This window comes from Bdellovibrionota bacterium (genome assembly GCA_040386775.1).
Classification (GTDB): Bacteria; Bdellovibrionota; Bdellovibrionia; order Bdellovibrionales; family JAEYZS01; genus JAEYZS01.
This window is the reverse complement of record JAZKEU010000015.1, coordinates 1-57,671: the sequence shown is the minus strand read 5'-3', so window position 1 is coordinate 57,671 and position 57,671 is coordinate 1. Positions and strand designations below refer to the sequence as shown.

58 protein-coding genes (1 of these 58 running past the window's edge) are annotated in these 57,671 nt (G+C 38.9%); 32 read left to right on the top strand and 26 right to left on the bottom strand.

Annotation, left to right across the window (positions count from 1 at the left end; all coding sequences use genetic code 11):
- Together V4596_09050 and V4596_09045 are read left to right on the top strand one after the other, a co-directional pair.
- Nucleotides 1-527 carry the end of a CHASE3 domain-containing protein gene (locus V4596_09050; protein MES2769281.1) on the top strand. It extends 1,648 nt beyond the left edge of the window, so 527 of the gene's 2,175 nt are visible here — the last part of the coding sequence; its start codon lies off the left edge, out of view; its stop codon occupies nt 525-527.
- A gap of 9 nt (nt 528-536) precedes the next feature.
- Nucleotides 537-932, top strand: coding sequence for a response regulator (locus V4596_09045; GenBank protein MES2769280.1), 396 nt, complete (start codon nt 537-539; stop codon nt 930-932).
- On the opposite strand, the gene V4596_09040 is transcribed toward V4596_09045, so the two are convergent.
- From V4596_09040 to V4596_09015, 6 genes are all read right to left on the bottom strand, one after another.
- Nucleotides 933-2,000, bottom strand: coding sequence for a PA0069 family radical SAM protein (locus V4596_09040; protein ID MES2769279.1), 1,068 nt, complete (start codon nt 1,998-2,000; stop codon nt 933-935).
- A gap of 164 nt (nt 2,001-2,164) precedes the next feature.
- Complete coding sequence (gene lexA / locus V4596_09035) at nt 2,165-2,755, bottom strand: transcriptional repressor LexA (GenBank protein ID MES2769278.1); 591 nt, start codon at nt 2,753-2,755, stop codon at nt 2,165-2,167.
- Between the two features lie 217 nt (nt 2,756-2,972).
- Nucleotides 2,973-3,503: a ferritin-like domain-containing protein gene (locus V4596_09030; protein ID MES2769277.1), complete on the bottom strand. Its 531-nt coding sequence runs from the start codon at nt 3,501-3,503 to the stop codon at nt 2,973-2,975.
- 456 nt (nt 3,504-3,959) lie between these two features.
- Nucleotides 3,960-4,268, bottom strand: coding sequence for a DUF6491 family protein (locus V4596_09025; protein MES2769276.1), 309 nt, complete (start codon nt 4,266-4,268; stop codon nt 3,960-3,962).
- Between the two features lie 150 nt (nt 4,269-4,418).
- Nucleotides 4,419-5,234, bottom strand: a complete 816-nt coding sequence (locus tag V4596_09020; protein MES2769275.1) for a methyltransferase domain-containing protein — start codon at nt 5,232-5,234, stop codon at nt 4,419-4,421.
- Nucleotides 5,235-5,400: 166 nt separating this feature from the next.
- Entirely contained in the window at nt 5,401-5,913 is a 513-nt protein-coding gene (locus V4596_09015) for a hypothetical protein (GenBank protein ID MES2769274.1), read from the bottom strand.
- Between the two features lie 279 nt (nt 5,914-6,192).
- On the opposite strand from V4596_09015, the gene V4596_09010 reads away from it, so the two are divergent.
- The 3 genes from V4596_09010 (at nt 6,193) to V4596_09000 (ending at nt 9,007) form a co-directional block, all read left to right on the top strand.
- Nucleotides 6,193-6,921 (top strand): hypothetical protein, encoded by a 729-nt coding sequence (locus tag V4596_09010; GenBank protein MES2769273.1) that lies wholly within the window; start codon nt 6,193-6,195, stop codon nt 6,919-6,921.
- 94 nt (nt 6,922-7,015) lie between these two features.
- Nucleotides 7,016-8,518 (top strand): SDR family oxidoreductase, encoded by a 1,503-nt coding sequence (locus tag V4596_09005; protein MES2769272.1) that lies wholly within the window; start codon nt 7,016-7,018, stop codon nt 8,516-8,518.
- A 117-nt stretch (nt 8,519-8,635) separates the two neighbouring features.
- Nucleotides 8,636-9,007 (top strand): hypothetical protein, encoded by a 372-nt coding sequence (locus V4596_09000; GenBank protein MES2769271.1) that lies wholly within the window; start codon nt 8,636-8,638, stop codon nt 9,005-9,007.
- A 13-nt stretch (nt 9,008-9,020) separates the two neighbouring features.
- On the opposite strand, the gene V4596_08995 is transcribed toward V4596_09000, so the two are convergent.
- Nucleotides 9,021-9,806 carry a DNA alkylation repair protein gene (locus tag V4596_08995; protein ID MES2769270.1) on the bottom strand — a complete coding sequence of 262 codons (786 nt, stop codon included), beginning with the start codon at nt 9,804-9,806 and terminating at the stop codon, nt 9,021-9,023.
- A gap of 64 nt (nt 9,807-9,870) precedes the next feature.
- Here V4596_08995 and V4596_08990 point away from each other — a divergent pair, with 64 nt between their 5' ends.
- Together V4596_08990 and V4596_08985 are read left to right on the top strand one after the other, a co-directional pair.
- The gene (locus V4596_08990; protein ID MES2769269.1) at nt 9,871-11,487 is read left to right on the top strand and encodes an ABC-F family ATP-binding cassette domain-containing protein; all 1,617 of its coding nucleotides are present in this window, start codon (nt 9,871-9,873) and stop codon (nt 11,485-11,487) included.
- A 60-nt stretch (nt 11,488-11,547) separates the two neighbouring features.
- Nucleotides 11,548-12,642: a M14 family zinc carboxypeptidase gene (locus V4596_08985; GenBank protein ID MES2769268.1), complete on the top strand. Its 1,095-nt coding sequence runs from the start codon at nt 11,548-11,550 to the stop codon at nt 12,640-12,642.
- 108 nt (nt 12,643-12,750) lie between these two features.
- On the opposite strand, the gene V4596_08980 is transcribed toward V4596_08985, so the two are convergent.
- Nucleotides 12,751-13,980 carry a type II toxin-antitoxin system HipA family toxin gene (locus V4596_08980; GenBank protein ID MES2769267.1) on the bottom strand — a complete coding sequence of 410 codons (1,230 nt, stop codon included), beginning with the start codon at nt 13,978-13,980 and terminating at the stop codon, nt 12,751-12,753.
- Complete coding sequence (locus tag V4596_08975; GenBank protein MES2769266.1) at nt 13,970-14,287, bottom strand: helix-turn-helix domain-containing protein; 318 nt, start codon at nt 14,285-14,287, stop codon at nt 13,970-13,972. The genes V4596_08980 and V4596_08975 overlap by 11 nt, the downstream gene beginning before the upstream one ends.
- Nucleotides 14,288-14,658: 371 nt before the next feature.
- Here V4596_08975 and V4596_08970 point away from each other — a divergent pair, with 371 nt between their 5' ends.
- The 11 genes from V4596_08970 to V4596_08920 all read left to right on the top strand — a co-directional run bounded on the left by V4596_08970 (nt 14,659) and on the right by V4596_08920 (nt 25,867).
- A complete protein-coding gene (locus V4596_08970) occupies nt 14,659-15,330 on the top strand; it encodes a MotA/TolQ/ExbB proton channel family protein (protein ID MES2769265.1) in 672 nt (223 codons plus the stop codon).
- A gap of 67 nt (nt 15,331-15,397) precedes the next feature.
- Nucleotides 15,398-15,853 carry a biopolymer transporter ExbD gene (locus V4596_08965; protein MES2769264.1) on the top strand — a complete coding sequence of 152 codons (456 nt, stop codon included), beginning with the start codon at nt 15,398-15,400 and terminating at the stop codon, nt 15,851-15,853.
- Nucleotides 15,854-15,901: 48 nt separating this feature from the next.
- Complete coding sequence (locus V4596_08960; protein MES2769263.1) at nt 15,902-16,405, top strand: biopolymer transporter ExbD; 504 nt, start codon at nt 15,902-15,904, stop codon at nt 16,403-16,405.
- A 66-nt stretch (nt 16,406-16,471) separates the two neighbouring features.
- Nucleotides 16,472-19,438 (top strand): hypothetical protein, encoded by a 2,967-nt coding sequence (locus V4596_08955; GenBank protein MES2769262.1) that lies wholly within the window; start codon nt 16,472-16,474, stop codon nt 19,436-19,438.
- A gap of 1 nt (nt 19,439) precedes the next feature.
- Nucleotides 19,440-19,736 (top strand): hypothetical protein, encoded by a 297-nt coding sequence (locus tag V4596_08950; protein ID MES2769261.1) that lies wholly within the window; start codon nt 19,440-19,442, stop codon nt 19,734-19,736.
- 4 nt (nt 19,737-19,740) lie between these two features.
- Nucleotides 19,741-20,964 (top strand): AgmX/PglI C-terminal domain-containing protein, encoded by a 1,224-nt coding sequence (locus V4596_08945; GenBank protein MES2769260.1) that lies wholly within the window; start codon nt 19,741-19,743, stop codon nt 20,962-20,964.
- Between the two features lie 12 nt (nt 20,965-20,976).
- Complete coding sequence (locus V4596_08940; GenBank protein MES2769259.1) at nt 20,977-22,494, top strand: hypothetical protein; 1,518 nt, start codon at nt 20,977-20,979, stop codon at nt 22,492-22,494.
- A complete protein-coding gene (locus tag V4596_08935) occupies nt 22,491-23,222 on the top strand; it encodes an outer membrane beta-barrel domain-containing protein (GenBank protein ID MES2769258.1) in 732 nt (243 codons plus the stop codon). The genes V4596_08940 and V4596_08935 overlap by 4 nt, the downstream gene beginning before the upstream one ends.
- A gap of 21 nt (nt 23,223-23,243) precedes the next feature.
- A complete protein-coding gene (locus V4596_08930; GenBank protein MES2769257.1) occupies nt 23,244-24,074 on the top strand; it encodes a hypothetical protein in 831 nt (276 codons plus the stop codon).
- The gene (locus V4596_08925; protein MES2769256.1) at nt 24,071-25,279 is read left to right on the top strand and encodes a hypothetical protein; all 1,209 of its coding nucleotides are present in this window, start codon (nt 24,071-24,073) and stop codon (nt 25,277-25,279) included. The genes V4596_08930 and V4596_08925 overlap by 4 nt, the downstream gene beginning before the upstream one ends.
- Before the next feature lie 69 nt (nt 25,280-25,348).
- Nucleotides 25,349-25,867 (top strand): hypothetical protein, encoded by a 519-nt coding sequence (locus V4596_08920; GenBank protein ID MES2769255.1) that lies wholly within the window; start codon nt 25,349-25,351, stop codon nt 25,865-25,867.
- Here the strand turns inward: V4596_08920 and V4596_08915 are convergent.
- Both V4596_08915 and V4596_08910 read right to left on the bottom strand, forming a co-directional pair.
- A complete protein-coding gene (locus tag V4596_08915; protein MES2769254.1) occupies nt 25,827-26,855 on the bottom strand; it encodes a rod shape-determining protein in 1,029 nt (342 codons plus the stop codon). The genes V4596_08920 and V4596_08915 overlap by 41 nt on opposite strands.
- A gap of 118 nt (nt 26,856-26,973) precedes the next feature.
- Entirely contained in the window at nt 26,974-27,339 is a 366-nt protein-coding gene (locus V4596_08910) for a DUF3307 domain-containing protein (protein MES2769253.1), read from the bottom strand.
- A 128-nt stretch (nt 27,340-27,467) separates the two neighbouring features.
- Here V4596_08910 and V4596_08905 point away from each other — a divergent pair, with 128 nt between their 5' ends.
- Nucleotides 27,468-28,097: a tRNA-uridine aminocarboxypropyltransferase gene (locus V4596_08905; protein MES2769252.1), complete on the top strand. Its 630-nt coding sequence runs from the start codon at nt 27,468-27,470 to the stop codon at nt 28,095-28,097.
- A gap of 3 nt (nt 28,098-28,100) precedes the next feature.
- A complete protein-coding gene (locus tag V4596_08900; GenBank protein MES2769251.1) occupies nt 28,101-28,721 on the top strand; it encodes a DUF502 domain-containing protein in 621 nt (206 codons plus the stop codon).
- Between the two features lie 28 nt (nt 28,722-28,749).
- On the opposite strand, the gene V4596_08895 is transcribed toward V4596_08900, so the two are convergent.
- From V4596_08895 to V4596_08885, 3 genes are read right to left on the bottom strand one after another with little or no spacing between them, the layout of a single operon-like run.
- On the bottom strand, nt 28,750-29,217 hold the full coding sequence (locus V4596_08895) for a hypothetical protein (GenBank protein MES2769250.1): 468 nt from the start codon (nt 29,215-29,217) through the stop codon (nt 28,750-28,752).
- 33 nt (nt 29,218-29,250) lie between these two features.
- Nucleotides 29,251-30,486, bottom strand: coding sequence for an AI-2E family transporter (locus V4596_08890; protein ID MES2769249.1), 1,236 nt, complete (start codon nt 30,484-30,486; stop codon nt 29,251-29,253).
- Between the two features lie 3 nt (nt 30,487-30,489).
- Nucleotides 30,490-31,014 carry a cyclic nucleotide-binding domain-containing protein gene (locus V4596_08885; protein MES2769248.1) on the bottom strand — a complete coding sequence of 175 codons (525 nt, stop codon included), beginning with the start codon at nt 31,012-31,014 and terminating at the stop codon, nt 30,490-30,492.
- Nucleotides 31,015-31,198: 184 nt separating this feature from the next.
- Here V4596_08885 and V4596_08880 point away from each other — a divergent pair, with 184 nt between their 5' ends.
- Nucleotides 31,199-32,050 (top strand): class I SAM-dependent methyltransferase, encoded by an 852-nt coding sequence (locus tag V4596_08880; protein MES2769247.1) that lies wholly within the window; start codon nt 31,199-31,201, stop codon nt 32,048-32,050.
- Between the two features lie 9 nt (nt 32,051-32,059).
- Here V4596_08880 and V4596_08875 read toward each other — a convergent pair whose 3' ends face one another.
- A complete protein-coding gene (locus tag V4596_08875) occupies nt 32,060-32,692 on the bottom strand; it encodes a 2OG-Fe(II) oxygenase (GenBank protein MES2769246.1) in 633 nt (210 codons plus the stop codon).
- Between the two features lie 330 nt (nt 32,693-33,022).
- Between V4596_08875 and V4596_08870 the strand changes: the two genes are divergently transcribed.
- The 3 genes from V4596_08870 to pip are packed head-to-tail and all read left to right on the top strand — an operon-like array spanning nt 33,023 to nt 36,306.
- The gene (locus tag V4596_08870) at nt 33,023-33,736 is read left to right on the top strand and encodes an FAD-dependent oxidoreductase (protein MES2769245.1); all 714 of its coding nucleotides are present in this window, start codon (nt 33,023-33,025) and stop codon (nt 33,734-33,736) included.
- Nucleotides 33,733-35,346, top strand: a complete 1,614-nt coding sequence (locus V4596_08865) for an alkaline phosphatase PhoX (protein MES2769244.1) — start codon at nt 33,733-33,735, stop codon at nt 35,344-35,346. The genes V4596_08870 and V4596_08865 overlap by 4 nt, the downstream gene beginning before the upstream one ends.
- A 9-nt stretch (nt 35,347-35,355) precedes the next feature.
- Nucleotides 35,356-36,306: a prolyl aminopeptidase gene (pip, locus tag V4596_08860; GenBank protein MES2769243.1), complete on the top strand. Its 951-nt coding sequence runs from the start codon at nt 35,356-35,358 to the stop codon at nt 36,304-36,306.
- Between the two features lie 32 nt (nt 36,307-36,338).
- On the opposite strand, the gene V4596_08855 is transcribed toward pip, so the two are convergent.
- Genes V4596_08855 through V4596_08845 form a run of 3 tightly spaced genes read right to left on the bottom strand, consistent with a single transcriptional unit; the run spans nt 36,339 to nt 37,831 of the window.
- Entirely contained in the window at nt 36,339-36,917 is a 579-nt protein-coding gene (locus tag V4596_08855) for a Fe-Mn family superoxide dismutase (GenBank protein MES2769242.1), read from the bottom strand.
- 16 nt (nt 36,918-36,933) lie between these two features.
- The gene (locus V4596_08850; GenBank protein MES2769241.1) at nt 36,934-37,224 is read right to left on the bottom strand and encodes a hypothetical protein; all 291 of its coding nucleotides are present in this window, start codon (nt 37,222-37,224) and stop codon (nt 36,934-36,936) included.
- A 1-nt stretch (nt 37,225) separates the two neighbouring features.
- Nucleotides 37,226-37,831, bottom strand: a complete 606-nt coding sequence (locus tag V4596_08845; GenBank protein MES2769240.1) for a biotin transporter BioY — start codon at nt 37,829-37,831, stop codon at nt 37,226-37,228.
- A 122-nt stretch (nt 37,832-37,953) separates the two neighbouring features.
- Between V4596_08845 and V4596_08840 the strand changes: the two genes are divergently transcribed.
- Nucleotides 37,954-39,375 (top strand): hypothetical protein, encoded by a 1,422-nt coding sequence (locus V4596_08840; protein MES2769239.1) that lies wholly within the window; start codon nt 37,954-37,956, stop codon nt 39,373-39,375.
- Here V4596_08840 and V4596_08835 read toward each other — a convergent pair.
- The 6 genes from V4596_08835 to V4596_08810 form a co-directional block, all read right to left on the bottom strand.
- Complete coding sequence (locus tag V4596_08835) at nt 39,283-40,611, bottom strand: thrombospondin type-1 domain-containing protein (GenBank protein MES2769238.1); 1,329 nt, start codon at nt 40,609-40,611, stop codon at nt 39,283-39,285. The genes V4596_08840 and V4596_08835 overlap by 93 nt on opposite strands.
- A gap of 157 nt (nt 40,612-40,768) precedes the next feature.
- Nucleotides 40,769-41,818, bottom strand: coding sequence for a hypothetical protein (locus tag V4596_08830; GenBank protein ID MES2769237.1), 1,050 nt, complete (start codon nt 41,816-41,818; stop codon nt 40,769-40,771).
- A complete protein-coding gene (locus V4596_08825) occupies nt 41,757-42,227 on the bottom strand; it encodes an acyl-CoA thioesterase (protein MES2769236.1) in 471 nt (156 codons plus the stop codon). The genes V4596_08830 and V4596_08825 overlap by 62 nt, the downstream gene beginning before the upstream one ends.
- Before the next feature lie 10 nt (nt 42,228-42,237).
- Nucleotides 42,238-42,615, bottom strand: a complete 378-nt coding sequence (locus V4596_08820) for a helix-turn-helix transcriptional regulator (GenBank protein MES2769235.1) — start codon at nt 42,613-42,615, stop codon at nt 42,238-42,240.
- A gap of 355 nt (nt 42,616-42,970) precedes the next feature.
- On the bottom strand, nt 42,971-45,499 hold the full coding sequence (mutS, locus tag V4596_08815; protein ID MES2769234.1) for a DNA mismatch repair protein MutS: 2,529 nt from the start codon (nt 45,497-45,499) through the stop codon (nt 42,971-42,973).
- Nucleotides 45,500-45,617: 118 nt separating this feature from the next.
- Nucleotides 45,618-46,100: a GNAT family N-acetyltransferase gene (locus V4596_08810; GenBank protein ID MES2769233.1), complete on the bottom strand. Its 483-nt coding sequence runs from the start codon at nt 46,098-46,100 to the stop codon at nt 45,618-45,620.
- Between the two features lie 287 nt (nt 46,101-46,387).
- Between V4596_08810 and V4596_08805 the strand changes: the two genes are divergently transcribed.
- Complete coding sequence (locus V4596_08805) at nt 46,388-46,789, top strand: hypothetical protein (protein MES2769232.1); 402 nt, start codon at nt 46,388-46,390, stop codon at nt 46,787-46,789.
- 25 nt (nt 46,790-46,814) lie between these two features.
- Here the strand turns inward: V4596_08805 and V4596_08800 are convergent, their stop codons facing one another.
- Nucleotides 46,815-48,131 carry a deoxyribodipyrimidine photo-lyase gene (locus V4596_08800; GenBank protein MES2769231.1) on the bottom strand — a complete coding sequence of 439 codons (1,317 nt, stop codon included), beginning with the start codon at nt 48,129-48,131 and terminating at the stop codon, nt 46,815-46,817.
- A 489-nt stretch (nt 48,132-48,620) separates the two neighbouring features.
- On the opposite strand from V4596_08800, the gene V4596_08795 reads away from it, so the two are divergent.
- A complete protein-coding gene (locus tag V4596_08795) occupies nt 48,621-49,400 on the top strand; it encodes a hypothetical protein (GenBank protein MES2769230.1) in 780 nt (259 codons plus the stop codon).
- Between the two features lie 53 nt (nt 49,401-49,453).
- Nucleotides 49,454-50,542, top strand: a complete 1,089-nt coding sequence (locus V4596_08790) for a DUF3187 family protein (GenBank protein ID MES2769229.1) — start codon at nt 49,454-49,456, stop codon at nt 50,540-50,542.
- Here the strand turns inward: V4596_08790 and V4596_08785 are convergent, their stop codons facing one another.
- On the bottom strand, nt 50,543-51,916 hold the full coding sequence (locus tag V4596_08785; GenBank protein ID MES2769228.1) for an aldehyde dehydrogenase: 1,374 nt from the start codon (nt 51,914-51,916) through the stop codon (nt 50,543-50,545). It lies immediately after the preceding gene.
- A 173-nt stretch (nt 51,917-52,089) separates the two neighbouring features.
- Here V4596_08785 and V4596_08780 point away from each other — a divergent pair, with 173 nt between their 5' ends.
- From V4596_08780 to V4596_08765, 4 genes are all read left to right on the top strand, one after another.
- Complete coding sequence (locus V4596_08780; GenBank protein ID MES2769227.1) at nt 52,090-54,555, top strand: PAS domain S-box protein; 2,466 nt, start codon at nt 52,090-52,092, stop codon at nt 54,553-54,555.
- A 26-nt stretch (nt 54,556-54,581) separates the two neighbouring features.
- Nucleotides 54,582-55,553: a tRNA-dihydrouridine synthase family protein gene (locus V4596_08775; GenBank protein MES2769226.1), complete on the top strand. Its 972-nt coding sequence runs from the start codon at nt 54,582-54,584 to the stop codon at nt 55,551-55,553.
- 78 nt (nt 55,554-55,631) lie between these two features.
- A complete protein-coding gene (locus V4596_08770) occupies nt 55,632-56,960 on the top strand; it encodes a hypothetical protein (protein MES2769225.1) in 1,329 nt (442 codons plus the stop codon).
- Between the two features lie 14 nt (nt 56,961-56,974).
- On the top strand, nt 56,975-57,538 hold the full coding sequence (locus V4596_08765; GenBank protein MES2769224.1) for a GNAT family N-acetyltransferase: 564 nt from the start codon (nt 56,975-56,977) through the stop codon (nt 57,536-57,538).
- The last annotated feature ends 133 nt before the right edge of the window (nt 57,539-57,671 follow it).

Sequence of the window (57,671 nt, the reverse complement as noted above, 5' to 3'; positions counted from 1 at the left end):
AAGGAAAAAATCAACCCAACATTCCAATCATCGCAGCCACAGCAAGCGTTATTAAAGGCGAAAAAGAAAAGTGTCTCGCCGCTGGAATGAACGATTATCTCTCCAAACCTATGCCATTTGACAAACTTCTAGGAAAAATCGGCGAATGGACAAGTAAGCAAAATATAAAAACAGAACCCGTAGAGATTAATCCCACGGCCCTCCAAAAGATAAAAGCTCTAAGCGATGACGACGGAGATCTTCTCCAGGAAATTGTCCAAATTTTAATTAAAACTTTTCCAACCGATCTTTCTGATATGAAAAACCTGCTTAACCATTCCAATTATCAGGATCTTTCTGATCGCGCACATCGATTAAAATCAACATGCAGCCATTTAGGTATTATATCGATGGTAGAAATTTGTTCCTTCATTGAGGAAAAAGCATTAGCCAAAAACGAACTGGTAATGAGGCAAAAATTAGATGATCTCGAAAAATCATACATCGAAGCAATAATAGAGTTAAAAAAACTTAAAGTTGTAAGCTAGGAGCTAAAAGTGATCACATGGAATAAAAAAGTAGCACTGATAGTTGATGACAATGAAGTTGACCGCATAGTTCTCAAACAAATTCTTAAAAAAATCGGTATCAAATACATTCATGAGGCTGAAGATGGAAGCCTAGCGTTGTTCAAGCGGGACAATATCATTGCCACAGATGGACAAATAGATTTTATTTTTATTGATGTGAAGATGCCAAGAGTTGATGGAAAAAAACTTTTAATGTATTTGAAAACAAATCCTTATACAGAAAAATCAAAAATCATTATGGTATCAGGAGTAAATGATAAATACGAAGTCGAAGAGATTGTTGCTTCAGGTGCAAATGACTACATCATAAAACCTGTTGATGCCGAAATTCTACGAAAGAAGTTAGAGAAGCTCATAGAATAATTAAAGGAGTTCTAATTGGTGACTTGGACGTTTAAAGAGTTTCGTAGTTAATTTTGAGGATGTTAAATTTAAATTGTATCTTTTCGTAAAAACCTCAAAGACATTCGCTATACTTTGTGCTTTTTCGCCTACCCCACTCATACGTGTTTCATAACTAGAGTCATAGAGTTTTCCGCCACGCATTTCTTTAATATAGTTAATTACCCTATCTGCTTTTTCTGGATAATTAGATTTAATCCATTCTACAAAAATATCCTTAACAGAATGAGGGAGTCTTAAGACCACAAAACCTGCTCGAGTGGCTCCGGCATGTGCTGCCGCCTCCAAGATTTTTGGCATTTCGTGATCAGTAAGACCTGGGATGGTGGGAGCCACATTCACACCAGTGGGAATCCCCGCCTCCGCCAGAAGCTTTATAGCCTCCAGCTTTGCCGGGGGTGATGAAGTTCTTGGTTCTAATTTTCTAGCAAGTTCGACGTCTAACGTAGTGATGGAAAGAGTCACACTTACTAATTTCTTTTTTGCAAGCTCGCTCAATATATCTATGTCCCGAGTTACCAGATGATTTTTAGTCACGATGAACAACGGATTATTGAACTCATTAAATATCTCTAAACACCTCCTTGTGAGTTCTAGTTTTCTTTCGATGGGCTGGTAGCAGTCCGTGATCCCACTTATAAAAATGGGTTCTGGCTTCCAGCTCTTCGACATAAATTTCTCCCGTAATAATTCAGGAGCATTCATTTTTACAAAGATCTTAGACTCGAAGTCTAAACCTGCGGAATATCCAAGATACTCATGCGTAGGTCTTGCGTAACAGTAAGCACACCCATGTTCGCAACCGCGATATGAATTCAACGTATACGTAAATCCTAAATCTGGGCTCTCATTACTCGTAACGATAGATCTTGCCTGATCTTCATAAAACTTTGTTTTTAAAGTTAATACATCCTCCGGATCCACCCACTCAAAGTGAGAAAGATCCAATTCGTGTGTTTGTTTTTCAAATCGTCCGTTCTCATTCTGCAATGCAGATCTACCGGGCGTATTTAGGAAAGGTTTCTTCATTTTAGGTACACCTATTCCTTATGCTGATTTTTCAAGCCATCATTAAAATTCTATTCAATTAGTGAATATTTTTAGGCACCCAACAGAACAAGTATTTTTAAAAGTAAGACTACTAAGAGAATTCTCTGTGCTTGAGAAAACCAAACTTGCTTTTTAATCATCTGTTAGTACCTGATTAATCCTAAGTAGATTCCGGAAATCTTAAAAGGTATTCCGTCCTCTACTAAGATGGGTTTAAATTCTGGATTCGCAGAATGAAGTTCCACTCTGTTTTTCTTTTTAAAAAACTTTTTAATAGTCGCTTCGTAATCAAGTTCAGCGACAACAATATCTCCGTTATTAGCGGTCTCTTGTTCGCGTATTATCACATAATCGCCATCCAAGATTCCTTCGCCAATCATTGATTGACCAGAAACTTGAAGCGCAAAGTAGGAGCCGGGTCCTTTTAGCATTGCTAAGGGTACTTCAATGCGTTCGTTATATTTTATATGCTCTAATGGAGCACCGGCTGCCACTTTACCTAATAGGGGAATTAGATTTCCTTCTTCATGAAGGACTAGGCCATGTGATAAATACCTCTCTTTCGTTAAGTACCCTTTCGCAATAAGTGCATCAATGTAATGTTGTACTGAAGACTTACCAGAGAACCCAAAATGCTTGGCGATGACCTCATAAGTGGGAGGAAAACCATACCGTTCTTGGTATTTCTTAAGAAAGTCTAAAACATTTTTCTGATTCTCTGTTAAGTTCTTCATACCGTACAAACCTCGTACTCACAAAGTAACCGTACATTTACCGTACTTCAAGTATTTTTTAAAAATAATTTTTAGATCTGGACCTTGGTATTTTTATTAAGTAAATTCAATAGCTTATAAAATAATAAAAAAGGCCGTAAAAACTCACAGCCTTTTTTATTCGCTAAATTTCAAAAATTGCACGTACCTGCTTTTGCGGCCAAAAATAATTCTTCGCTCACTCTTTATGAACTATGCTATCATTCTGATGCTTGATCATATATTCCAGACTCGCGATATGCTTTTGTAATAGTGGCATAATATCTTCAACGATGAGTTCATGCTCTTCCTCTGTAAGATTGTACTCTAAGGCTTCTTTGTAGAGCCTCAATCCATGCTCCTCGCCTTCCATCAATGTAACTAGTGAGATCGTATTGCTCACCAACTTTGCAGCTCCTACAATTGTTGTCACAATAGTTCCCCAGGAACCTGAGCTTTCATCTGCGGCAAACATGGAATGCTCTACTAGAGCTTTAAGTTTTATTACAATCCTATCGTGTTCGTCTCTGATTTCTGTAAGTCGAAGACGATCTGTCTTGTCTTTGAAAGTAGGAATCACCTGCTCATAGGCCTCCACTGCGCTGATTTCTCCTCTTAGAATTTTATTGAGATAATTGCTTTTGTTTTCATTCATAAAGTTAACATCGGGATTGGCTTCATAGTCTCTTGGTATCTTGCCCGTCATTGGCGCTATAAAAGTATCTTGCATAAAAACTCCTTGGTTTAATTTTTAAGGAAAAACTAAATTTATATAAAAGGGAGCAAACACGAGACCAACATAGGATTCAATAAACTAAATCCCAGCACAACCTCTGAGGTCATTTTCCCTTTTTATGAGTAGAAATGCCATAGCCATTGAAGATTACAAGATGCCACCCAATCTATAATCTCTATAACTTCGACTTTTTTTGTCGATTTTGACTAAAAATTACATTGTGACACGTAAAATGTCATTATGACAATAAAACTGTCTATTTGTTATAGACATTGTCAATTTATTCATTTATAACATTATTCAGAAAGCCGATATGGTTTTTCATTGATAAGGGACGTAGATTCTACGAAATGTCCCAAGAAAATAAGGGTCAGGGTTCTTTGGTGTTTTAGGGGGAAAATCTGGGGGCTCTTGGTAAGGATACCAAGAGCTCCTTGATTGCTTTTTGGATTACTTTACTCTTTCGATAGAATTGATAAGGCAGCTTTGTTTTACTTGGTTAGAAAAAGTATCTAAAACTAGCAATCTGTCTCCACGACAAACTCTTGAACTTCCAAATGTATCAAAACCAATTTTGTGCGACCACTCAAGTTCATTGCAATAATTCACATGGACCACATAGTCTTTAGTGCCGGCATCGATTTCAACCGTGTACGAATCAATAACATTAAAATTTCTAATTGCTTGCTGAAGAATGCACTCACTCGCAAATGAAACCTGTGATGTAAGTAATGTAAGCGCGATTAAAAGTATTTTCATATTCCCCCCGGAATGTTGTGGTTGTAATTAATGAATCTAAAAAATATCTTAAGGACAGTTCTACTGTCTAATGAATTGAACCACAAGTTTACACGACGCACTAAATATTTGTAGAGTCGAACACGCAACAGTTAACCTAACTAGCTTGCGCTATTTTTTTTCGGCCGCGATAATGGTTTGATATTTTGGGATTGGAATATCCTCTTTGGTCGCCGGATCTATTATTTTGACTTTGCCTTCAATTCTATTAGCTAAAATCCACGCATTGTCTAATTCTTCATATTTTAGTATTCTAAATCCTGAACCTTGAAGCAACGATAATGCCTCTTCTCTTGTCCAAAATCCATACTTTTCATTGAGTTCAACATCCCAGTTGGCATGGTAGTCTTTTCTAAAAATATATTCATAAGCAGAAGCTAAATTTGTTTCGTAAGAAATGGAGTCCGCTGTTTCCGCTATGACCTTGAAAGGAACTTTTCTTCCAAAATTTTGCGCAAAATTTTGGAAAGTATTTTCAGGCACCATATCTGATTTGTTATGAACCAAAATAACGACCTTGTCGCCATTGCTCGGCTGAATGAAATCTCTGATGATTATTCTGCCACCTTTCATTAAACTCTGGTTTGCCACGCTCAATGCAGATCTTACAGCTTCTAAAGAATCTCCGCTGTACGAATAGATCTCATGAAGTATCGAACTATATATAGCCGCACTGGATTCCTTAGAAAAAGGTGTATGAGCTGCAACTAAACGAAAAGTTAAATTCTGAAAATTATTTTGAGTTTTGGCGATTTCAATCATTTCCGGGGATAAATCTATCCCTATCACTTGAGCATGCGGGTACATCTTGGCAACGGCTCCCGCAAGATTTCCTGTTCCCGTTCCCACATCCACGATTTCTGGACGCCCAGCCGAAGGAAGCCATGGCAGTATAAGGGAAAGCTTTTCCTGCATAGTTTTATCCATCTCAGCCCCATAGAAACTGAAATTCCGCAGAGAAGCCACCTGAGAAAGATTAAGAGAAATTCTCTCTGCATGACTCGTGGAAAATAATCCTTTACACCCTAGAACCTGTTCTGAGCCGAATGTATAATTCGGGTAAAAAAGAAATATAAATATTAAAAACTTACATTTACTCAACATGGTCTCGCGTGAGATGTAGGCTACCTAACTTACCATTTTTAGCGTAAGCCGCCAAAGCTCCCAGTCGGATCGCCATTCCTTCAGGTGAAAATATATTAATTGGAATGTACATTTTTGTTATGACTTCGTTATTGCTTTTATATGTAGTTTTGGAAGCAATTTTAGTTTCTGGAGATAAAATATTGTTTACATCTAAAATCATTCCACCATTATCATTATTTAAATATACAACCAGTCGCGCATCAATCCATTTTGCCATTCCATCTCCTACAAATTCGAGATTGACCTTAATTTTGTGTTTGGGTGTTATATTGTAATTAATAATGCCTTCAGAAATAACAACTGAATTTTTTCCTTTACTTATTTCTCTTTCTACCGTGTTCCTTGAGCTTTTTAAACTTTGAAAAAGCTTAACTCTTATAGACTCATCAGCAACAGCTTTTTTTGGGGCTAGGGAGACAGCTACTATACTCATTACTAAAATAAAATTTAAAAATTTCATATACTAATTCCTTATTTGGCCAAGTCCATATTCTTAATAGTTATCACAGCCTACTCTTAGGTGTTATGCCAGATGCGATCCAAGACCCAAAGCAAATTAAAAGCACTTTAAGCAATCAATATTTTTAATTAAGAACCTATTGCTTTTGAAAGTGTGCAGATGCTTTTCTTCTGTCAGCGTAAAACGTCATCATTGTTGCCAAATTGCTGCAAAAATTAACGGTCCTTCTCGAATTGAGATAGAGCGGTCCACTTATTGCTTTATATATACCCTAGAGGAATGAGAATAAATAAAACGCATTTTAACAATAAGTCTTTATACACATGTCTGATATTTATTTCTTTTTCGTTAATTGCCTTGAAAAGCAAGGAAGACATTAGACATGTTAAAAATCTAGAGGACTTTAAGGTCCATACGCAGACTCACGCCCAAAATGTTTATACTTTAGGTATGTACCTTTATAATGAATATAAAGAAACTCACTTCAAAAATGTTCCAGAGCATGTTTTGATAGAAAAACTCAGGATGCATGATTATGAAAAACTAGCTTCCGTAGAGGACCTAAGGGATTTGGGTTATAAAAATAAGCTTCCCTTTGCCGATCGTCTTTATAATTTTTTTGGCCAAAATAAATATGACTCAGTAAACTCAAAAAAAATTAAAGCTCTCATTCAAGAACTTAACTTTTATGCTAAACAATATGACGAAGCAGTGCTCAAGAAACATGGATTGCTAAATGTTGATGGGACGCCCAATTCTATAGGGCAATTGATCATTCTGATTGAAAAAATTGCTGATATAGTGGAACGAGAGAAGAACCCTATAACGCCTGAGGAAATAGGTATAAAAAAAGCTAGGAAAGCTTCAGCCTACCTCAATGGTTTATGGGCCAAGAATTTAGCTGAAAACTTGGCTGGCGTTTATCACCAAATAGTACAGCCAAACCCTTTAATTTACTCCACAAGACGTCATCCCCGCGTCGCCACTTGTGCGGCCCTGTTTAATTGACCAAAATCCAAGAAATCCTTTACCCCGAACCTTATGCCTTGCTATAAGCTTTTCTGTGGATCAAAACAATCTTACATCTGAAGAAATCAAGCGCATGATTGAAGCTATCAATAGCCTCAATCAAGATGCAGCAAAGCTTGCAAAATTATCGCATGAAGAGCGTGAAGGCCTTTTAATGGCTGCAGGAAAACTCTCCAGACCTACGCGCGATGAACAGAGAATTCGTCACAAAGCTATTTCTAAGGAACTCCGACTTAAAAAAGTTTTAAAAGATCGTAAGGCACGCGCCGAAACGGGAATCAGAAAAGCTCGCGAGAATACAGTTTTCGAAGCACCTGCTAAGCTTTCTCTAAAGGAAATCACAAGCTCTCAAACAGAAGAAAAAATTCTAGAAAACTATCGCAACTGTTATGTTTGCAAAGCTGAGTTCAATACTCTTCACTTCTTCTACGATACAATGTGCAAATCTTGCGGCGACTACAATTATCAAAAAAGATTCCAAATGGCAGACCTCACAGGTCAAGTGGCAATCATTACCGGGGCGAGACTCAAAATTGGATACCATTGCGCGCTTATGATGTTAAAATCTGGCGCAAGAGTTATCGTAACTACGAGATTTCCTGTTGATGCAGCAATTCGATTTTCAAAAGAAGAAGATTACTTTGTTTGGAAAGATAGACTGCAAATCTATGGCTTGGATTTGCGTCACACACCAAGTGTTGAGATTTTTGCGAGGTACATGGAACAAAGCCTAGATCGTCTCGATATTTTGATAAATAACGCTGCTCAAACCGTAAGACGCCCTCCAGGATTTTATGCTCACCTCATGGAAAAAGAAACCGCTCCTTTCGATGGCTTACCTCAAGAAGCTCAACACTTACTTTTAAGTCATGAGAACTGTAAAGCTCAATTGAATCTCTTAACTGCCAAAGACGATAACTCAGGCGCTATGCCCGTTTCGTGGAATGCCTCCATGAAACCTGCAATTGGAATCAGCTCATCCGCCCAACTTTCACAGATTCCATACAATTATGATCATTCTCTAAGAGTGGAAGAAATTTTTCCAGAAGGAAAACTCGATCAAGATCTTCAACAGGTTGACCTCAGGACTACAAATAGCTGGAGATTAAAGCTTGCAGACGTTGATATTCCTGAGATGGTCGAGGTGCAACTCGTAAACGCCATTGCCCCATTTGTTCTCTGCAGTAAACTGGCGACACTCATGAGAAGAGACAACACCGGACAAAAACACATTGTGAATGTGACTGCCATGGAAGGAAAATTCTATCGCTTTAAAAAAGAAGATCGACATCCTCATACGAATATGGCTAAGGCTGCTCTGAATATGCTCACGCATACGTCTGCAAGCGATCTTGCAAAAGACGGAATCTTTATGAATGCGGTAGATACCGGCTGGGTCACGGACGAAGATCCCGCGACTCTAGCTAAATACAAACAAACGGTACATGATTTCCAACCACCTCTTGATATTGTAGATGGCGCAGCGAGGGTTTGCGATCCATTCCTGCATGGGATTTTGACCGGCCACCATTGGTGCGGTAAATTCTTAAAAGATTATCAACCCATTGATTGGTGATTTTTCTTATAAGTAACTATGTTCTTAACAGCACACTTTCGTTTTTCGTATCCTACACTTTTTCAATCGTGATATTTAGAGTAGTGTCGTAATTTAAAAAGTAAAAGGAGGTTTCATATGAAATTGCTTTTCTTTATCCTCGTGATTTCAAGTTTAAGCCGATGCCTTGCTTTTGCTAATTTTTCGGGAATTACAATGACCTTTGCTGATTCACCAGTCCCATTTATTGAAAATATCATCTATGACGTAATACAAGAATCAAAACTAGATGAAAGAATGAAAATCCAATACGAAGACGTGACTGCCTTGAAGAAGGCTTTGATCAAAGGAGCACTCAAAGATGATGAAGTTTTGAGAAATTTAGTTAAAATACGAGATGAGGTTTTGCCATCAACTAAAAACATGCCCATTGATCAACAAGAACGTGAATATGAGTTCTGCCAAATCTATCTCAAAAAAACCGCTGAAGAATTTGGTTACAGGGAATAATTCATTTATATAATTATTTTTTCATCCTTAGTATTTTTACTTCTGCCTTTAACTTTGCTGGATACTTTTCAACTGTTGCATAGTATGCGGCAGGGGCAATTCTTTTTATGTTTTTCTTCACAAAAGCCAATTGCGCATTCTCATCCACTTGGTAGATTTCCCTTAAGGTCCAACCTACACCCTTTTGAATATAAATGTGTTTATCGTCGATGAGATTTTCTACAAACTCTAAACCAATCTTTGCCGGTAAAGTTTTCTTACGAAGTCGAGTGTAAAAATAAAGCCCTACAATCGATTGACGTCTCTCCCATGGATTTTTAGATTTATTGAGTTTCCTAAAATAAGGTAAATATTTTTTATGATCGGATTCTAAAACTGTCGCATAAATTCCAGATAAAGTATCCGAGTGCGCCCAATTGTCGACATCTGCCACCCAAATTTTTAAAAGATCCCAATATTTGGTAATCACCTTCAATGTGGATTTTTTATTGAAGAAGTTTAAGGCATACCATTTTTCTTCGAACGTATTTGAATTGTACCAGATGTAATTCCAAATTTCTGCCTGCTCATCTTGAGATAGCTTTGAAAATGAAAAACCAATTTTATCAGCAGCTCTTTTGGCTTCTGTTCCAACTCCCAAGTACACCAATTGACTCTGTTCATCCGGTTTTCGCTTTTCGTGATCAACACCGCCAATGTATCTCGCAATGTAGGCAATGGTTTCCCTGGGAGGTTTGGGTTGTTTATCCAAAATACTTTTTAATTCCTGATGGTATTTTTTGAGAGTTTCTTTAGTCATGGACCGCTAAAATGCTGTATTTGGAATTGCGAATCAAGAAGTTTTGTGAAAGAATCCCCACACTATGATTCACGTCTCTGGAATTACAAAAAATTATGGCTCAAAAACTTTGTTTAAAAATGCAGGGTTTCAAATCAACGCTGGCGAAAAAATAGGCTTAGTTGGCCCTAATGGCAACGGTAAGACTACGATTTTTCGCATCATTATGGGCGAAGAAGGTGTTGAAACCGGAGCCGTCTCAAAACCTGAAAAGTGCGTGATCGGATATTTCTCTCAAAAAATCGAAGACATGCGCGGGAACACTGTGATCAACGAAGTGAAGTCCGCAGCTGGACCTGTTACTAAACTTCAAGAAGAACTTAAAGTATTGGAAGCCAAACTCTCTGAACCTCTGGGTGAAGATGAGATGATGAAGGTTTTAGAAAGATATGGAGAAGCTCAATCAGAATTTGAGCGCCTCGGAGGATATGACTTGGATTCCCGAGCCGCCGAAGTTCTCACTGGACTGGGAATTCCACCCGAAGACCAATCCCGCGACACTGCCACCTTCAGTGGTGGGTGGAAAATGAGAATTGCTCTAGCTAAAATTTTAGTTCTAAAGCCAGATGTGCTTTTGATGGATGAACCGACAAACCATTTGGACTTGGAGTCGATCGTTTGGTTAGAAGAATGGATTGTGAATTATAAGGGCGCACTCCTTATGACAAGCCATGATCGTGACTTTATGAACCGAATCGTTTCTAAAATCATTGAAGTCGCAAATAAAACCATCACCACCTACACCGGCAACTATGATTTTTATGAAAAAGACCGTGATATCCGAAAAGAGCAACTGATTGCTCAAGCAAGACGTCAAGATGACATGCTGGCAAAAGAAGAAGAATTTATCGCAAGATTTGCCGCCCGCGCATCGCACGCTGCTCAAGTGCAATCGCGAGTTAAAAAATTAGAAAAAATAGATCGCATCGAAATTCCACCGGAAGAACAAGTCATTCATTTTGAATGGCCGCAAAGTCCCCGTGGTGGTGATGAAGTGGTGAAATTCGAAAATTTAAAAAAAGTTTATCAAACTCATGACGGGAAAGAGAAATTAGTATTTCAAGGTGCTACGGCTCTTGTAAAACGCTTGGATCGCATTGCTGTTGTCGGCGTGAACGGAGCTGGTAAATCCACACTTCTCAAAATCTTATCGGGACACACCGAAAAAACTGATGGCTCGTTGACTGTAGGACCAAGCACTGAGATTGGTTATTTTTCGCAGAATGCCCTGGACGTACTCAACCCAAAGAATACAGTTCAAGAAGAAGTTCACGGAAACATTCCTACGGCAAGCGTTGGCCATGTGAAGAGCTTACTTGGAGCACTTAAATTTTCTGGTGATGAAGCCGACAAAAAAATTTCTATATTGTCTGGCGGTGAGAAATCCAGAGTGGTTCTTGCTAAAATTTTATCGAGAGCAACAAACCTTCTTATTCTTGATGAACCTACCAATCACTTAGATATTTCTTCTCGTGAAGTGCTTTTAGACGCAATCAGACGTTATCAAGGCACTGTAATAATTGTAAGCCATGACAGATATTTTTTAAGAGAAATTACATCAAAAGTTTTCGAACTCGATAAAAGTGAACTGAATATCTACAACGGCGACTGGGATTACTACCAAGAGAAAAAGCGCCACTAATACCTGTTGTCTTCCAATAAAATCTCAAGATATACATCTCCCTATCCGTGGGGGGATCAAATGAAAAAATTTATTTTTGCTATAGCTATGGGATGTCTTTTGGTCGCGGGAACTACCAATAGCGTGCAATCCTCTGATCCTATACTCTCAACTTATCACGTTACAAACATTCAAGATGAATCGATGATGAAAATTGCGGAACAATTCGAAGTTGTGCGTAAACTAAGTAATGGATACGAAGTGTTGGTACCCATAGATCAAGCTCAAAACTTTTTGGCGTTGGCTCCTGCTGCAAAATTGATCGAAATGGATTATTCTGCTCCATTAAGAAAACTGACAATGCGCTCACAAATATTCTCTCTCACCAATTTATTGAGGCAGTATCAACTCCATGATCAGATTATCGAAAAACTTCAAACCCTCGCATCCAACAGACCAGAACTTGTGCAATTTGTAGAATACGGAAAGTCTGCTGATGGCAGAACTCTCTTTGCGGTAAAAATCTCAGATAATGTTGAAGCGGATGAAGATGAACCAGAGTTGATGATCACTGCTGCCACTCACGGAGATGAGATCATTACAACCGAAGTGGCTCTAGGATTGATTGATAAATTGATGGCGGGATACGGGAGTGATCAGAGACTCACAAATATGATAAATTCCCATGAACTTTATTTTATCCCGGTGGTAAACGCCGATGGGTTTGTGGCAAGAGCAAGATACGATAAAGGCGTTGATCCGAACAGATCGTATCCTTCTCCGGAAAATCCAAATGCAAAATCAACCGCTAGTATTGCTGCGCTTATCAATTTTTTTAATTCTAGAAATTTTGTGGGAACTTTAGATTTCCACGCCTACGGCGAACTCACTATGTATCCTTGGGCATTCACTTATGATTCGGTTCCCCAAAAAGACAAAGAGATTTTTAATGACCTCACAAAGAAAATGTCTGCTGCCAATGGTTATACTTTTGGACCAATTTCCAAAGTCATCTACGTCGCAAAAGGTTCAAGCGCAGATTACTACTATTGGGCAAAAAACACGATTTCCGTAGCCATAGAAATGGGAAGTAGCAAAGCTCCCTACCCTAACGAGATCGAAAGCTACATTAAAGAACAAACCGAATCGACTTGGGTTTTCATCGAGAATTTCTAAGCCTCCAAACATTAATTGGCCGAGAATTACTATAAGTTTTGTCTCAAAAAATTACTCATACCTAATAAAAGATGTGGGTACGTAGAAGACTCACGTGCCTAAAATTTTTTAAAGCGTTTTCCAATGATTAAAAGAATTTTCGAGATACTCCATATCTGAAGATGCCAATCCGTTTGCACTGTAAAATGATCGCCAATTTGAAATATTTGACTTTAATTTTTTATAAATTAACGTAGCTTCTTCTCTAGATAAACCGAATGCATCCGATCTGGAAATCAAATTTTCGAAAATAAATACTTTACCTTGATCTCCAAATGGCATCGCTAAGTAACGAGTAGTTCCAGCTTCAGGTTTAGGGACTAAATCATAAACTGGAGAGAGCCTATAGCCATTTCCAGTATGAATAAAGCCGTGGTTTCTGGGATGATCATCTGTATTTGAAATTAAACCGTTGAATGCAATTCTCTTAAAAAGCTCTCGCAGGTCATTTGACGGATTTAAAATCCACCTGCGCATTTGATCTGCAAAATCAATATAAGACCAGTTGGCATAGTCTCTTTCATCTAGATTAAGAAGTGTTAGCCCGCTCACAAAGTGATGTCGATAGTAATCTTGTTTTGATTTTTGATAAACTCTATCAAATCTCTTAATTAAAAAGACATCCTGACCTCCAATCTGGACAAGATCAACGTCTGGAACATTCAAACCACACTTTTTAGCAAACTTCATTGTCACGTATTCAATTTTTGAAAAATTCTGTTTGTCAGCAACTGCAGGAAATTTAGCAATCCACAAATTATTGTTATTTTCTACAGTTGTTTTAGGCCTTGCCCCTCCTGCTGATGGACCTACCATGAGCAGCGCTTTTTCAGCTTTGCTCAATGGCTGATCTTTTTCAAGTTTATGAGCAGCTTTAATTAATTTTTCTAAATCAATTGTTTTATTGAAGATTCGAACTGGTGCCGGAGGCACTTTTCCAAATCCAAATGATAATGCGCCAATCCTGTCGCCAGCAGAATTTAACAAATATCCCATCGGGTCATGTTGATCCAGAGGAGTATTTTTTTGGATGACATATCTCCCCCAACTGTCTGGGCTCGCGTCACGTATTGGTCCATGCACGCCTTCATTGATGGTCACTTGGAATTCTCTTTCTTCAAGTGGCAAATTGAAGGGGTCGAGTGAAATTCTATTGGGATTTCTCAAATACGATTGCCCATAAATGAAAGTGCCAACTTCAGAATTAGAACCTGCTTTTTCCCACTTGAATTTACCAACAGTTACAGTTTCAAACGAGTTTGGAAGTTGAATGTAAACAAAACATTCCTTAGAAGTCATTATCTAGAGCTTTCTTTTTTGTGCGGACTTTTTCAGGAAGTCTCATATTCATCAACTTAATTCCTTCAACATCGTTCAAAGTTGTTAGAGCACGAAGTTCTGCATCTAAACCAAGAGTCCAAAGCGCTGAAACAAGAACTCCAACACTGACAGTGGACTCCCCTTTTTCCAAAGAAATGATTGTTGGAGACGATACACCAACCTTTTGTGAAAGTTCCGCAATCGTCCAAAGACGTCTTTTGCGAGCCATGCGAATATGCCCTCCCAATTCTTTTAAGGCTTCTTTCGCTTTATTTGGTGTATACATACAATACTCCTTATAAACTTTATTTTATATTATATCGTATTAAAGTAAAGTATATTTTATATTATATGTATTAAATGAGACGCCGCCACAAAAACTCAAAGATATCTTTATAGCGAGTTATTCACTTGAATGACTCAAAACCACCATTTGTTGCAACATTGTTGTGACCGTTTGAGTTCGTGACGTTTTTGGTCCCTGGTGGATAGAATTTCTTCATCCAAATTTTGCCTGTCTCAAAACTATACGACCTAGGACCTGGCACCGGCCTTGCTCATAAGGTATCCGATGGACCTATTCCATTTAAGTTAGGTCTAAACATTAATACACACTTAGGAGTCGCTCAAGCGGCTGCTGAAACGAGAGAGGATAAAATGGATTTCATTACAAATATTGGAAAAGCGTTCGAGCACGGTGGTTTTGTTATGTGGATCATCTTCACAGGACAAATCGTATCTTTAGCAATTATCGCGGAAAGATTTCAAGCTCTATATATGAAGCGTGGACTGAACAACAAAAAATTAGCTAAGTCTTTTGAATCCGACATTAAAAAAGGAAATATGACAACCGTATTGAGCAGAGCAAAAACTCTAGGTCAATCACACACATTGGGTCGAGTAGTTGAGGCCGGTGTACAAGCCGCAATCGATATGGGTGGAAAAGAAGAAATCCAATCTAAAATGGATGAAGTATTATTGTCTGAGAATTCATTATTAGAAAAAAGAACAGGATTCCTAGCCGCAATTGGTAATATCGGTACCCTTGCTGGTCTATTAGGTACAATCATTGGTCTGATCGATTCTTTCACGGCGGTTGCGAATTCAAACCCAATCGAAAAAGCGACTTTATTATCTCAAGGTATTTCAATGGCGATGTATGCAACGGCATATGGTCTCTTGATGGCTATCCCGGCTCTTGTTATGTACGCCGTTTACCAAAACAGAGCGACATCTTTACAAGAAGATATCAACCAAAGCTCATTAATGATCTTCAACTGGTTGAGCTACGGATATGAGCCAGTAACTAAGAAACGTATCCTTAAATAATCTTTAAGAATTTTTAAACCAGTAGTCGGCTAATGCGACTACTGAAACAAGCATAGGAAGTATAAAGATGGGCTTTGTAGGCGGACAAAATAAAAAATCTCTCGATGTAGAATTAAATTTACTACCAGTATTCGACGTTCTCTCTGTGTGTATTTGTTTTTTGTTGATGACGGTAGTATGGATTCAAGTTGGGCAGATTAAAACCTCACAAGCCCTTGGCGGCCAAAGCCAAGCCGAAACTAAAAATCCTCCTTCGGTTTGGCTAACGGTTGATGAAAAATCAAACGTTGTACTTTCTTTCAAACATACAAAAGGAAAATTGGGTGACCAAGTTGTTTCCGGCAACAAAGGTCAAGTGAACCTTGAAGGACTGAAGAATAGAATTCAATCCCTTTCTGAAAAACATGGATTTGAAATCGCTCTTTTGATGCCATCAAGTAACACATCTTACGACAGCATTATCCAAATCATGGATTCATTAAAAGGTGCAAACATTAAAGACGTTGGACTTTCACCGCTTTAAGCAGCAGTCGCTGTTGCGACTCCTAACTAACTGAATACTGAGGAACTTATGTCATCACAAAGTGTTTTAAAAAATCATAGTCTTAGAGGCCCGATTGCTAGCCAAGGAGCTATCAAATCTAAAGGTGGCGGAATAAAGAAACACAACATGGTGTTCTCTTTAAACCTCACGGCTCTAATCGATGCTTTCTCAATTCTTGTGATCTTCCTATTATCCAACTATAGCGGCGATGCTCAAAACGTGAATCTGTCAAAACACATTCAATTGCCCAACGCCACTCAAACCGAAATGATGACTATGGGTACGGTAGTGAAAATAGAAGGCAATAGAATTTTTGTAGATGAAAAAGAAGTTAAATTAGAAAATTTGATCGGAAAATTAATCGAAGCTAAAAAATCAAAAGAAAAAGATACCGATGATGTTAAAAATTCTCTGATTATCCAAGCCGACAGACAATTGGATTTCGCACTGTTAAGCCCCGTAATCCGCGCGGGTGGATCTGCAGGATTTAATCAGTATAAATTTGCAGCGATGCCGCAGAATAAAAAATAGACGGCACAATAAAAGTATCCGTACTCAAAAGTTTATGAGTACGGAATCAGATGAAGGACGTAAACCATGACTAAACTTGTTGCTCTTATCTTATCATTATCATTCGCGGTACCTGCTATTGCGGATAAGATGGATTTGGATTCACATACAAGTCTTATCAGTAAACTAACTCAAATCGTGGGCTTTACCGAAGAAACTGCAAACAAACAAAATATGCTTATCCGACTTGCCGATCTCCACTCTGAAAGAGCCCGAATGTATGCTATGGAAAATGAAGGAAAAGGCGAAGCCACTTACAGTAAAGAAATTCAGTCCGATAGAAAAATTGCGCTAGGTCTATATGAAAAATCATTTGCAAAAGCGGGAAAGAAAACTCAAGGACTTATTCTTCTCCAAAGAGCTCACCTTCACCAACTTTTAGGCGAATCTAAAAAATCAAAATCGCTATTTGAACAAATTATTAAAAACAGAAAACATTATGATGCAGAGGTTGTTGCCGAAGCTTTTATCGAAGCTGGTGACCACGAATACAACGCCGGAAATTTCAAAAAATCTTTAAGCCACTTCCAATCCGCATTAGCAATTCCAAAAGCTCAGAGACGCGGATACGCAAAATACAGAATAGCTTGGGGTGAATTCCACGCTGGCAATACAAATAAAGCCATTCAACTTATGATTGCTCTTTTAAGAGACCCAAATACCTTCAAAAGACCTGACGGCAGCCAGGACTCTTCATTCCAAGAAGAATCATCAAGAGATCTCGCGACATTCCTAGCTAGAAAAGACATCAATGCACAAGATATCGAGACATTGATTGAACTCACTCCTGCAAACATTAAAGAAGGAAACTTAACGTATCTTGCAAACGAACTCGATCGCGCTGGTAAAAAGAAAAGCTCACTTCAAGTTTGGGCTATCATCGGAAACAACAAACAAAAAGGCGATGAGAAAATCGAAGGCCAAATTAAAATCGCAAGAATTCAATATGATCTAAACAAAAAACCAGAAACTGTAAAAGAAATCCAAATCGCCGCAAAAATGTTAGTTGAAGACTGTGAAAGCGAAACAAATTGCAAAGCATTAGAACAATTATTGAGAAAGTTGATCACTGACTGGGGTCAAGCCGAAGAAAGAACTCCTTCCGAACATTTGATCAACGCATATAAGGTTTATACCTCAAGCTTCCCTGATATCGAAATCAACTACTGGGCAGGTATTGCCGCACAAAAAAGAAAGCAATACGCTGATGCATTCAAATTCTATAAAAATTCTGCCGAGCTTTCACATGAGTATAAGAATAATAAAGATCTAAAAACACAAGACAAAAGCATCACAAAAATCTTCGAAGGATCTCTTCTCGGCTCCATCGAAGTCGCAGAACTTGCGAAAATCATCGAACTCCGAGACGCCGCTTATGTGCAATACTTGAATTTAAATCCAAACGGTGAAAAAGCTCTCGAAGTCGAGTATCAAATTGCTCAAGTTTTACTTGAAAAAGGCGATCACGCCAATGCTGCAAAGAAATTCAAAGACATCGCTCTTTCCGATAAAAAAGGACCACAAAGTATCAAGGACAAGGCCGCAGATCTCAGTCTGGATACTTTAGTGATCTTAAAAGAAGATGAAAAATTAGAGGAATGGGCTTACGAATACGCACAAAAATTGCCAAAGAGAAAATTAGAATTCTTGGCCATCGCTAGAAAATCAACATTGAACCAAGCCGCAAAAGCCATCAACAGTTCTAAATCCGAATCTGAATTAGAAAAGCATTACTTAAAGCTTTCAAAAACGGATTTATCAAAGGCTACAAATACTGAGAAAATTAGCTATTACAAGCACCGAACGCTTATCGCTTACAAAGTAAAAAATCTTGATGCCCTTATCGCCTCTTCAAACCTAACTCTTAAAGAAAAAAGCGCATCACCATCAGAAAAGAACGAAGCCCTAACTCAACTCGCTTGGGCTTTTGAGATGAAGATGGATTTCAAGAATGCCCTCGCAACTCTCAAAAGAATCAGTCCTGATAAAAAGAACATAGACGAACACGTATTGAAATTGGGAATGTTGTCTGAACTGGCAGAACAAAATCCTACAAGATATTACGAAGAATTCCTTGATATCTCGAACAATAAAGCTCAAAGGCAAGACGTGGCTTACAGTCTAGTAAGATTGGCTAAGAACAAAAACAAAGCTTTCAATAAATACGACGGAATCTTAGCGGGAAATATCAAACTTTATATGCAAGCCGGAATGCTCGCCTTTGAGGAGAAAAAATCTGACTCATTAAAGCGCGAAATGCTCTCGAAAAGAGGATCTAGCAATACATTTGAAGGTCAGTTACTAGAAAGAATCGACGCTCTTAAAGAAATGCAAAAAGAAGTCAATAATTTGTCTCAACACCGTCTCAGAAGTAGCGGACCGAAGAATTTAAGAAGCTCTATCGCTGAGAGATTAAACCTCATTTCACGATTGGAAAGACATGCCGATAGAGCCATTAGACTTAAAGATTTTACTCTGCAGCTGGTGGCATTATCTAATTTAAGTTTTGAAAATAGACGCCTTGCCAGTGACATCTTAAGACTACCCATGCCCAAGGGTTTAAAAGCTCAACAAAGAACGCAATACAAAAAACTCATAGAAGACCAAGTGGCTCCTTACAATCAAAAATCTAAGGACCTCCTCAGCAAAACAGATGAACTTTGGAACAACAAAGAAGACTCATCGATCTTAGACATCATGGATGTATCAACTCAAAGCAACTCTCCAGGCTACAAACTGGCGCAAGAAGAATTAAAAGCCGTGAATCAAGTTGCTAAGCGCTTGAATTACTCAGCTCTAACGTTGACAAAAAAATGGCAACAAAGACAAAAATTGTCACAAGAGTTGGCATCTGTAAGAACACAGGTTTCTAAAAATCCATTTGATTCTGGCTACTTAGAAAAAATGAAAGATATTGAAACTCGCCTTAATCGTGGCCCCATGGTTGCTTACTTAGATGCGAGACTTGCTGAGCTCAAAACAGGAGGACGTTAATTTGAAAACTTTAGCATTGGCATTTGCCCTCCTTTTTATGGCTACGATCTTTGTGGTTAAAGACGCGGATGCGGCGACACAGAGAGATGCTAAAAAAAAACAAAAGCAATCACAGACTCAGGCGCCTAAGAAAAAGCTCAGCACAAATTTAGATTTCGATGATCGCACGGTTGGCGGTAAATACAATTTTTCAACGGAAGCGATTACGACGGTAGAAAATGATAAATCTCTCGACGATCTTATTGGAGTTAGAAAGAACTTCAAAGACCGTATCGAAAGATCAGAAAGCTTAAGGTAATACTATGAAAACAAACTTGAAGAAAAATAACACGGAAGAAAGCAAATTTGTTCTTGAGAACAAATTGGGTCAAGTTGTTAGAGTTATCGACTGGCAAGGTAACGGCAGTATGAGTGTGATTTATAGACACGACTCAAGAAGAATCGAAGCTACAGATGATCTTGAGGCTTTAGACTTGGATCACGTTGAATACACGGTCATCGAAAAAGTAAAAAAAGCTGACGTACAAAAGAAAGCTGTAAAAATCGCGCAAGTGGGTACATTAAGATTTACAAATGATATCAATACAGTTTCCCCTTCTACTGCTCACTCTGAAGACGACACAAAACCTTTCTTCTTGTTATCTCTAAAATACATCGGAGCAACCGCTTCTGCCTTACTTGTTCTATTAATGATCGTGGCTCACTTTATCAAACCTGATTTACAAGAAGTAAGAGTGGTCGAGATCGTTGAACGTCCGGAAGAAATGAAAAAAGCGGTGGTTCAGCCAAGACAAAGACAGAAAATGCCAAAGCAACAAGTAGTGAAAGCTTCCAACAAAAGATCTACTCCACGTGTAGCAAGAACTGCAACTCCAAGAAAAGCTGTTAAAGTCACAACGAATGAAATGTCGATCAACCAAATGGGAGCTCTGGGAGCTTTAGGTTCTTTAAATAAAAGCCCGCAAAAAGGTGGATTGAATTTAAATAACGTTGCAACATCAAAAGGCATCGGTCGCGGTGGAAATCAAGGTAGCGGCGGAATGCAACAATCCATCTACGGAAAAGGTTTAGTTGCAGCTCCACTCGGTGCTGGTCAAAGAGCGAACGGTGCTGGCGGTTATGGAACAAAAGGCGCTGGTGGCGGTCAAGCTGGTTACGGACAATTATCTCTTGTAGGTTCCGCAGGTTCATTCTTCCAACCGGTCAAGTCTGAAGCCCTTATCGAAGGTGGATTGGACAAAAACGAAGTTGATGCAGTTATCAAAAGACATGAAGGTGAAATCAGATACTGTTACGAACAAGGTTTACAAACAAATCCAAAATTATCAGGTCGCGTATCTATGAAATTCTTTATCGCGGCAAATGGTTATGTTTCATCAGCAGATATCACAAATACAAGTTTGCATTCAAAACAAGTTGAAGGCTGCATTACTGGCAGACTTAAAACTTGGAAATTCCCAAATCCACGCGGTGGAGTTGTAGTAAAAGTTAATTATCCATTCGTCTTACGACGTGTTGGTTCGTAAGAAGGAGCATTTATGAAGAACGTTGTTGGTTTAATATTCCGTAACTCTCTAAAGGCAGCTGTAACAGTGGCCCTCGTCGCCTGCGCAGGACAGTCTTCAGATCCGTTAAAGGACTACAAAGATGTGAAGCTGGTGCCTAAGCATGACGAAAAATCGGAGATTCAGCAAGTTGAAGTTCCAATGTTCAAGATTATCGTAGGCGGAACTACTGAAAAAACTTATGGAACATTCGTAGTAAATAAAAAAGGCAGCGTTAAAGTAGATGTTGTGCAAGTAGGATCAAAAAATAAAATTCAAGACGTAGACTTAAACATCTTAAACTTCGCTGGCGATAACCAACCTGAAGTTAGAAAATCGGGAAACTCTTTCTTACTCACTTGGACTCCTAAATCAAACGCTCTAGAAAGAACAGACTTCCAAGTTTCAGTAAGTGCAAAAGTAGCAGGAAGATTAACGGAACAAACAAAAGACCTAGTGTTCACAGTAAGCAGAAACTTAAAAGCTCCTCAAATCAAATCGATTACAGGTTTAAACGTTAATGCAGTAGAAGGAAAAGATCTTCAATTTTCAGTAGTCGTAAATGATCCAAACTATGTTGATACAGGCTTACCAAGAATGTCATTCCCACCAGTACCTTATGATAATACAGAAGCCTTCACTGCTTCAGCTCATAGATTAATTGACGAAAATCCAAATTTAAAACCAGTTCACGAAGGTGGCGGTAACTTTAGATTCTTCTACATCATGGACATGTCAAAATTACCTCAAGATAAAGATAGAAAAGGCAAAATCGATCCAAATTCTTCAGGAGTAAGATTGTGCCTAAATATTCTAGTAGTGAGCGTAGCTGACCGTTCTATAATGATTGAAGAATGTTTAGATGCAAAATATACTGCTCAACCAGCTAAAATCGAATTATTAAGTGCAAATAGAAAAGTAAAAGCTGGTGAATCTAACTCAATCGACCTAAAAATCTCAAGCACTGATGGCCAATCAGTAGTTAGCTTAGTAAAAGCAGAATCACAAATCGCTAACTTATCTGGTACTAAGACAATCACTTCATTAGGGTCAGATAGCAACTCAGAATCATTTAATATCTCTTGGACTCCTTCTTGTAATGCAAAAGCAAATGGTCAAAAATCAACTTTATTAAAGTTGACGGCTAAGGCAACTCTCGGCAACGCAAGCAAAGATTCTACTCTATCAGAACAATTCGAAATCGATATCTCAGGTTGTGAAGCTGCAGCAAAAGCTAAAGCCGATGCTGATCAAAAAGCCAAAGAAGAAAAGGCAGCAGCAGATTTAAAAGCTAAAGAAGAGAAAGCGGCGCTTGCAAAAGCTGAGGCCGAGAAAAAATCAGCTGAGTTAGAAGCTAAAAAGAAAGCGGCCGCGGAAAAAGCAGCGGCTGATGCAGAAGCAAAGAAAAAAGCTCAAGAAGAAAAAGCAGCCGCAGCGAAAGTAGCTGCTGAAAAGAAAGCCGTAGAAGTTCAAACTCAACAACCAAAACCTAGCACAGGGAAAAAGTCATGAAAAAGCTTTTATTATCCATCCTAACAGTATCTGTTTCATTGTCTGCATACGCTGCACCGAAATCTCTGAAGAAAGATTTCGATACCCTCGGCGACAATAAAGTTTTCGCTGAACGCGTAAAGCAAATGGATCAAGATAAAAAAGTACGTATCGTACAAAATAGAATCGTGGATCTTTATAACAGATTCGAAATCGGAGGTTCTTATGGATACAATGCAGGTGGCGATAGTTATGTAACAACTCAGCACCTTGGCGGAATGTTAGAATTCCACTTTAGCCCAAGATTTGCGATGGGTATCAGATACCAACATTATTTCAATGAATTGACCAGCGAAGGTAAAACACAGTACGACACCGTGAGAGCAGCGCAAAACCAAGACGCGGCTTCATCACAGCTGGTGGCTGGAATCGATAATCCCGAAGACGTTGGACTTTTAACTTTCAGTTACTCACCTATCTACGGAAAACTAAATCTTTTTGATATGAGCGTAGCTCACTTCGATATCTACACTTTAGCTGGATTCGGTAAAATGAAATTGGCTTCTGGTGATTCAGACGTTCTGACAGCAGGCGTAGGTATGGGAGTTTGGGTAACACAAAACTTTTCAGCTCGTCTTGAAGGTCGATACGAAACTTACGAAGACTTAATGGGCCTAGAATCTTACGGCATCCAAAGTCGACGTCAGAATAATATCCAAGGTATGTTTGCGATCGGAATTTTGCTTTAAACAAAACTGTTGGGAAAATATATGATTAAAGCTTTTGTAATTTACATTCTAATCGGACTAGCAATTGCCGGAACCTCCATGAGGTTCGCAGAAGCTGCTTCGAAAGCCGAAGATTTAGTGATTCTAAATCAAGCTAGAAAGCTTTATGAAAAAAATGAACTAGATAAAGCCATTGCCAAATACGAACAAATCTCCAAAGACTCAGACTTCTGGGTAGAATCAGTAGAAGAAAAAGCTTGGGCTTACACTAGAAAACAAGACTACAACTCAGCCATCGGTGCATTAAAATCAACTTTCAATGCGGTATTCTCTCCTTACATCGGTCCGGAAACATACGTTCTTAGCGCTTTTGTGGATTTAAAAATTTGTGACTACAAATCAGCGTTCGACAAAATTGCTCTTTATAAAGCAGAAATGCTCCCGAGAGTTGAAGCTTTGGAAGCCATCGTACAAAACCCAAATTCAGAATTCGTTAACACTTGGGTACAAAAATTATCTAAAGGCGATATCACTCGTGGCGAACAATTAGGTAAAGACTTAACTAAACTTCCAAGATTTATTCAAAGAGAAGCAAAGAAGATGACTAATACTAGAATGAAAGCTTTAGCTCAAAAAGACTTAGAAGAAATTTCTAAGAACCTTAAGAAAATGAAAATCATCGAAGTTGAAGTAGCTCAAAGATCCTTCGTGTACGAAAAAGAAAAACCAGAAAAATTGAAATTCGATAAAAGAAAATCAGCTGACATTCTTGTATTCCCTGACGAGCAAGAAAGTGGCGAAGTTTGGTTAGATGAAATCGGTAAATACGAAGTAAAAACCAATAAGTGCCCAACTGCCGGAGGCAAGTCATGAGATCACATTTAGTAACCCTTACCGTGCTAGCGACTGCATTATTTGCGGCAACGGCTTGTAGCAAAAAAGGCAACCCCAGAATGCAAGCTCCTCCAGAACAACATAAGGTTGTGGACCAGGTTGCTCCTAGAGTTGAAAGTACTGGGGATCCAAAAGTAAATATCTTATTCGTAGTAGATAACTCTCAATCTATGGATGCTCATCAAACAAAATTAAAACAAAACATCGATAGATTTGCGGATAAGTTCTTTCATAATCCTAGAATTGACTTCAAGATTGGTATAGTTCCGGTATACGACAGTAAGTACTTAAACGATTCTAAACAAGACTACACTTACAACGAAACTATAAATGGAAAAAGAGTAACTAAAGTAGGTCCACGCATTATGGTACAAAATAATGGAGTGTTAGTTCCTTTAAAAGATGCTAACGGCCAAGTGATTACCGGCGCTCCTTTCATCACACGCGATACTCTTGATGCGAAAAATGTTTTAAAGAACACTGTTGCTATCGGCACTCAGTGGGGCCCAGAAGCTGAAGAATCTTTCTCTCCTGTTTTAAAAATCATTTCAGATGATAATTTAAATAATTCGGTAAATGCTGGATTCTATGAAAAGGATGCCTTCCTTGTTGTGATCTTCTTAACAGATGCTGATGATGTAACTCCTGGTGAGAATGCATATGAGTTCTACGAAAAATTAAAAGCAGCAAAAGGTGGAAATGAAAATAAAATCTTGATCGCTGCCGCTCTTCCCAGTTCAAAAGTAGATAAGCTTAGCTGTAGACTTGATGGCTCTGGCCCACAATCTAGATTCCCTGATTTAATGAATATAGCTCAAGGTACTGTTGCAGACTTATGTTCTAATTCATTCGGTGATGATCTTGCAGAACTTGGTGAAAGATTAGTGAATCAAGTGGGCTCACAAAGAATTCCAATTCAATTTATCCCTGATTCAAATAGCATCCAAGTTTCTTATGGAAACCCTGCTAACACTGAAAGACAAATCATCCCAAGAGATCAAACTGGATGGAGCTACAACATTGAAAACCAAGAGATCGTTCTTAGCCCAGAACTCAATATCAAAAGAGTCCCTGGTGGTGAAATCTTTGTTAAGTACACTGAAGTGAACTTAAACAATATCCAAAATGGTCGCTTAGTGCCAGCATCACAAGTTCCACCTGCCAGTACAAAAGCTAAGGAATAAACTTAATATCATCCTTATTGACGACTCCCTCTCAATTCAATAGCATCCTCTTAATCGCGGAGGATGCTTATGCTTAAAATACTATCGTTATTATCACTCACTTTAATTCTAGGCGCCTGCTCTACACCCACCAAACAAGAAATCAATTTCGATAAGCTCAAACCCGACGAACGCGTTTACACCGGCATCATCCAAGTGGATCTCAACGGCAAAACCAATCCCGATCTCACCTGCGATCTTTTCTTAAACTCAGATATCGCTCCAACTATAAGACTAGCCGCTGATGGTGTTTACCAATTTAAATCTATCAAAAAGAAACTCGCATTTTCTAAGATAGCTTGCATCCATCAAGTTAAAAACACAAAGCATTGGATCCGTCATGAGCTTGATGTCGAAAGAATCAAACAACCAGAGGAAGCAAAGGCCAAAGAAGTTCACAATATGGGAACTCTTCAGCTCACTTGGACTGTGAATGATTCGGAGTTTGATAAAGACGTGGATGGATTCAGAAGCGAAGACTCTATGAGAGACATCGGAAAGCTAACGATTAAATCATTACCCTATTCAGAAAGTCCTTCGAACCAATAATCATCTCGCCACCTTTAGCGATAGTCAAGAGAGGCTCCGCTGCCAATTGAATAGGAACTCTCACCTCGCGACGTAAACGCTCGTCCAAGTCACGAATAAGTGCTCCGCCACCTGCGAGCACAATTCCATCTTGAATTATGTCTGAGACCAATTCCGGAGGAATATTCTCTAGAGTCTTATGAACCGCATCTACAATCGTAGAAAGAGAATTATTCATGGCTTTACTGATATCAAAAGAAGAAATTTCGATGGACTTTGGTAAACCTGTCGCTGCATCGATACCTTTGATTGTGGTTTTTAACTCCGGACGATCCGTTAACGCCGTACCCACGGCAAGCTTTACTTTTTCTGCTGTTTGATCACCAATGATCAAATTGAAATTTCTTTTCACATAGTTGACGATATCTCTATCAAACGCGTGGCCACCCACTCTTACCGCTTCACAGTGTACGATACCAAATAATGAAATCACAGCAACTTCAGTTGTACCGCCACCAATATCAATGATCATGCTGGCTTTGGGTTGCTCCACTTTCAGTCCTGCTCCTACAGCAGAAGCCATGGGTTCATCTATGAGATAAACTTTCTTTGCACCCGCAGAAATTCCAGCCTGGATACAGGCTTTCTTCTCGACATCGGTCACGCCGTAAGGAAGAGAAATAACAACTTCTGGTTTTTTATAAAATTTAACAACGCCTGGTTTCTGAAGAAAATATTTTAGCATTGTCTCTGTGACATCAAGATCTGCAATAACACCGTCTACGAGTGGATGAGTGACAATCATATTGCCTGGAGCACGGCCCATTTTTTCTTTTGCATCTGCTCCTACTGCTAAGATTTTCTTTTTTCCATTCATGTCTTTGTAAGCCACGACAGAAGGTTCGTTTACGATAAGGCCTTTACCAAGAGCTACCACTAGAGTGTTAGCAGTTCCTAAATCGATGTATATGTCCGCACCCGCGGTTGATTTTTTGAAAGGATTTACCATGTTTTCTCCAAGCTAACGCGGCCGATACAATCGGCCTTGTGGTTTTCTGTTCGTATACGAACAGAAAATATTTTCCAGTGACTATCTTAAACTATTTGATAGTAGTTATATCTAGGTTCTAAACCACTTGATAGTACAGAAGTGCGATCCAAGCAACTTTAGCTGTGACGTGTAGAATTTGATCCACATGGAATCCGTACCAACCTTCAGACTTTCCGTAGTCAGTAACCCAGTGAACAACCGTTTCTGCCAGCCCGAGCCAAATTCTTTGCGTTATCAAGAATACGATCAAACCGTGATGTAAAGAGTGGGCACTGAGTACCCATGGCCACACTTGTTCGATTTTACCTTTGGTTTCAAGAGACATATTGTCTTTAGTATGCCTGTTCTTATTGTAAGCAACCCAGTCTGTTTGGATTGCAAAATCACCAACAGCGTGACCTGCTATCAGCAAAAAAAATATCGTTAAAAGTGTCTCTATCATGATGTCGTATTCCTTGTTTATTAAAGATAACCTTCTATTATTACTAATGAAATATATTTTCCGCGCTCCCTACAAAAGTCCATATTCCCTCTTTGTTTTCATACCTCAGTAGTGCTATAAATTTTGGTATGAGCCGTAAAGCCAATAAAGGCAACAGGTGCGACAAATGTCGAATGAAAGACACTCATTGCATCTGCTCACATTTGATCGCACACAACAATAGCACTCCTGTGACGGTGTTGATGCACTACCGAGAGCTTGTTACGACTACAAATACGGCGCGAATTGCTCATTTTATGCTCAAAAACAGCAGCGTACATTATCGTGGACTCATCGAAAACCCACTGGTGGAAAGCCAAATTTTGCAGAGCGGATTTACGCCCCTGTACCTTTATCCGTCGGAAGAATCCGCCCCCCTCACTCCAGAGCTTGTACAATCCTTAGGCGGAAAAGTTCAATTGATTGTTCCTGATGGCAGCTGGAGACAAGCAAAACGAGTGGCCAGACGTGAACCTTTCTTAAAAAATGTACAGCATGTGAAGCTAAGTGATGCTTCGTCGGGAATTTTTTATCTCCGAAGAAAAATCAAAGAAGAAGGCGTTTCCACCATAGAAGCCATCGCCAGAGCTCTTGGCGTGATCGAATCCAAAGAAATTCAACAAAGTATGGAAAATGTTTTTAGAATCATGGTAGAAAAGACTTTAGACACTAGAGGAAAAAAATTAGAAAATTATGAGCAATCAAAACATGGAACCTAAATAATGGAACCTAAACAATCGAGCTTTAGCATGAAAAATATTGGACAGATCTTTTTGAGAGGAGCACTGGTTCTACTTCCTCTTTTTGTAAGTATTTATGTTTTAATCTGGCTTGCCGGAAGTATTGATGGAGTTTTTGGTAGAATTTTAAAAACCTTAAATCCTGAGTTAGAGCTTCCCTCAGGATTTGGGTTGATCATCGGCGCTTCGATTATTTTTATCGTAGGAATTACGTCTGAGTTCTTGATCGCAAAATCCATCAATAATTTTATTCAGAGCTTGATGGCTCGCATACCAGGAATAGGTGCTATTTTTAATGCTTTGAAAAGTTTAGCCGATTATTTAAATCCTAAAAATAACGCCGCCCGTGGAAAAACTGTCGTCGTGCACTTCCCTTCTAAGGATGCTCCTCAAAAATTTAAACTTGTAGGATTTATGACAGTTTCAAATTTAAAAAATATGCCCAAAGGTATCAATGATGATGAGCTTGTCACCGTATTTGTACCCATGAGTTATCAAATGGGAGGATTTTCGATTTTTGTAAACAGAAGCCAAGTCGAGGAAATTAATTTACCCTTCGAAAAAGCCATGCAAGGCGCCCTCACCGGCTGGGTCCAAATCTAGAATTGCCAAAAGCGACACCAAAAAAACGTTAAGCGCCTTTTGGTCGGTTTTTTTGTTTGTCTAATTCTGTTCTTACGATTCTTGAGATTTCGGCGCCCATATAAACGGCAGGATGTGTACTGTAATGTGAAAGTTGTTCTACGGAAAGCATTACGATTTTTAGCCAGAATTCAGATTTTTGAAAAGATTCTTCTCCGAATTCACGGTAGGTTTCAAACCAACCTTGCACCCAAGTCTGCACTTGTTTTTCGACCTCTATTCGCAACTGTAAAATTCTTTGTTTGATTTTTAGAACATAAAAATACGGAAGCACAATACCAAAGAGAATTGTTCCTACAGCAATTGCTATCAATTCCCAATGCACTTCATCCATTTTGCGGTAAAGGCTGACGCTCAAAACAATTCCAGAAATAACAGAAAGTACGTTGAAAAAATAGAAAGCATATAGAACATTCCTATACATTTTAATTTTTTCAATCAAGAGCGATGCTGCCATGTTTTCTCCGAAGGCGCCTTTTCTGGGCGTGTTTTAAATTATGTAATAGTCTTTTAAACCTTTGAATAGTGTCTCTGTGGAAACTTTTATAACGACAATAGTGGGAATCGCTAATAAAATACCCGCAAAGCCAAACAAAAGTGATCCGCCCACGATTCCTAGAATAATCACAATCGGATGTAAGCTCACCGCTGACCCTACCACCACCGGTTGGAAAATCGCATTGTCTAAGAAATGCGCTATCATCATCGTAACAATAATTCCAATCATCAAATCATCTGCCGTAATGAATGGAAGAATCGGTGTCACACCCTCTGCAATCATCGCGTACGCAAGCCCCACCACACAGCCCACCACCGTTCCCAAAAAAGGAATCGCGTTCGTCAATCCTGCAATTACAGAAATCAAAAATGCAGCCTTAATCTCAATGCCAATCAATATAAGACCTGCAAAAATCGAAGCTCCCACCAGAGCACATTCAATCAAGGTTCCTCTCAAATAACGTCCAATCGCTAAATTCACTTGCTCAAATACGGTCAACGTCAATTCAAAGTATCTGTTCGGAATGAAATTCACGAAGTATCTTTGGATATCGCCTTTATCAAATAACAAGAATACAAAGATGAGCGGCATAATGATCCAAATCGAAAATACATTCATCACTCGTGAAAGTGTAAATGACTTCACTTCGTCTTTTCCTGCTACAGATGAAATTTCTCTTTTTTCGTCCATTTCTTTGTGATCAATATTTTTTAAGAAGTACTTATAGTATTTATCTTCAATTAGTTTTTTTTCATAAAATTCTATGAAAGCACCTTGTTGAGCAGCGTTCAACGTCAGATAGTTATTCACATCTACTACCAACGGCATCACTTCATCGTTCAAAAGATTAACAACAAAGCTTCTTTCGTCTTTAGGTTTATTTACTTCTAAATAGGAGTCTATTTTTTCATTGAATTTGTACTGCATGCGCGTAAGAAGCTCTAACTTCTTCACTTCATCTGGCATGCTCGATCTTACCACCCAAATGGATAAAAATAAAAATCCAACAAAAAAACTAATCAGCCCAAAAACGCGGATTCCCTCAGGAAGCCAGTGGTACTTAAACATTCCAAGAAGAGGTTTACAAAGATACGCTAACAATGCACCAACAATCATTGGCAGTATCAATTGCTTTAACGAAATCAAAAGTGCTATCAAAACACCGGCAATAATCAAACCACTGATTGTTTTAAATATTAAGGCTCTTTGCTCACGATTGAACTTCATAGATTATGCGACCTTTTTGCTATCTTCAGATTTGAGAAGTTTGTTTGTAGTTTTAAGTCTTTCACCAATCATGTTGGCTAAGATTTTATATATTTCACACGCAATATCTGGTCTAGATTCTGAAAGCTTTAAAAGATCACTTCTAAAAAGTGCCCAAGCATGAGTTCTTATTACCGATCTCGCCGATGCTGATCTTGGTGACTCATCTAAAAGCGCAAGCTCTCCAAAAAAAGATTGATCTTTCAAGATTGCAATCTGGGTAAAATCTGTTTCATTGGTCTTCGCTTCGATGCTCACTTCCCCTTCTTGGATCAAGAAAAGTGCGGCGCCCGGTTGATTCATTTCAAAGATAAACTCATCTTTTTCGTAAATTCTTTCATGGAGGATATGGGAAACTTCTTCCAACTGCTTTCTGGTCAATCTTGAAAAGAAAGGAATGCTTTTTAGGAAAGCGATCTTTGTCTTTTGTTCGGACTTGTGAAATTTGAAAATGTTTTCCCAAAGAATTTTACTGGCTTTTAGGTTCACTCGTGCTCCTTACAGGATTTGTACATCCTGGTAATCGGGGCTTGCCCCGAACCCCCGTGTCTTGCGGCCTTCGTGGCCGTCAGATCTTTTTTTTTGGGATCTGGTGTTTGTATTTTTTCGGTTATTTTGGGGGTTTGGGTGAGTCCTGTTTGTCTTTTCTATGGTCCAATGTTAGGGTGCTTTTATGTATAAATTGTTAGACAGTGGTAATTTCCAAAAATTGGAACAGGTGGGCCCCTTTAAGGTGGTCCGTCCCTCTCCTCAAGCTGTTTGGAAGCCGGACCTTAGTCTCGACGATTGGATGTCTCAAGCTGATGCTCACTATGAGAGATATTCTAATGGTAAGGGCGAATGGAAAATTAAAAATAAGAAAATTGAAGCTCCCTTCACCGTGCAATTCAATGATATTCAAATGATTATGAAGCTCACAAGTTTCGGTCACTTGGGTGTATTTGTGGAACAAATTCCTCAATGGCTTAAGATTCAAAACATCATTAAAAAAGCTCTAGCAAAACAATCGGAATTCAAGTTTTTAAATTTATTTGCCTACACTGGTGGCGCAACCGTGAGCGCACTCAAGGCCGGCGCTGAGGTTGTGCATTTGGATGCTTCAAAAACTTCTGTCGCTTGGGCAAAAGAAAATGCTGACAAGACGGGCCTCGCCGGAAAACCCGTTCGCTGGATCGTGGATGATGCTGCAAAGTTTGTTCAAAAGGAAGTTCGCAGAGGATCTAAGTACCACGGTATAATCTTAGACCCTCCTAGTTTTGGTCGTGGTGCTAAAAATGAAGTTTGGAAGATCGAAGAACATATGATTCCCCTTCTCGATGATATCAAACAACTGATGGATGATAATTTTAGCTTTATTCAATTGAGTTCGCACTCTCAAGGTTATACGCCCCTGGCGCTTAAAAATTTACTCACGCAAGTTTGCGAAAATTATAAGGGTGAATATATTGCGGAAGAATTGGTGGTATTGGATAAAACAGACAAGACATTGCCTTCTGGCGCACATTGTTTTTTCACAAGAAGCTAGAAAAATTTCTCATTGATAAAACCAGCCTGTCATCGAGACCCGCTCGCGCCGAGTTTCTAAAACTTCATGCGGAAAATCTTCACTCAAAAAAAATACTCCTCGTCCAAATTGTGGAAGGACTGTCGTGATCTCTTTTTCTTGATCATTGAAATCAAAAAGTCTTAATTCTCCACCATCTGACTGCTCCCAATCCTCATTGAGATAAAGAATAAATGAAATTTTTCGAAACTTAGAGTCGATGGATTCCATTCCTTGTCCTGTGAGCCTGAATTGATCAATGTGCTTTTTATAAAATGTATTTACCGGATAAACTGTAACGTGAGTCTCAAAACCCTTAAGACCAAAAAACAAGTTCTGATTAAAATGGACTTTAAGTGTTTCTAAAAAATCCCAAACTATTTCTTGTGTAGAACTTAAGTGTTCTTTTTGTAGCCAATGTATTTGATCTCCCCGGATATTTTTTTGGAGATCGGCATTTTTACCAATCCCGGCTGCTTTTAGAGAGTATTCTGCAAGAGAATTATTATGATACGCATTTAAGATGTCGGTTTTGAGACTTAAAAGGTCTTCCTTAGCAAAGATATGTTCTTGAACCGAAAAACCCTTATTTTGAATGTCGGTTAAAATTCTATCAATAATCACTACTGCCCTCAAATTTCATGAAGGGAGCTATATACCATATACATTCAAAAACTATAGGAAAAGTTGGAGGGAGTGCAAAAAAGTTAAGGGCGGGGTTTCCCCCGCCCTTAGAGGCAGTAAATCTGACCTCAAGGATAAATGATCTAGCAATTAAGCTAGAATCACCTCACATGAAATCGTCTTTACTGCCCATGTAATGTCATTATGACTGATCATGGGCATCACCTCCTTCCTGGGCGTACGAACGCCTTGTCATTATGCTAACACTTTATGGACAAAAAGCATAGTCCTACCTATTATAAAACTTCTGATTAAAAAGGATTTACAGCTATGGCAGTCTTGAAGTTTAAAGGCAAAGTTCTCCGCAACGAATTTATAACCCCCACAGTTTTTGAAATTGATTTTCAATTGGACACCGAGACTTTTAATTTTGAAGCTGGTCAATTTATAATGGTTAAATTCAAAGACCCAGAAAACCCCGAAAAACTATTATCTAGAGCTTATTCGATTCTGTCTCCTCCAGAAAACAAAGTCGTAACTCTTTGTGTGAAGTATGTGGAAGAAGGAAAAGGGACAAACTTTTTAAAAGCACTGAAGGTAAACGATTTTGTAGATCTCTCAGGACCATACGGGAAATTCGTTTATAAAACCGCTAAACCTAGATTCCCATTTTTTATTTCTACAGGGACAGGCATTGCTCCGTATGTGTCTATGATTGAATCTGAAAAATTTCAAAAAGAACATCCTTCGCGGGGAGTTTGCTTATTTGGTGTGCGCACCTCCGACGAAATTCTATATCAGCACAACTTCAGCAAAGACTCCAAGTTTGAATACATACCTACGGTTTCCCAACCAAACCCTAACTGGAATGGATTTAAAGGCCGTGTTACTCATTACTTAAAGGAACTTCCTCAAAATTATGATTGGACACTTGCCGATTATTATATTTGCGGTGGGAATGACATGATTAAGGAAGTAAAAGAAATTTTAACTTCGAAAGGTGTTCCTAAAGATCAAATATTCCAGGAGATATACTTTACGTGAGTAGAAAAATCATGCATCCAACGAGAAGAGACTTCCTAAAGAATACAGGTATAACAGCAATCGCCCTCACCTCTTCTGGATTAATAGCAAACCTACTCACAGGTTGCGCCACGACAAAAATCAAAAGAAACTTAAACCCTAATATTCCATCTATTGAACCTTCAATGGAAGATAAAGTTATCTTGAGCACTGGTCTGGAATATCACAAGTTGATTTCATGGAAAGATCCAATTAACAAATCTGAATTCTTTGGAATGAATAATGATTTTATAGCTTTTATTCCCCTCGAAGAAAAAGCTGACGAAGGTATTATGTGGGTCAATAACGAATTCCCAACTCCTTACTTGATTCATAAAGAAAGAAAATCTTCGAAGAAAACAAAAGATCAAATTATCCAAGAGCAAAAAAATGTTGGCGGAAGCTTAATCCATATCAAAAAAATCAACAATCAATGGCAACTCGTCAAAGATTCGAAATACAACCGCAGAATTTCTGGTCAAACAGAGATTCCCTTTGTGAATGCCACAATCCAAGGTAAGAAATCTGCCATAGGCACCCTTGCAAATTGTTCTGGCGGTGTTACTCCTTGGAATACAATTCTTTCATGCGAAGAAAATTATGACGATTATTATGGCGAGTACGAATATAAAAATGGTTTAAGATTCAAACTTGATACCTCAAAATACGGATGGGACAAACACTTTGATTACGATCCAGAACATTATGGCTGGGTAGTTGAAGTTGATCCTTTGACTGGTAAAGCAAAAAAACATTTAACCATGGGAAGAATGGCTCACGAATGCGCAAAACCCATTCTTGCAAAGGACGGCAGAACTGTTGTCTACACCGGAGATGATGCTGAGGATGAACATCTCTATAAATTTATTTCTGATGAAAAGGGAAGCTTGGACAAAGGAACTCTTTATGTTGCACACATGGAAACGGGAACGTGGAGACCTCTCACGCTAGATAATCCTAAATTAAAAGGTAAATTTAAAGATCTCACAGATCTCTTGGTACAAACTCGTACTGCTGCAAAAATGCTGGATGCCACGCCACTCAATCGCCCAGAAGACATTGATATCTTGCCGGAAACAAACACTGTTCTTATTGCTTGCACGAACAATCAAAAACGTCTTGATGCCCACGGATATATTCTAGCCATAGACGAAGAAAATCAAGATCCAGCATCTCTCAAATTCAAGTCTTACAAATGGCTCGAATGCGGGCCTGATGCTGGAATGTCTTGCCCTGATAATTTTGCTATAGATAAAAAAGGAAATCTCTGGGTCACTTCAGACATAAGTGAAAAGCTCATCGGAGATTTTCCTTACAAAGGCTTTGGTAACAATGGACTCTTTTATATCCCTACATCAGGAGAAGACAAAGGCGTCGTTTACCAGGTTGCATCTTGTCCCGTGGATGCTGAATTTGCAGGTCCTTGCTTTTCCCCTGATTTTAAAACATTATTTTTATCAGTACAGCATCCAGGAAATTCTTCGTCAGAAGAAAATGGCTACACGAGTAGCTGGCCAGACGGCGAAGGTACAATCCCGAGATCCAGCGTAATCGCCATCTCAGGACCATTACTCGACAGATTAAACACATAAAGGATTTTTATGACTTACAATGTTTTTCCGGAGATTGAGCCTTATAATACATTTAGATTAAAAGTTTCTGATATTCATGAACTTTATATTGAAGAGTGTGGGAATCCAAAGGGTCAACCTGTTGTATTCCTTCATGGAGGACCTGGTGCTGGCATATCTGCAAAGCACAGACGGTATTTTGATCCAAAACATTACCGTATAGTTTTATTTGATCAACGGGGCGCCGGAAAATCTACTCCACACGCTGAACTTAAACAAAATACGACTTGGGATTTAGTAGCTGATATCGAAAGAATTAGGGAACATCTAGAAATTTCAAAATGGCTCGTATTTGGCGGATCTTGGGGATCAACCCTAGCTTTAGCTTACGCCGAAACTCACCCCACATCCGTAACAGGGTTAGTTATAAGAGGAATTTTCTTATGTAGAAAAGAAGAAATCAATTGGTTCTATCAATTTGGCGCCCATCATGTGTTTCCTGATTTTTGGGAAAAATATATTGAAGTCATTCCCGAAGCAGAGCGCACCGATATGCTCACCGCCTACTACAAAAAATTAACGAGCAATAATGAAACCGAAAGATTAAAAGCCGCAAAAGCCTGGAGCGTTTGGGAAGGATCGACAATCAAATTAATTCCCGATCAAGCAGCTATAGATACTTTTGGTAGTGATCATATGGCGCTGTCACTTGCGCGCATTGAAGCCCATTACTTTATCAATGGTTGTTGGTGGAAAACAGACAATCAATTGATTGAAGATGTTTATAAAATCAGACATATCCCTTCCGTCATTGTGCATGGAAGATACGATATGGTATGTCCATTCAAGAATGCTTGGGATCTTCATAAAGCTTGGCCTGAAGCAAGATTTGAACCTGTTCTTGCGGGTCATGCTGTAGATGAACCCGCCATCACCGACGCTCTTATTCGCGCAACGGAATCTTTTAAAAATTTAAAATAACGGATTGTCGCCCATACGTGGCGACAGTCATACTACTTCATGTTTTTAGAAACAAAATCCCAGTTAACTAAATTCCAAAAAGCTTCAACATATTTTGGGCGAGCATTTCTATAATCAATGTAATAAGCATGTTCCCAAACATCACAAGTTAACAGCGCCGTTAACCCTTGGGTCATTGGAAGTTGCGCGTTGGATGTAGAAATGATTTTTAAATTTCCAGCAGCATCCTGCGCGAGCCATCCCCACCCTGAACCGAATGTTCCTACCGATGTGTTGGTGAACTGCTCTTTGAATTTTTCAAAGGATCCAAATGTTGAATCGATTTTTTCTGCCAATTTACCCGTTGGTTTGCCGCCACCTTTTGGTGATAAGCAATGCCAATAGAAAGTATGATTCCAAATTTGAGCAGCTTGGTTGAAAATCGGTCCTTCAGAGTTTTTGATCACTTCTTCTAAACTCATAGTTTCATATTTGGTACCCTTAGCAAGTTCATTGAGCTTTACCACGTAAGCATTGTGATGCTTTCCATGGTGAAAATCCAACGTCTCTGCTGATATATGCGGCTCTAAAGCATTTTTTTCGTAAGGTAATTTTGGTAATTCAAACGCCATTAAATTTCTCCTTTGTTTATTCGTCGTAATGATTTTTTCCGGACCAGTCATTGTCATCAGCGGCTCTATTCCAGAGTGAATTCTGAGAATTCAATGTAGCTCTAAATAAAAACCGGATATCTGACCAGAGATTTTCTTCGATTAATTTTACAGGGACGCTCACAACTCTTCTGTCTCTTTCGAAAACAAGTAGATTTGATTTTGCATCAAAGTGAACTTTTAGATTATCAACTTTTAATTCGATAAGAATTTTTTTGGCCTGCTCTTGTTGCAACGCTGGCATTTTTGAATCAATTAAATTTGCCATTTTATACCTTAGGTGAAAGTTTTTTAATGAGAGTCCAAGCCAGAACCGAGCTGGAACCCGCAAGCAGTGTTTTTATTATTCCACCAATAATGAAGGGATAGAAACCTTGCTCTAAAACATTTGCATACCCTACAAATTGTCCTAGCCATAATAAGCCGGGAACAAAAATTAATAATTGAGCAACCGTCATTGCAATTAAACTTTTGCCCAAAGACTTGTCCCAAGCCATTTCCGTGAATTTTCCAACAACGTATCCTGCTAAAATAAAACCAAAAATGTATCCGCCAGTTGCACCCATTAGCACTTGCATACCACCAGAATTTTCAGAAAAAACAGGAAAACCTAAGGCCCCATAAAGAACATAAAGTAAAACCGAAAGCGGAGCTCTCTTTGAGCCTAACAATGAACCTACCAAAAGCACAGACAATGTCTGTGCTGTGATCGGAACCGGAGTGAACGGAAGCGGAATGTAGATTTGAGCACTCAGTACAATCAAGAAACTTCCCGCAACAACTGCCAATGCATTAATCAATGTGTTTGGCTTGGTAGCCGCAAAATTCTTAAGTGCAAAATCCATTATAGATGGGCTTAACATTTTAGTTTTCATCTTTTCCTCTGATCTTTTCTCTGATCTTTATCTAAAGGTAATCTAATTTCTCTACAGTATGTGTCATTCTGTAAGGTGGCAATATTAAGCTTCGTGCGTTAAATTCTCTTAGAGGGGATCGAATGAAATTTTTTTTAAGTGGGCTTATTGTTTTAGCATTATTTTCACTCTTATGGAGCCCTGATTCAGAGGGAACGGACTCGTCCTCTTCCGGTGCATCGCCTAAAGACTCTCGACATATTATTATTATCGGCCTCGATGGAATTAGTTACAACACTCTTTCAAAAATGCATGAGAGCGGTTATTTTAGAGAGTTCGGACGGCCTATTCCTATGGTCGCAACATTCCCCTCAATTTCAGATCCCAACTGGGCCCACCTCATGAATGCAGCTCCTGAAAAAGGATATACTAAAGCCGGTTTCGACATGATCAAAAATTCTGATGGAACGTTAGGAAGAGAATACGGAACCCTCATCGATCATCTCACCACCCCACCACAATATGAAAAAAAATTCGATTTTAAGGCTGAGGGTGTTTTCCAACATCTTATGAGTATGACCTGGACAGAAACATCTGCACTCTATTGGACTGATTCTTTTTTGCGATTTTTAATGGAACCTAAAAATATTAAGAATAAATCCGTTACTAGTGCTTTTATTGTCAATACAGATATTATTTCCCATGTGGGTGGTGAAAAAAATGTTATTAATTACTTAAAAAATTTAGCCAAAAAAATAAAAACATTTCAATCTGATTTTAAAGCCGAATACAAAAAAAAATTAGAAGTTGTGATTGTTAGCGACCATGGAAATCACTTTCAAATTCCAAAAGCCATTGATTACAAAGAACCTCTTGAGAAAAAAGGATTTTTACAAAAATCGACTTTAAAAGAAAAGACAGATTACGCCTTTGTTGCCCCAGAGATTATTTCTTTTGGAGCTTTCTATACTTTGCCTGGACAAGAAAAAAATCTTGCAAGAAATTTTATTGATATAAAAGGTGTACATGTTGCTTTGGTTGATAATGGGAACGATAAAATTTCTGTTTTTTCTAAAAATGGAGAATCCCAAATTACAGTTTATCCTAAAAAGAAAACCGTGTCTTATAAATTGATTTCTGGGAAAGATCCATTTGATCATATTCATTTATTCAAGACTAAAAAAGACATGCTTTGGGATGATTACTTTTTCAAAACCGTGAAGAGCACCTATCCCAATGCTCTTGTGCGCGCATGGGAAGGTTTTTATAAAAATTCTCAAGATAAAGCCTCAGTTCTGGTTAGCTCCGAGCTAGGATATGTATTTACCAATCTCACGCTACAAATCCTCACTGCCGTGAGCGGAGTGCAATCTACCCATGGGTCTTTTCACAGAGATGAAACCTTGGGCGTAATAATGACAACGCTCCCTCATTCAGAGGAAGCGTTAACATCTTTGCAATTTGATGATTGGTTAAGGACACATGTAACAGACACGTCCGGCGCCACTTTCGTAAGTGCAAGACCCACAACTGCCACCACTGCCCGCAAAACACGGTCTCGCTGAATCCGGTTGAGCACCAGTACATAATCCATTGGCAGCAATCGTAGAGTTATCTGTATTCATGCAGTATACATTTCTATTTCGAGAACCCGAAGCACATGTTCCCCATTCTCCAGTTCCCCACATATATGTTGTTAAATTTGTAATGTCTGCGGTTCTTATCATCTGGTGAATTCTTTTATCGACTCCTCTTGTTGATACACACTCATTTGCCGGAATCCATGGAGGACATACAGAAACTTTAACACATGCTCCGTTTCTTCTTTCTTTTCCACTACAGCGCTTACAACGAGCATCTGTACTTGTAGGTCCGCACCCGTTTCCATCCACAAGAGCGACTCTGACTTTTGATAATGCATTTTTACAAAATGCTGGTTTTGGATCTCTAGGACTCAGCCCTTCACATTGGCTAGCACAACTATCCAATTCAGGATTGGTTGAACAATCTCCCACCGTTTCTCCGGGATCTGGCTGATTTGGGGAAGTAGGTATGGGAGTCGTAGTTCCTGGTGGCTCTTCTCCGCCTCCTGGAAATTCTTCCTGACCACCTGGAGAAGTATAACCTGGAGGAGCAGACGCTACTGCTGCCTGCGGCAACATCCAGCCCAACAATGTTGGTGGTTGAATCCTTGCTTCAAGAACAGGATACATTTTTCCTGCAATCACCGGAGCATTTCTGACAATTGTAGTATCAAAGAATTTATCTAAACGAGAGTACCAATTGCTCACTTTAGTTTTTGTATCATTTGCAGCAACCATTGTAGCACTTGCGCCTGTAAAATCGCGGTCGTTAGATGCGCTGAGGGCAGAGCAATAAGCCGGCATAGTTTCGCCGTTATTTCCATCTACGTTGTAAGTACAAAAATATTCTGCACCATTTACGATTTTATTGAGATTGTCACTTTTTACACAGAGAGCATTCGCAGGAGTTCCACTTGGAACATCCAATCCTGCTGTGGAAGGTGCACAAACCTGTGCGCAGTCAATCCATCTCACAGCTGCTCCAGTGCAAAGCGGATCTCCCAAGAATGCCTCGTGGGCCTCCATGAGAGCCCTACTTATATCTTCAACAACGTAGCCCATTTGATAATTCATACGAATACGTTCTTGAAATCTCGCGCGATTTTCGAGGTAAGTATAAAATGAAGTTAAGGTACTCACCATGATCAGCGACAAAACTATTACCGACAACAAAGCAGCCATTCCGCCACGCTCGTTATTTAATATAGTTGCTCTCATATAGGCCTCACTTAAAGTTACTTAAAATCGCTATTTTAATTAATATAGGTAAAAAAAATTATAAAATAATACCATATCTTATCGGTACACATTAAGAAAACCTAAACAAAAGTCTGTGGTGATTTTTAGACTGGTAAAGTCTCAGATTGATACAAATTTAAAAGACTCCAACACCAGGCATAATGTAATCATAGAAATAAAGTGATCCATGCACGCGCTCTTCTGCTCCCGCTTCGCCAGTTAAACTCTCGGTTGTGAGAACGTTATTTTTAAAGTTGATCTTTACCGTTTGCACAATATCTCTATAAGGAGCTGTCGCAGCTCCACCTACGGGTGCTCTATAGTTCCAAGAGCTTTTGTCGGACGTTTTAAAATATCTTGTCCAAACCTCTACCGTGAGAGTTTTAATTTTGTACCTCTCTCCTGGAGTACCACCGCCCCACGCTGCACCCAAACAAGGTAATAGCGTTCCATTGTTTGCAGCGCCAGAATTTACAACCACTTCAATGGCATACCCACCAGGACAATTTGCAGCACCTGCGGCAATTCTTTGAACTCTAAAATTATGTAATCTGGAATGAACAAAGTCTGAAGGCCCCGGAATCATATTTCCCGTTGTCGAGTTTGTATCAAAAACCAAAGCACCAGATTGCGCATCGGGATTGAGGCCATTGACATCTGTGTCTTTCACAAAAATTCCTGTTGGTCTCATTTGTGACCCACCATTCGGCATAGAACCCGCACCAATATTGTATGTTCCTGCTTCACGATTAAAGACAGCAAATCGAGCAAACTCTCCACTATCGGCATCTCCGATCTCTGATTGCGCCGGCACCAATAGCTCAAAATCAAAATCCAACTGTCCTCCACCATTCAAAGCAATGACAGCGGCATTATCTATACTATCCACCACATTCAAATCCACCGCTTGGGACAAATAGTTTCTTAAATTGTAAGTCGACATCAATACACTTTCTTCAGCTGCGTTTTTTTCGACTAAAATAGTGAATTGTTCCATAGCAAAAACAAATACTGAAGCAATGCCCATAGAAACAATAATGCCGATCATTGTCGTGACCATTAACTCTATGAGACTTAGACCTTTGTTGTTTTTTAGAATATAAAAGATACGAGAGATCGTACGGCTATTTTTCGATAGCTTTTTTGCGTTCAAGCCTTGTTTGTCTTCGGATTTGAGCTGCTTCATATCGTCTCTTCTCTTCGGCAGATTCTGGCAATAACTTTGGCACTGGAATGGGTTTTAAGTTTTCATCAATTGCAACAAAAGTCAGATAGGCTGTCGCAGTATGAAACGTTTCTCCTGAAATTGGATTTTCAGCATCTATACGAACGCCGATTTCCATAGAAGTACGAGAGGCAAAATTGCATGAGGCTTTTAAATTCACGATCCACCCTTTATAAACGGGCGCGACGAAATGAAGAGCATCAATGCTAGCTGTGACTACGGTTTTGTTGGAGTGTCTTTGGGCGCAGATAGCGGCCGCGATATCGATCCATGACATAATTACGCCCCCGAAAATACTACCAAGGGCGTTAATGTGAGAAGGCAAAACCATCTCCGTCATTATGACTTGCGATGATTTTACCGTTTTCATATTCTGACGATTAGAATCCAAAGCCTGAACCAGTACCACCTTTTAAGCCACCCACAGTTGAGTTGCCAGATGGAATTGTGTTCTGGATAGATTGGCTTGAGATAGCACCATCGTTTGATGTATTTGTGTTTGCTGCTCCAGCATTCCCATTTGAAGAGCTCGGTGTCTCTGCGAATGAAAAGTGTGGCATACACCATACGATAAGTTGCGCTCTAGACTTTAAGCTCATCTTTTTGTAGATGTTCGTAAGATGGAACTTTACCGTCTTTTCTGTAACGAAAAGTTGATTTGCAACTTCCTTGTTGCTAAGACCTTTAGTTACTAATTCAGCAACTTCAGCTTCTCTATTTGATAACCCTTTTTGGTTTATAAGTACGTCTCTGAGCATCCTTGCTCCTCCCCTTTAAAGTTTCCGGGCTGATCCTTCATTGATCAACTTCCGTTTTATTTTTGTATTCTGTCTTTTAATTAGACTTTAATCGCCTCTATTAAAGTCTGAACTAAGTAAGTCCTCAAATCAATTTAAGAACTCTCATGTTCTACTAAAACTAGACTCAATGAAAGTCTGTCTCGGTTAAGTAAATTGTGAAGAAAAAAAAATATGTCCGCAAGCGTTTTTTTAAGATTTTTTAAGAAAACTGATGGTTTAACCAAAATCTGACATTTTTAGAAGTTCTACGATAAAAGTACTTTACAGACGAAGGTCTCTATCTCAGAATATTTAGGCTTAATGAATATCGGGTTTAATTCAGATTCTTTTTCCAAATTTCGATTTTGTTCAAGGCCTCCAAAGGGCTTGTTTGTGACGTGGGAAACTGGGTAATTTCCTCCAGCACCGTCCGGGCACTCTCTGACAAAAGATCAGTCCATTTTTCAGAAACATCGCTCACAAAACTATCATCTTCTCTCTCTGAAAGACTAGCATTTTGCATAGAGAAGAGAGGCAGACTTTCCTCTTGGGTATTCTCTTTTTGCTCGAGGATTTTCTTTGCCAAATTTGTTACTTGTACCGGCAATCCAGCGAGTTTTGCAACTTCAATACCGTATGATTTATTGGCTGGTCCACGAGTGAGCGTGTAAAGGAATGTGATATCTTTCTTTCTATCGCCTTTATCTTCCGCCACTTTCATATGCGCATTTTCAATCTGTGGATAACGTGCTTGAAGTGACGTGATTTCATGATAATGCGTAGCAAAGAGCGTTGTAGCCTTCACCGTCGTGACCAAGTACTCCAGGATGGATTGAGCTAAGCTCATCCCATCATAAGTGCTCGTACCTCTCCCAATTTCATCCAGCACAACTAGAGATTTTTCAGTTGAATTTTTAAGCAAGTACGCGGTCTCAGTCATTTCCACCATAAAGGTAGAAAGACCTTCCGAAAGATTATCGCTTGCACCTATACGAGTAAAAATACGATCAAATATTGGAAGCGTGGATTCCTTTGCTGGAATGAAAGATCCCATTTGCGCAAGAACTGCGGTCAGCGCCACTTGACGCATCAATGTCGACTTACCGGCCATGTTCGGTCCGGTGAGAAGCATACAGCCATTGGGAGCAATATCTATATCATTAGGAACAAAAGGTTTCAAAGTCAGTTGCTCGATCACCGGGTGTCTTGAGCTCTTCAGCTTTAGGTTTCTGCTTCCAGTAAAAGTAGGTTTTGTGTAGTTCATTTCGAGAGCTAGCCAAGAAAGCGAACTCACTACGTCCACCTCACTCCAATCATGGGCAAATTTAAGGAGTTCTTGAGCGTTTTTTAGAATTTCATTTTTTAGATTCTCAAAAATGGCAAACTCTAGTTCTTCGCGCTTTGTTTTTGCCGATAGAACTTGGCTTTCGAGTTTATAGAGTTCGTCGGTGATGTATCTTTCTGCATTTGTGAGGGTCTGTTTTCTAACGTAATGCTTAGGGACTTTATCAGTATGAGTTTTTGTGACCTCGATATAAAAACCAAATACCGAGTTGTATCTGATTTTAAGTGAGGGAATTTGGTATTTTTCTTTTTCAGCCAATTCCATTTCATTGAGAAGGCTTTGTGAATCTTCTGTGAGTTTCATTAAACGATCTAGATCTGCATCATAGCCCGCTCTAATCATGTGGCCGTTCTTTGTCGCTAACGGCGGTTCATCCACTATGGTGTTTTCGATGCTTTCTATGAGCTTAGAAATATTATGTAACGCGTCCTCTGAGTGCTTTTTAGACATCCTTGAGACAGCAATTCCTGCGAGTAATGAGTTTTTTAATGAAACAAAATCTCTTCCATTGCAAGTTGGGTTTGAAATTTTACCCAAACGTCTTTCGATATCGCCCATTTCGCCGAGGGTTTGTCTTAAACGCTTAAGGTCTGCGGAATTTGTAATCCAAAATTCTACCTCTGACTGTCTGGATAAAATTTCTTGAGGATTCTGAAGTGGAAAAAGAATCCAGTTTTTTAGTTTTCGACTTCCGCTTGAAGTTTTTGTTTTGTTGATGGCATAAAAGAAACTGCCCTTGCTCTCTCCGCGATATGTTTCAAAAATTTCAAGATGCTTGATTGTCTGAAAATTGAGCTCCATTCTCTGATGAAAATTTCTTTCCTCAAATTCTCCAAGAGTCAAAAGGACTTTCTGACCTTGCATGGTGATCGCATAACTGAGAAGTCGTGCTGAAGAGACATTAACGTTTTTTCCTGTAAGCTCGTTGTGTTCCGTAACACATGGTCCCTCTAAAGAAGTTTTATTTTCAAGATAAGCTTTATAGTTCTTAGTATCCAAAACCAATTCTACCGGCTGCAAGATATTGATCAGCTTTTGTCTTTCGATTTCATTTCCAAATTTATAATAAAAAGCTTCACCTGTTGTAGCTTCTAGAAAAGAAACCGTAGTTTCATCGTAGCTACAGATATAATTACTTGTGACTTGGTCCAAAGTATCTGGATCGTAGACCATCCCGGGAGATAGAATTCTGGTCACCGCTCTTTTTACAATGCCCTTAGCTGTTGCTGGGTCTTCAACTTGATCACAGATAGCGACTTTGAAATTTTGCGCTAGAAGTTTATTTATATAGTTGGCAACGCTATGGTGAGGCATTCCGCACATTGCGGTGGCTTCAGGATTATTTTTGTTTCTTGCAGTTAAAGCAATTCCCAAAAGAGGTGCGGCTGTAATCGCATCTTGATCAAAAAGCTCATAGAAATCACCCATACGGAAGAATAAAACCTTGTCCATATGAACAGATTTAACTTCCCAATATTGTTTCATAAGAGGCGTAAGCTTTTTGTCCAAATTTTCCATGAATTTCCCTCTGACTAGATATTTGCTATCCTTTGAGAGAGAAGAGATACTCTAAACTACCGATTGTTTCAAAAACAAACCCTAATGACTCGGCGCCGAACGTTACTGATAGATATAATTATCTTTCGAGCAATTTCATTTTTTTGTACAAATCATTATCTTTGATTTCCATCCAATTCTCAGGGGACTTTGTGACTTCAAAACCAAATTTTTTATAAAGTTCATGAGCATCTTTGGTAGCTAGACAAATTCGTCTTAAATTCTGCAAATCAGGATGGGACATTACACAGGTCATGAGCCATTTTGAAAGCCCTTTATTTCGGTGACTAGGCTCTACATAGACATCACACAACCAGGCAAATGAAGCATAGTCTGTTACAATTCTCGCATAACCAATCTGTTCTTTATCACCAGCAGAAATATCATAGAGCCCAAAACAAAATGAGTTTTCAATTGATTTTACTACAACAGCTTTTGGAATGCCTTGAGACCAATAAGCATCGTTTGCTAAAAATTTATGGATTCTATCAACTTGAAGAAATATTTTATCTGTACTGATAAGAAAATTTTCTTTTTCCCAAGACTTATTTTGAATTTGCATATTACACCCTCTAAAAAACCATTTCAGATCTTATTACTGTTACAGCTTCAACAACAACCTCTACTTTAATATCCGAAGAAGTTCCATTACAACCCCTTTTTGGTATGCCTCTGGTATCAAAAAAACACCAACCTCTCTGCAATTCTATCTTTGATCGTGACCGGTGGATTTTTAATATCCTACGTCATTCGAGATTAACTAAAAATATTAATTCTCTGTTAACAATTTAGGTGCATCGAGCTTATTTATGCCCTAGATTGCCAATCTATAACTAAGGGAGGATTTTTATGAATAAATTAATTTTGACTCTGGTCGCGGTACTTTTCTGTGCAACTTCGCATGCTAAACTCATTTGTATGAATGATGAAATTACTTATATCGAAGATATTAAAAGCTTTGGTATTCCAAATGTTCCAGTTGGAACTCCAATGGGATCAAAAATTCTCATCGTGAGAGGACAAACTGTAGCTCAAAAAGATTTCACCGTTGAAGATGGCAACGACTGGACAAACTACAAAGATTGGAATTACAAACTCCATCTGCAAGATGAAAAAACTGTATGGGTAAATCCAGACAATATCTACGACCAAGCTTTAACTGCAAAGTTGACTGTAATAGACGAAGGCGGCACGGAGATTGTTTCAGAAGCAGCGGTGAACTGCCTGGTTAACGAATTGGTAATGCCTTAAAGATATCGTTAAAGATTATTGTTTTTTATTTTATGACTTTATAGGCTTCTAGTACACGATTCCTGGCGAAAGAATGTTCGACGATGGGATCTGGATATGTACGGGAGCCTAATTCTGGAATCCATTTTTTTATATATTCTTCTTTTTTGTCGAACTTTTCCGTTTGGGTATATGGATTAAAAACGCGAAAGTAAGGTGCGGCGTCGCAACCACAGCCTGCCACCCATTGCCAGTTTCCATTGTTAGCAGAAAGATCGAAATCAAAAAGTTTTTGTGCAAAATATTTTTCGCCCCACTGCCAATTGATCAAGAGATGCTTCACTAAAAAGCTTCCCACGATCATACGCACTCGGTTATGCATATGTCCCGTGGCATTGATCTCTCTCATGCCGGCATCGACGATGGGATAACCGGTACGCCCTTCGCACCATGCCTTGAACTCTTCTTTGTTATTGCGCCATTGAATTTTAGAATACTTTTCTTTGAAAGGCCCATCCACTACATGAGGATTGTGCCAGAGAATTTGCATAAAAAATTCTCGCCAGATCAATTCACTCAACCAAACAGAAGCTTTGAGTTCGATGGCTTTCTTGACAAGATCTCGTACACTCACCGTTCCGAATCTTAAGTGAACGCCCAAGTGTGAGGTTGCGTCGAGTGCGGGAAAATCTCTTTGCTCACCGTACTTCGTAAGGATTTCTTTTTTTACGGTCTTTCCAGGAGCTGGAATATTAGAGAGTGTAAAACCAATGTCCCTGTGTGCAAGCAAGTGACCTTTAGATTTTATCAAACTATCAAGTTTTCGTTCTGAAACATACTGAATGAGCTTTTTCTCTTTCCCTAAAAGCTTTGCGTAAGTCTCTTTCCACTTTCTCATGTACGGAGTATAGACAGAATAGAACTCCCCATTGTCTTTTACGACCTCAGACTTTTCAAAAATCACTTGGTCCTTAAACGTTTGGAAGTCCACTTTCTGCTCTCGCAATAACCGCTGAACACCTTCATCTCTTTTGATCGCATAGGGTTCATAATCGTGATTCGTAAAGACCGTATGGACTTTGTATTCTTTGGTGAGCTTCTTATATATTTCTAATGGATCACCAAAATAGACATGAAGACCTGACCCATGACTTTTAAATTTTTCATGAAGCTCCTCAAGGTACTTTAAGATAAAGTCTACACGATGATCCTTGGGTGGGAGCTTTTCTAATATATTGGAGTCAAAAATAAAAACCGGAAGAACCGGGAGGTCATGCGAAAGAGCTTCAAAAAAACCACGGTTATCGTGTGTCCTTAAGTCTCTTCTAAACCAAAAGATGTTTACTTGTTTTGCCGTACTCACGTAGAAATCTTACTTTATCTTTAGATAATTACAACAAAATCCCATTATCACCAGTTTTGAAGAGAATACAAATCGAGGAACAAGGATTGTCTCTCGACTTTGGAATTTTCATTTCAAATTAAATATCTAAGATCTGAGACCTGGCACTACTCTTGCCTATAGGGAATGTACGAGCGATAGCTTGAGGGTTATTTTATTGGGAGAGGATGATTATGAAATACTTGGTTACGATAATTATAGTGTTCGCGGTTTTAAATTTTTTGGTACCACGAGCCCAACAAGATTTGAACAAAATGACGAGGAAACCTGCATTGACGATGCTGGCACCTCTCGATCATTAATCAGTAAATTAGTTAGTCACTTTTGTAAGGGCTTCAATATTTCTATGTTTTTATCTCCACAGATAAAGTTATATTCTATTTAAAAGTCAAAATAAGGGCATACTGTTTGCTATAGAGAAGGGTAACCTCAAGCAAATAAGGATGAAAGTTGAAAACCCCAACAACTCTTACTTTCCTAATAACTCTACTGATCCAAATCACATCGTATGCGGCCACTCAACCTGCTGTGGTTGAACAAAACCTCGCATCCGAACTCTCTGCACTGACAGAAGCTATCGATGGTTACTTTGAAAATATGATCGCTTTAAAGACTAAGACTAACCTACCAAAACTTAAAATAACAGATTCACATCTAAAGCTTGAACCTGAAGACGCTGAAAAGTTGAAAAAATTAGCGGAAATTCATTCAAACATCCAATCAGCACTAAGAGGTTATGAATCTGTAATTAGCTCATTAGAGAGTGATCCTGAATCGCTTGAAATCTTCGAAGAGGCAAAACTTCTATACAATATTGCTCTAGTAAAAGCTTTCTTACCTAGATATAAAGCAGTAGAGACTGGATTTTTAATAAGAATTATTTCAACTTTCCAACCTCAGTATGTAGAAGAAATCATTTCAAGAAGTGAAGCTGAAAACTTAATATTCACTAATTTTGACACTAACGAAAACTTAAAACACAGACTTGGTAAAATCATCGAAACTCACAACAAAATCTCTGACGAACTGAGAAGAGCACAAGATGCCAATATCTACCAAATTCATCCTAAAAACTTAAACATTAGAACCGCGGAGCAAGAAGCTGCTTTCTATAACGCTTTAGTGAGAAACGAAGAATACAGTACAGGTCCTGCGCTTTTAACTACAGTTAAAGTGGGCCTTGATCATTTTAGTATCATTGCAACTTGCGCAGGGCTCTTTGGCTTCTAGACCAACTCTTACTCGTTGACTCAAAATCAGCATCACATTTATCCTAATTCTCTATGTGGAATGGATTTATACTATTAACAAGCTGTTTACTTTCTTTTAATTTTGCACGCGCACAAACCCTCTCGGCAAGACCCACTCACCCCATCAGCTGGCAACATATGCTTCCCACCGGAGAGTCTCCGGGTTGGGCTTCGGACACTTGGGTAGAGTTTGAAGTGATCAACGCCAACTATTGGGCAGCTCCAACCACCTTCACCAATTTAAAAACAGGCAAACAACTCACTCTTACCGCCGACTATGAGCAAACCAGTTTATTTGTGGAGTTCGGAAAGGCCATTTCCAAAAAATGGGCGATAGCTATCGAAATTCCCTATGCCGCAAGACACGAAGGAAAAACCACAGATAGATTCATCGATGAATTCCATGATTTTTTCCACTTTGATAATTTTGGAAGACCGCTTTATCCCTTTGGACAAAGTATTTTCGAAACTTCCACAGACGGCGTGAGACGCGGACCCTACAATGCTCCCTCGGGCGCTGGAAATTTAAAGTTGAAATTAAAGTATTGGCCAGTTCAAGGCGAGAAAAATACCGGAGTTGGTTTTGGTCTTCATATTAAAGCTCCCATTGAGGACGAAGAAAAAGGTATGACCTCGGGTGAGGTCGATGTCACTGCAATGATGAACGCCGGAGTTCTCATAGGCCAGCAGAGCGCCTTTTACACAACAGCCGCTGTCACTTATGCCAAAAATAATTGGATGTTTAAGGACTGGCCAAGAAATGAAATTCTCTGGATGATTGATTTTATGTTTGATATTGGGCTTAACGACAAGTGGGGCGTGATCTTTGATTTCTCTTTCCACTCCCCTCTAATGAAAAAGAAGCAATTAGATATCGTTTACGCTGGTTCCACGACCAAAGAAAAAGTCTACGAAAAGATAGCATCTGGTTACAATTCTTTAGTCGAAGTCCGTGGTCAACAGATGATTGGTTTAAGAAGAAAGTTTGGCACCAATAACATGTGGATTTTCTATTTCCTAGAAGATTGGGGACCTGGCGACAAAGACCATAATAACGATATGGTCTACTCTACTGGACAACCTGATTTTGGTCTGGGAACAAAAATCATATTTAATTTCTAATTACTTTAAAAATTTCTTCATTAGATTAAATTTCTTTTCTGTGTATGGAGGATATCTCAAATCCAAATCAAAGAAATAACTCTTTGTTAATATAGCTTTTTGATGAGTGAAGGTATCAAAAGTATACTTTCCATGATAGCGACCCATTCCACTCGCCCCCACTCCTCCGACAGGGATCTCCGTTGACGAAAAGTGAATCAAACAATCATTGACAGATCCTCCTCCAAAACTCAGCTCATTTAAAACTTTATCAATCTGAAGGTTATTGGTAGAAAAAATATAGAGAGCTAAAGGACGATCTTTGGACTTCACTACGGAAATCACTTCGTCGATATCGGTGTATGACAATATAGGAAGAGCCGGCCCAAAAATTTCTTCCTGCATGATCTTTTCGTCCCAACTGCTCACTTCCAGTAATGTCGGAGAAATAAATTGCGCTTCTTTATTTTGATCACCTCCATATAGAATTTTTGATCCTTCAATCAATTTATAAATTCTATCAAAATGGTCTTTAGAAATAATTTTTCCGTAATCATTACTCTTAAATTCATTTTCACCGTAAAACTTTCTGATGTTTTTCTTTAGCAGCGATAAGAATGTAGTTTTGATTGATTCATGCACATAAAGATAATCTGGAGCTATACAAGTTTGCCCAGCATTAAAGAATTTCCCCCAGATTACTCTTCTGGCCGCAACCTCAAGATTTGCAGATTCATCAATGATGCAAGGACTTTTACCTCCCAACTCTAGACAGACAGGTGTTAAATTTTCAGCAGCCGCGCTCATGACTATTTTTCCAACAGCTGTACTACCAGTGAAAAATATAAAATCAAATTTTTGTTTTAAAAGTTCCTGCCCAACGTCTTTTCCCCCTGTGATCACACAAAAATACTGAGAATCAAAATTTGAGTTAATCATTTCAGCTAAAAGTTTTTCTGTTTGAGTGGCAAGCTCAGAAGGTTTTAGAACAATAGTATTTCCCGCTGCCATGGCTCCTATTGCTGGTGCAATCGCCAGCTGAAAGGGATAGTTCCATGGTGATATGATCAAGGTTACTCCATAGGGTTCGGAAATAATTTTTGCGCTCCCAGGCTTAAGACTCCAGGGTGTTGGCATTCTTTTTGGTTTTTGCCATTTTTTTAGATGTTTCAGCGTATAATTTATTTCTTTCAAAACCAGACCAATCTCAGAAATATAAGCCTCTACCTCTGACTTTTTGAGATCTGCTTTTAAAGCATCGATAATTTTTTGCTGATTTGAGATCACAAGTTCTTTTAATTTCTTAAGCTGCTCCATACGAAACTCTAAAGGCTTCGTAACGTTAGAATTAAAATACTTTCGTTGATTTTCAACATTAAGCCGTACTGAAGACATTTTCTCTCCTAAGACATTGCCTTATTCTAGTCATCTCACTAAGAAACGGTCAATCACCCTAGACCAATGAAAGGTTTGAAGAAAACTACATAAAAGAAATCTATCCGAAAAGCCGAAAAACACTTATCCTTCTAGTCACTTGCTCATTAAAAATATTAAAGAGGTCGAATCAATTGCCGTTTTCGTCTAAAGAAATCAATGACAGTTTGTTTCGACAAATATTTGAATCCGGTATGATCGGACTACTTTTTACTACTTTTGAAGGCAAAATCATCGAAGCCAACGACGCCTTTCTGGGATTCATTGGCTACTCTAGAAAAGATTTAGAAAAAGGTTTGATCGATTGGATCAAAATTACACCTCCTGAATTTATGCCTATTACAGATCAAGCTATTCACAATTTGAAAACCAAAGGTATTAGCCCTCCTTACGAAAAAGAATATTTCAGAAAAGATGGCTCACGCGTTCAACTCCTTATGGGATCAGTTCGCGTAAAAAACACTACACATTATGACAATATGACTTATGCCATAAACATCTCCACTCGAAAAAAATTCGAGCAAGAGTTGGCTATGTCTCGAGAGCAACTGGAGGAAAGGGTACGCACTAGAACAAAAGATCTCTCTGAAACAAATTCTTTCTTACAATCTCTTATCGAAAATATTCCCAATATGATTTTTGTAAAAGATGCTAACGATTTAAAGTTTGTAAGGTTCAACAAGGCTGGTGAAGAACTCTTGGGTATCAATAGAGCAGATATGATTGGGAAGAGTGATTATGATTTCTTCCCTAAGGAAGAAGCCGAATTCTTTATCCAAAAAGATCGAAATGTTTTGGAAAAGAAGATGATCTTAGATATTCCTGAGGAACCTATCACTACAAAAAAAGGGACGCGAATTCTTCACACTAAGAAAATTCCCCTTGTTGATGCCAATAACCAAGCCAAATATTTGCTAGGAATATCAGAAGATATCACAGACATTAAAAGAGCTGAAGCAGAACGTCTGAAATTTGTCCGGGAGCAGGCCGCAAGAGAAGAAGCCGAAATCAATGTTGCTAGACTTGAAATCCTCGGGGATGCCAGCACAATCCTCACATCCTCTCTCGAATACGAATCTACACTTAAAAATTTCTATGACTTTATGATTTCAAGAATGGCAGATTGGGTACATATCACTATTTACAAAAACGATGAGGATGACAATCCTGAGTTTGTATTTGAAACGTCTGCCATTGATCCTGAAATTTCACTAGCCACTAAAGAAAACCGATGGAAACTCATACGCGATATCGATGAAGCCATAAATTCAAATTCTGACCAAAAAAATATTTTTCTAAAATTAAAAAAATCAGGATTTAAATCTATTATTAATGTTCCACTTAAAGTACGCGGAAACAACCTTGGCCGCATACTTTTAGCCCGGTACACAAACTCTACCACTCTTTTTAGTATTACCGATATGCAACTCGCAGAAGAGCTTGCAGAGAGAGCCAGTCTTGCTATAGATAATGCAAGGCTTTTTAGTGAAGCTAGAAAAGCAAATCAATTGAAAGACGAATTCCTCGCCACTCTCTCTCATGAACTTAGAACTCCACTCAATATTATTCATGGTTATTCGGAGCTACTTAAAAAATTCTCAGATAAAATGACCGACAGAGAAAAATTTGATAGCATAGATGCGATTCATAGAAATGCCGTTGAGCAAAGCAATATTGTTAATGATATCTTGGATGTTTCGAGAATTATAACCGGAAAAATGAGTGTGAATTTAACCTTACAGACTCCTACGGAAATCATTTTATCCGTAGCTAAAAACTCTGTAAAAATGGCTGAGTTTAAAAATATCAAACTCATATCAGAAACTCCAAAAACACCGATTTATATCATGATGGATTCTACGCGCATTCAGCAAATCATTTGGAACTTGGTCTCTAATGCCATAAAATTTACTATCCCAGGTGGTGAAATAAAAATTAAAAATTATCTTGAAAATAAAACTTGTGTAATCGAAGTTCAAGATACCGGAATTGGAATCGCTTCGTCCTTCTTGCCTCATATTTTTGAACGTTTTAGACAAGAAGACGGAAGTATGACTAGGAAATATGGTGGACTTGGGCTTGGACTTGCGATCGTAAGACATTTGGTAGAAATGCATGGTGGTACCGTAGAAGCTCAGAGTGACGGCAAAGACAAGGGTAGCAAATTTTTAGTAAAAATTCCTATTGTTCCTACTCCTCAAAAGCCAACCGTCATATCTCCTCCTACTATACCTGAAAATGCTTTAGAAAATGTCAGAATTTTATTGGTTGAAGATTCAAGAGACAATCGACTGCTGATCACAAGACTTCTTTCCAATTATGGCGCTGAAGTTCAAGAAGCTGAATCTGCGATTGATGCTAGAAAATGTCTTAAAAATTTTAAACCTGACGTTATTCTTTGCGATATAGGCATGCCTGATGAGGATGGTTTAGAGTTTATTAAAAGGCTCAGAAAGACCGATGCTACTCCTTCTATCGCTTTAACAGCATATGCTCGAGATGAAGAGCGAGCCCAATTCTTGGGAGCTGGGTTTCAAGCTCACGTAACAAAACCTGTCTCTATCCAAACATTACTTAGAGAAATTAAAAAGTTGATTTAGCTTCGCCCACGTCATAAATTTCACCAATGAAATTTCTCTTGGCAGAATCACGCAGCACAACTCTCCACCTAGCTCCAATGGAGGGTGTTGTGGATTGGGTAATGAGGGATTTCCTTACGCAGATCGGTGGCGTGGATCACTGTGTAACGGAGTTCATTAGAGTTGTCGACAAAGTCTATCCTGATTACGTTTACCATCGATACTGTCCAGAGTTAAAAACCAATTCTCAAACCAGATCTGGAGTCCCCGTCTTTGTTCAACTGTTGGGCGGCCAAGCAGAACCTATGGCTCTCAATGCGCAAAAAGCTGTAAGCCTTGGTGCTCGCGGTATTGATTTGAATTTCGGATGTCCTGCTAAAACTGTAAATAAAAATGATGGCGGTGCCGCACTCTTAAAATCTTGCGATAGAGTTTATGATATAGTTTCTGCCGTGAGAACAGCTTTGCCCAAAGAAATTCCCGTGACCGCAAAAATTCGATTGGGTTTTGATCATCCTACAAGTTGTATTGATATCGCTCAAGCCGTAGAGGCCGCAGGTGCTGAGTGGATTACAATTCACTGTCGTACAAAAACAGACGGATACAAACCTCCTGCCTATTGGGATTGGATTCCAAAAATTAAAGAAAAAACAAAAATAAAAATCGTAGCCAACGGAGAAATTTGGACCGTAGCGGATTTTAATCGCTGCAAAGAAGTGACTGACTGTGATGATTTTATGATCGGCCGTGGAGTTTTGAGTGATCCATTTCTCTTTAGAAAAATTTCGGATAAAACTTCCAGCGCAACTTTGGATTCAGATTGGTCCAAGATCAAACTTCTTCTTCCACAGTTTTTTGAAGCGAGCCAAATTTACCGACATGAAGAATTCGCAATTTCTCGTACCAAACAGTGGTTAAGAGCCCTGTCTCTGAAAAACCCTCAAGCAAAAGACTTCTTTGACGAGGTCAAAATCATACTAAAGCCCAAGGAATTCCAACAAAGACTAGACCGTCTTTGATTTGGCCATATTCCCATTGTCAAGAAACACCCTTTTCCTCTAAAATTAAGAGTACAGGGAATATGATAAAGGAAATTTATGTTTTCAAATTTTTTATATAAAACTGCTCTACTTTTATTGATCGCAACATTTGCCATCTCATCTATAGCAAAAGCGGAAACGTTGAGTATTTCAATGTTGAATTTTAGCACCTATGAACAAATGCCCAAAGATTTACAAAAAGAATATATCAATAACATCAGAAAAGCCTGGATGGAATTTGAAAGTAAATATCCAATCAGCACAGCAAAAAACACTCAACTCTGGCAAAGACTTTTTATGGAAACCGCCGAAGCCAATGATCAAACTTGCATCATTTGCGGAAGTATTTTGAATACAGTTAATGTCAACGGAAAGAACGTTTGTCCGACAAAGGGAAAACCTTGTAATGACAGTGGCGACCCCAAATTTGATGGATTCCGTTGCGGACCAATCTTTGGTGAAGTCTGCATCAGCAGGATTCCCATTTCGAATATTTCTGAACGAGGTTTTAAAAGCGCATCCCAAAAAATCACCAATAAAAATGAATATGAAAAAATGGTCAAGACCATTGCATTGGATTTTGCACAACTTTGTAAATCAACCTCTGCATCGAATACCAAAGATGGTTGTAAGTTCCTCGCAAAGAGAATGACGAGCGTAACTGAAGAGTTGCATATCAAAATTGCCGCCCTAGATACTTACAATAAAAACCTCGTTGCCGAAACTGCCGATTCAGAACTTGCGACAGCTCCTACTTCCAATGCTACCGCCGCTCGTGAAAGAAGAACCGCAGCAAGCGCGCAAATGAATGGCTGTACTCAAAGTAGAAAAAACAAAGCCCTCGTACCAGCCTTTGATTTACTCGCAGGAGAAACTTGCGGATTTGACAACAATCAACGTCTTATCGAAAACCTTGTAGCAAATGGTTGCGGCCAAAGGCTCAAGAGTCTTTTCAGTACAGAAATTAGAAGTGCTCAAGGCCGCGTGGATGGCCAAACAAATCTCGTCAAAGCAATTGTCACCAATGTAAAACTTATTGAAAGAACATCTGCCACAGAAGCTATTTTTTCAATGAGAATGCTAAAGTATGATCTCAGCAAAGATCCCGTAGCTCTCCGCCAAGTCACACAAAAAGTGAAACAAATCGGAGACAAGTTTATCCTTTTCAAGTCTTTCGGAGTACAAACGCCCGTGACAATAACAAATTCCAATCGTGAACTTATTAAGTTTACGAATATGGAAGGCTTAGAAAGCATGATCGATGCCGGGGCAAGACTAGCAATGGACTGTTCACTTTTGGAGGATATCAACACTATGCAGGCGAGCGGCACTTCTATTACGCCAAAAATAAACTCCGCTGGTGGATCAACAACTGGCGCAAAATAAAAAATGAGAATTCAATGGATATTACCATCCGACAACTCACAACCAAAGATTCTAATCATTTCCCTGAGGGCATTGAACTCTTAAATCGCACTCAAGGAAGAGATTTATTTCCTCCAGATTATCTCACTGTTAGAACTGAAGATCCCGACAGCTACGTGATAGCTGCCTTTGATAAATCCCAACTCATTGGCATTTCCATTGCTCAGTTGATCACAAATTACGATTACTATCTCCCTTTCGCGCCAAACATCAATGAGCTTTTCAAAAATAAAAAAGTAGGATCCTTTTCTACGATGTGCACTCATGAATCCTATCAAGGAAAAGGCATTGGAAAACTCATGAGCCAAAAAAGATTAGAGTGGGTCAAAAACCAAAAATGCGATGTTGTCGTAGGAGTTTCTTGGGTCAGTGGCCTCAAACACACTTCGAATAGAGTTTTCGAAAAAATCGGATTTTCCCCCGTAAAGCAAGTCGATAAATTCTACATTCAACAGAGCATAGATCATCCCTTCGAGTGTCCAGGTTGCAATGTGCAGCCTTGCATCTGCTCTGCTATTCTCTACAAAATGGATTTGTAGTATTGATTTAGAATCGTTTTCCTTGGTAGGGATTTCTTTTAAGTCTGAAGTTTTAGGGTTTTAAGATAGCTGTTGAAAGCATCTAGATATTTTGTTCGAGCCTCGTATCCTTTCTTGGATTGAATTCTGTTTG

Bases quoted from the DNA above. Each gene is read 5' to 3' on its own strand.
- V4596_08995 (MES2769270.1), bottom strand. From the start codon at position 9,806: ATGACTAAAGAAACTCTCAAAAAATACCATCAGGAATTAAAAAGTATT.
- V4596_08925 (MES2769256.1), top strand. From the start codon at position 24,071: ATGAGATCACATTTAGTAACCCTTACCGTGCTAGCGACTGCATTATTT.
- V4596_09015 (MES2769274.1), bottom strand. From the start codon at position 5,913: ATGAAATTTTTAAATTTTATTTTAGTAATGAGTATAGTAGCTGTCTCC.
- V4596_08935 (MES2769258.1), top strand. From the start codon at position 22,491: ATGAAAAAGCTTTTATTATCCATCCTAACAGTATCTGTTTCATTGTCT.
- V4596_08920 (MES2769255.1), top strand. From the start codon at position 25,349: ATGCTTAAAATACTATCGTTATTATCACTCACTTTAATTCTAGGCGCC.
- V4596_08940 (MES2769259.1), top strand. From the start codon at position 20,977: ATGAAGAACGTTGTTGGTTTAATATTCCGTAACTCTCTAAAGGCAGCT.
- V4596_08775 (MES2769226.1), top strand. From the start codon at position 54,582: ATGAAATTTCTCTTGGCAGAATCACGCAGCACAACTCTCCACCTAGCT.
- V4596_08985 (MES2769268.1), top strand. From the start codon at position 11,548: ATGAAAAAATTTATTTTTGCTATAGCTATGGGATGTCTTTTGGTCGCG.
- V4596_09005 (MES2769272.1), top strand. From the start codon at position 7,016: ATGATTGAAGCTATCAATAGCCTCAATCAAGATGCAGCAAAGCTTGCA.
- V4596_08895 (MES2769250.1), bottom strand. From the start codon at position 29,217: ATGGCAGCATCGCTCTTGATTGAAAAAATTAAAATGTATAGGAATGTT.
- V4596_09020 (MES2769275.1), bottom strand. From the start codon at position 5,234: ATGGATAAAACTATGCAGGAAAAGCTTTCCCTTATACTGCCATGGCTT.
- V4596_08930 (MES2769257.1), top strand. From the start codon at position 23,244: ATGATTAAAGCTTTTGTAATTTACATTCTAATCGGACTAGCAATTGCC.
- V4596_08790 (MES2769229.1), top strand. From the start codon at position 49,454: ATGTGGAATGGATTTATACTATTAACAAGCTGTTTACTTTCTTTTAAT.
- V4596_08805 (MES2769232.1), top strand. From the start codon at position 46,388: ATGAATAAATTAATTTTGACTCTGGTCGCGGTACTTTTCTGTGCAACT.
- V4596_09010 (MES2769273.1), top strand. From the start codon at position 6,193: ATGAGAATAAATAAAACGCATTTTAACAATAAGTCTTTATACACATGT.
- V4596_09000 (MES2769271.1), top strand. From the start codon at position 8,636: ATGAAATTGCTTTTCTTTATCCTCGTGATTTCAAGTTTAAGCCGATGC.
- V4596_08900 (MES2769251.1), top strand. From the start codon at position 28,101: ATGGAACCTAAACAATCGAGCTTTAGCATGAAAAATATTGGACAGATC.
- V4596_08830 (MES2769237.1), bottom strand. From the start codon at position 41,818: ATGAAGCAGCTCAAATCCGAAGACAAACAAGGCTTGAACGCAAAAAAG.
- V4596_09025 (MES2769276.1), bottom strand. From the start codon at position 4,268: ATGAAAATACTTTTAATCGCGCTTACATTACTTACATCACAGGTTTCA.
- V4596_08880 (MES2769247.1), top strand. From the start codon at position 31,199: ATGTATAAATTGTTAGACAGTGGTAATTTCCAAAAATTGGAACAGGTG.
- mutS (MES2769234.1), bottom strand. From the start codon at position 45,499: ATGGAAAATTTGGACAAAAAGCTTACGCCTCTTATGAAACAATATTGG.
- V4596_08825 (MES2769236.1), bottom strand. From the start codon at position 42,227: ATGAAAACGGTAAAATCATCGCAAGTCATAATGACGGAGATGGTTTTG.
- V4596_08835 (MES2769238.1), bottom strand. From the start codon at position 40,611: ATGAGAGCAACTATATTAAATAACGAGCGTGGCGGAATGGCTGCTTTG.
- V4596_08990 (MES2769269.1), top strand. From the start codon at position 9,871: ATGATTCACGTCTCTGGAATTACAAAAAATTATGGCTCAAAAACTTTG.
- V4596_08855 (MES2769242.1), bottom strand. From the start codon at position 36,917: ATGGCGTTTGAATTACCAAAATTACCTTACGAAAAAAATGCTTTAGAG.
- V4596_08840 (MES2769239.1), top strand. From the start codon at position 37,954: ATGAAATTTTTTTTAAGTGGGCTTATTGTTTTAGCATTATTTTCACTC.
- V4596_08905 (MES2769252.1), top strand. From the start codon at position 27,468: ATGAGCCGTAAAGCCAATAAAGGCAACAGGTGCGACAAATGTCGAATG.
- V4596_08910 (MES2769253.1), bottom strand. From the start codon at position 27,339: ATGATAGAGACACTTTTAACGATATTTTTTTTGCTGATAGCAGGTCAC.
- V4596_08870 (MES2769245.1), top strand. From the start codon at position 33,023: ATGGCAGTCTTGAAGTTTAAAGGCAAAGTTCTCCGCAACGAATTTATA.
- V4596_08965 (MES2769264.1), top strand. From the start codon at position 15,398: ATGGGCTTTGTAGGCGGACAAAATAAAAAATCTCTCGATGTAGAATTA.
- V4596_08955 (MES2769262.1), top strand. From the start codon at position 16,472: ATGACTAAACTTGTTGCTCTTATCTTATCATTATCATTCGCGGTACCT.
- V4596_08980 (MES2769267.1), bottom strand. From the start codon at position 13,980: ATGACTTCTAAGGAATGTTTTGTTTACATTCAACTTCCAAACTCGTTT.
- V4596_08820 (MES2769235.1), bottom strand. From the start codon at position 42,615: ATGCTCAGAGACGTACTTATAAACCAAAAAGGGTTATCAAATAGAGAA.
- V4596_08785 (MES2769228.1), bottom strand. From the start codon at position 51,916: ATGTCTTCAGTACGGCTTAATGTTGAAAATCAACGAAAGTATTTTAAT.
- V4596_08945 (MES2769260.1), top strand. From the start codon at position 19,741: ATGAAAACAAACTTGAAGAAAAATAACACGGAAGAAAGCAAATTTGTT.
- V4596_08960 (MES2769263.1), top strand. From the start codon at position 15,902: ATGTCATCACAAAGTGTTTTAAAAAATCATAGTCTTAGAGGCCCGATT.
- V4596_08765 (MES2769224.1), top strand. From the start codon at position 56,975: ATGGATATTACCATCCGACAACTCACAACCAAAGATTCTAATCATTTC.
- V4596_09040 (MES2769279.1), bottom strand. From the start codon at position 2,000: ATGAAGAAACCTTTCCTAAATACGCCCGGTAGATCTGCATTGCAGAAT.
- V4596_08915 (MES2769254.1), bottom strand. From the start codon at position 26,855: ATGGTAAATCCTTTCAAAAAATCAACCGCGGGTGCGGACATATACATC.
- V4596_09030 (MES2769277.1), bottom strand. From the start codon at position 3,503: ATGCAAGATACTTTTATAGCGCCAATGACGGGCAAGATACCAAGAGAC.
- V4596_08845 (MES2769240.1), bottom strand. From the start codon at position 37,831: ATGAAAACTAAAATGTTAAGCCCATCTATAATGGATTTTGCACTTAAG.
- V4596_08890 (MES2769249.1), bottom strand. From the start codon at position 30,486: ATGAAGTTCAATCGTGAGCAAAGAGCCTTAATATTTAAAACAATCAGT.
- V4596_08970 (MES2769265.1), top strand. From the start codon at position 14,659: ATGGATTTCATTACAAATATTGGAAAAGCGTTCGAGCACGGTGGTTTT.
- V4596_08810 (MES2769233.1), bottom strand. From the start codon at position 46,100: ATGCAAATTCAAAATAAGTCTTGGGAAAAAGAAAATTTTCTTATCAGT.
- lexA (MES2769278.1), bottom strand. From the start codon at position 2,755: ATGAAGAACTTAACAGAGAATCAGAAAAATGTTTTAGACTTTCTTAAG.
- pip (MES2769243.1), top strand. From the start codon at position 35,356: ATGACTTACAATGTTTTTCCGGAGATTGAGCCTTATAATACATTTAGA.
- V4596_08975 (MES2769266.1), bottom strand. From the start codon at position 14,287: ATGTATACACCAAATAAAGCGAAAGAAGCCTTAAAAGAATTGGGAGGG.
- V4596_08770 (MES2769225.1), top strand. From the start codon at position 55,632: ATGTTTTCAAATTTTTTATATAAAACTGCTCTACTTTTATTGATCGCA.
- V4596_08850 (MES2769241.1), bottom strand. From the start codon at position 37,224: ATGGCAAATTTAATTGATTCAAAAATGCCAGCGTTGCAACAAGAGCAG.